Source organism: Moraxella equi, from assembly GCF_002027555.1.
Taxonomy (GTDB): domain Bacteria; phylum Pseudomonadota; class Gammaproteobacteria; order Pseudomonadales; family Moraxellaceae; genus Moraxella; species Moraxella equi.
The window spans coordinates 1-43,485 of the sequence record NZ_MXAP01000113.1 but is presented as its reverse complement, the minus strand read 5'-3'; the positions used below and the strand labels follow the sequence as shown (position 1 = coordinate 43,485).

Sequence of the window (43,485 nt, the reverse complement as noted above, 5' to 3'; positions counted from 1 at the left end):
GGTGCTGATATTGTACTCTTCGGCAAGCTGTCGGTAGGTTTTACCACAATTTAGTTGCCTTAGTACTTGTTGTCTAAAATCATCTGAGTATGCCATAGGGGTATTGTAGCATATTTTGGGTTCGGTTGGTATAGTTAATCCCACAAAAAATATCCTAAAAGACCACGCCCATCCCGATGTCATGGCTCTACACCAAACGGTCAAATCAGTCGGGCGAGAGCGACACCGCATGAAAGCCTTTGTCCGCTTTGAGCATACCACAGACGGGGTGTATTTTGCCAAAATCAACCCCGATTTTAATGTTTTGCCACTCATCACCAATCATTTTAAGGCACGCTATCAAGACCAAGATTTTGCCATTTATGACATCAAGCGAGGCTATGGCATTTTGTCAAGGCAGGGCGATGCAGACGTGCAGATGATTGTTGGGATTGATGATGATGTATTGGCAGACAGTCGCTCGGTGTGGAGTGATGATGAGGCTCGTTATCAGCGATTTTGGCAGGGATATTTTGCCAATGCAACCATCAAAGAGCGTATCAATCCCAAGCTACATAAGCAGTATCTGCCCGTTCGTTATTGGCGATATCTGTCTGAGAAACAAGTGCGTGGCGATGAAGAGTTTTTGAAGAAAAAACGTTAATAAGACAAAAGGGCAAAGCTGTAATTTACCAAGAAAGTTTGCTTTATCGGCTTTTAGAATGTGTTAAGCCTAGCCATTTTATGCAAAAATTGATTAAAATGTTAAATTTCACCATATCTTACTTCAATTTTAACTTAAAATTGTCACTGATGGATTATTAAATGTTTGCTTTGAAACCGTACGGGAGAATTGCAATTCGCCCTTGATAAATCAATCATTTATAAAAAGTTGAGAATGGGGTGTATTTTGTAAAAGTGTTATCAACATTTAACACGCCCTAAATTGCCAAGCTTTTGCCAAATATTGATAAAACACCACCAATGGCAGATGTGTTCCAATCAGTTGGATTGGTCTGAGCGTGGCACCGTGCGAATGGGGTAGCAGTAAAAAGTAAAAGGGCGTAATAGAGCGATATACTGCGTAGCACTAAGATGACCTCCATGCACCATCACATTAGATGATAAGCCATGTTCAGTGTAGTAAAAGTTAGCATAACGAAACCCATGTCGCCAATAAAATGCGGTGCGTTGCTTCTCATGACCGTCTGGCAAGGGTAGGTTTAACACCAATAAGTGGTGAGGAAATTGCTGTTTTAGCCAGTCCATCATGACTGATCCATAACCCAGTGAACGCAAGGATTTGTCTATGGCACAGTAATAAATGTACACAGTATCACGCCCTACAAGCAGATACAGCCAGCCTGTCAGATGACCGCTGACGACTAATCCCCAAAATTGCACGTTGGGACGTAGGGTATTTAGACGTAAGCACCAAAAAGGCAAATGTTTGGTATGTCCAAACGCTTGGTGATAAATCGTCTTGGCTTGCTGAGTGTAGGGCGACATCCAGTTTAGTTGCTCAAAAGTGATGGTGTTGGGTGGTTGCATATTGTCAGGGTAAGATTGAGCACGAGCTAAAAACTTTGGTTGTTAGTCCACATCATTCATCACGGCATAAGTATCCATGCCGATATCGCCGTGCAACTTTGGCAAATCAAGCAGTACCAATGCCCCAAGCACCTCATGCCCTGCTTGCTTGCACAGAAGTTTGCTTGCTTTTAACGTCCCGCCAGTGGCAAGCACGTCATCAACCAGTAGCACTTTGGATTTAGGGGCGTCTGCTTTGATTTCTAGGGTGTCGGTGCCGTATTCTAGGTCATAGCTTTGGCGATGGCAGGGGGTGGTAGTTTGCCAGCTTTACGAATGAGCAGGAGCGGTTTGCCAGTACGTCCTGATAGCAGACTGCCGATGACAAAGCCCCGTGCTTCGGTGGTGGCAAAGCATTCTACTTCATCAATCATGCCATCAGGTAGGGCGTTTAAAAGCTCGTTAATGAGTTCATCAACATGCCACAGCAGGGGCGTGATGTCATAAAAATCAATGTCCGCTTTGGGAAAATTGGGAACGGTGCGAATGATTTGCCAAAAAGGATGTGAGTGTTTCATAAGTTGTCTTTAAAAATTTATCTTAAAAAATTGCCATAAAAAAGCACGAATAAAATCCGTGCTTACCTTTTATAATTATAACAAATAATCGTGTAATTAACAATATTGCCCGCAACGCTTACATGGTATAAGTGGGTTTGGTGGATTCTACTTCACCGGCAAGCAGTCGCTCGATTTCGTTTTTGAGTTTTAGGCTGTTAGGGTCGGTACCAAACTGCATGCCAAAACCAGCAGGCTTACTGGGCGTGCCTTTTTCATTAAGCCACACGATTTTGCCGTTAAGCGGATAGCGTTCGGTAGAGCCGGGCAGGGTAAATGCCACGAACACGTCTTCGCCAAGGCTGTGCTTTCTGGCACTCGGCACAAAAATACCACCATGAGCGACAAAAGAGAGATAACTGCTGTATAGGGTTTGGGTGTCAGCGATATTGCAGGTTAGAATACCGCCACGAACAGGCATTGCCATAGCTTTTCCTAAAAATCAAAAAATAAAACCAATTTTATCATCAACACCATGATTTGGCAAAACTGACCGCCAAAAGGTAGATTTTTGGCGGTCAAATGCGATGATGTTAGGGGGTTTGGTTGGTGTTACCTGCCTCGGCTTCATCGGCAGGCAGACCTAGACCGATACGGCGTGTGTTGCGTGTGTCGGCAGGTTTTGGTGTGGCGATGTCGGCACTTTCAGGGCTTGCTTGGGGCAGGGAGAGGGCTTGGGCGGAGGTGATGATTTGTGTGCGTGTCGCACCGTTATACTGACCGCCTTGATAGGTGGGGGTGTCTTTGGCACGTCCAAATTTACCAAAGCTTATCGATGACAAGGCTTTTTTGGCAAAAGACTGGCTGTTGCCGATATTGACCTGCCCATTTGCCCCAAGGTATTGGGGGTAGTTGATTTGGAGTAGGGTTTTGTATTGGTTGGCGGTGTCGGTCAGTCCCAACTGCTCATTGCTGTGTGCTAAGATGGCGATGGCTTCTGGCACACCGTCCGATTGGGGGAAGTACTGAAACACCCATTTGGCACGGTTGGCGGCGGCGACATAAGCATCACGCTTGACATACCAACGAGCGGCGACCAGTTCATGCTCGGCAAAGTCGTTATAAATCGCCCTCATACGCTGGGCGGCATCAGGAGCGTAGGCACTGTTTGGGAAGTGCTTGATGAGATTGGAGAAATCTTGGAATGCCAACCGCAGGTAGGATACATCACGTTGGGACTGGTCAAGGTTAAATAAGCGGGAGGCTTTGGGAGCCCCGCCCATGTTGGTTACGCCTTGGACGTATAGAGCATAATCGACATGGCGACTGGTTGGATAGGAGCGGATAAACTCGGCAGTACTTTTGGTTACCGCTTCAAAGTCGTTGGCACGATATTGGGCATAAATCAAATCCAGCAACGCCTGCTCGGCATATTGCCCTGTCGGATAAAACGTGCGTAAGCTATTTAACGCACTCATGGCTTCGTTATAACGGTTTTTTTCAAGGGCGTTTTGGGCATCTTGATAGTAGCCCATCTCGGATTGTTCGGCACTTTGTACGACTTCACTGTCTTTTTTTACCATACCTTTAATGGTAGAACAGCCAGACAACATGATGGCGGATGTCATGATGGCGGATAAGGTCAGTTTGGTGGTTTTGTTCATTTTTTGTCCAAATTACAATAAAAATTTGAAATAGTTTACCACAAAATTTTAAGAATGAACAACACCAAAATAAAATCGGCTATTTTTAACAAAAAATGCTAAAATGGCTTATTTTTTTCCAAGTATTTAAACATAATCATGAGAGAGCATGCTTTTAATCAGACCACCAATGACGATTTATCTGATTTGTCTAATTTATCCAGTTTAAATGATAATGATGATGAATTTGCCGAGACAGGTTCGCCAAGTCCACTGATAAAAAGCCACACGGTTGGCGAATCTGACATCGGCACACGCCTAGATAAAATCGCCACAGACGTGTTTGATGGTTTTTCCCGAGTGCAGATACAGGGCTTTATTGATGATGAAAGTCTGCTTGTCAATGATACGCCCCAAAAAAGCAAATACCGTGTCAAGCTAGGCGATATTTTGACCCTATCCGCCACGCTTGACAATCACAGCGAAGATTTGCCCGAAAATATCCCCCTTGACGTGGTCTATGCCGATGATGACGTGATTGTGATAAATAAGCCTGTCGGTCTGGTTGTCCACCCTGGGGCGGGCAATCGCACAGGCACGCTGGTCAATGCCCTATTGTGTCATTATCCTGATAATGCCCACTTGCCACGGGCAGGACTGGTTCACCGCATTGATAAGGATACATCAGGGCTACTTATTGTCGCACGCACCAAAACCGCCCAGCTTGATTTGACCGAGCAACTAAAAGACAAATCGGTTTATCGGGAGTATCAATGTATCGCCACAGGTGTGCCAAGCGACATTTTACGCCATGCCACGATAGACGCACCGATAGGGCGACACCGCATTCATCGCACTAAGATGGCGGTAACGGACGGCGGTAAACCTGCCACCACGCACATCCTATCCGCCACGCCACTGGGTACGCATTATAGCTTGCTCCATGTTCGCTTGGAGACGGGGCGTACCCACCAAATCCGTGTACACCTGTCCCATGTCGGTCATGCCCTGCTTGGCGATAAGGTCTATGGCGGCCTGCCCAAATCGGGTCTTGCTCCTGCCACTCGCCAAGCGGTGATAGACTTCCCCCGTCAAGCCTTGCACGCCCACAAGCTCGGTTTTATCCACCCGACCACAGGCAAGGCGTTGGTGTTTAGTCGTGATATGCCGTCTGATATGGTTAAGATGATTGGGATTTTGCAAGAATAGTTTTATAAAACAAAACGCCATTTTCAACGTTATATAATTGGTTGATTTATCAAGGGCAAATGGCAATTTGCCTCTACCAATTTATCCAAAATCAAATTTAAAAATTAACAGGATTATCATGTTTGATATATTATACCAAAACGACCATGTACTCATCATTCAAACCCATGCAGGCGAGTTTGACAAATGGGGCGATGATTTATACGGTTCATTTAACACAGGATTGCACGTTGGCGATGACAGCGAGCAAGTTTTGGCAAACCGCATGACTTTACTGGATAAGTTAAATAAACTGACAAATGATAAAATAAGCCAAATCCACTGGCTAAACCAAATCCACAGCGACATTGTGGCACACACTAGCTGTGCCATATCCCCCCAAGACGCAGACGCATTCATCACCGACAAGGCAGGCGTGGGACTGTCTATCATGACCGCTGACTGCGTGCCGATTGCTCTTTTTAATGATGATTGTGTGGATAATGAGAATAGTCAAATCGCCTGTATTCATGCAGGTTGGCAGGGGCTAACCAAAGGCATTATTAAAAATACTTATGAAAATTTTACCAATAAAACCAACATCAAAGCCGTCATCGGGGCGTGTATCAGCCATGATAATTATGAAATTAACAAAACCCTAGCCCATGACATCATCAGCCAAGTGAGTGATAAAACCTTAGTGGCATTGACAGTTGATGAGTTATATCAACAGATTATCACGGATAAAGATGATGATAAATGTTTGGTTGATATTGTAAAATTAACCAAATTACAACTGTCCCATTTAAATATTACGGTCATAAACGATACCGTTCCGTGTAGTTATGCTAATCCCAAATACTATTCATACCGCCAGCAAACCCACGCCAAAAAGTCCGCCACAGGACGTATGGCGACTGTGATTGTTAAGTTATGATAGTCCGTGATAAACACAACAGCCTAAAACTGCTGTTCATGTGGCATGGCACGATACTGCCCAAAGTGCTACCGATGATAATCCTGCTTATGGCGGTGTCTATGATAGCGTGGGGCTTGTCGCATTATCAGCTCTACACCGTCAAAAACGTCCCTGCGGTCGGCTTTACGGTGTTTGGCGTGGTGCTGTCCATCTTTTTGGGATTTAGGAACAATGCTTGCTATGACAGATGGTGGGAAGGGCGAAAATTGTGGGGTGCTTTGATTGCCAATACCCGTCATCTGAGTCGGGACAGTCATTTTTTACATGATGATGACAGGCGAGCGATATTCGTGGATATGCTGATTTTTGTCAATTTATTTAGAGACCGCCTACGTCATCAAAAACTGCCTGTGGAGAGATTTGCCGATTATCTGGATATTGATGATGAAGATAAAGATGAGTTAAATATGCTCATTCGTCAGCACATCAACGTCCCACAGGTGGTGTTAGAGCGAATGCAACACCGTCTTATCCATGCTGTCAAATCAGGACAAATCAGCGACATTATCTACACCAGTATCCAACGCCACATCATCGAAATGGGTAATATCCAAGCAGGGTGCGACCGTATCAGTAGTACGCCCTTGCCACTCGTTTATTCGGTGCTACTTCATCGGGCGGTGTTTTGTTTTTGCTGGATGTTGCCGTTTGGTATTGAGTCGGCACTGGGGATTTGGACGCCGTTTTTGGTGGGACTGCTTGCCTATATGTTTTTGGGGCTAGACGAGCTAAGCAGTCAGCTAGAAGAGCCGTTTGGCATGGCACAAAATGATTTGCCCTTAGATACGATTACACGGCTGATAGAGCGTGAGACCTTAGCACTCATGGGCGTGGCGACGGATGATTTGCCACAGGCGATGGGCGATGATGGGCGATTTAATTTTTTGTGATACAGTCAGATGGGCATTTACTTAGGATAAAATTTACTTTATTTTAAAAGATAAGTATAATGGCTGTTTGGATAACTCACCAAAATTCATCCATACTTTTACACTTACCAAAAGGCACATTATGACCACATTTCCCATTGCTCGCACGATTGACACCGCCAGCCAAATGAATCTCTTAGGCAACATGGCAAACCGCCATGGACTCATCGCAGGGGCGACAGGCACGGGTAAGACCGTCACGCTTAGAACCATGGCAGAGGGTTTTAGCCGTGCAGGTGTGCCAGTTTTTTTTGGTGGATGTCAAAGGCGACTTATCAGGGCTTAGTCGTGCAGGCGTGGCAAGCGGTAAGATTGGAGCGTATGCAAGAATTTGGCATGACCGATGACCATCTAACAGGGTTTCCTGTGCGGTTTTGGGACGTGTACGGCAAAGACGGTATTCCCGTGCGTGTTACCATTAGTGAGATGGGGTCAATGCTACTGGCTCGCTTGTTAAACCTAAACGACACCCAAGAGGGGCTACTAAATCTCGTCTTTAAGGTGGCAGATGACAACGGATGGCATTTGATAGATTTAAAAGATCTAAAAGCCATGCTCACGCACGTCGCTGATAACGCCAAAACCTATCGCACGCAGTATGGTAACGTTTCGCCAGCGAGTGTCGGGGCGATACAGCGTCAGCTTTTACAGTTAGAGAGTGAAGGGGGTAATGACTTTTTTGGCGAGCCTGAGCTGAACCTAGAAGACTGGGTGCAGACCGAGGGCGGTCGGGGCGTGATTAATATCCTAAATGCCCAAAAGCTCATGCTCTCGCCCCGTCTGTACAGTGCGTTTTTGTTGTGGTTTTTGGCAGAGATTTTTGAGAGGTTTCCCGAAGTGGGCGACCTTGATAAGCCCAAATTTGTCTTATTCTTTGATGAGGCTCATCTGATGTTTGACAACGCGTCATCGGCTCTGACAGAGCAGGTGGAGCAGGTGGTCAGACTGATTCGCTCTAAGGGGGTGGGGGTGTATTTTGTGACCCAAAACCCGCTTGACTTGCCCGATGCGATATTAGGACAGCTTGGTAATCGTGTTCAGCATGCCCTAAGAGCCTTTACCCCACGAGACCAAAAAGCAGTCAAAGCGGCCGCCGATACGTTTCGCACCAACCCAAATTTGCATGTCGCCAGTGCCATTACCGAGCTTGGTGTGGGCGAGGCTCTTGTCTCATTTTTGGATGAAAAAGGCATGCCAAACGTGGTCGAGCGTGCCTATATCCTACTGCCTGCGTCTGCCTTGTCGCCTTTGACAGCCGAAGAGTGCCGAGCCAGCTTTGAGTCCGATGTGCTGTATCGCTATTATAAAGACAGTGTGGATAACCATTCGGCATTTGAGGCTTTGGCACAACTAGAAGCCCAACAGCTTGCCCAAAAAGCAGAGGCAGAACAAGACAAGGCAAAAAGCCAATCAGCCCAATCATCAGACAAAAAAGAGCTGGGGGCGTTAGATGGTTTTATTGGTGGTCTGTCAGGCGGGCGTAAAAGTCGCAATCAAGGCATGGCGTATGATGTGGCGGATGCACTGGGCAGTCAGTTGAATAAGCAAGCGACCCGAGCAATCAGCCGTGGACTGATGGGTGTGATAAAAAACTTACTTAAATAATCCAAAATCAAAAAGGTTAAACATGAACAAACAAGACATCCTAAACAGCCTAACCCCCGAAATCGTCGCCAAATTCCGCACCGCCATTGAGATTGGCAAATGGGATAATGGCGTTCGCCTAACGGACGAACAACGCCAAACCTGTATGCAAGCGGTCATGGTGTGGGAGCATGAGTACCTGTCCGTAGAAGAACGCACAGGCTATATTGAAAAGCCTAAGGATGATAAGGGGGCAACGGTGGGTGAAGAGTGTGATGTCGAGCATGAACATCATTATCCCAATGCCGAGCGACCTGTGAAGTTTAAGTGATTAAAAAGGCGAGTTATGTCGCCTTTTTTATTTAAAGGGTTGGTGGGTGTGGTACTGCTATTATTAATTAAGAATCGGGAAATATGAAAATTTCTACGTTATTTGGCAAATCGTTTGAAATTTTTTGGGAGTGAAAAATCCGATCTTCATGTAAAAATTCAGTATATTGACAATAGTTAGTTTTTATAATATCTGCAAAAAAGGTTTCTTGATTGATGTCAAATATGCCTAGTTCTACATTAAAATTGTTAATGCTAGGGTTTATTATTGTGTAAGGCTTGTCATTGCCATATTCATTATCATAAAAAGATATGCTAAGCATTAAATGAGAGAAAAGCCTTCTTTTAATGCTATATTCCTTTTGTTCTTTGTAAGGGAACTCTTTAATGATTGGCAGGCTACTTTTTTCTAATAATTGAATAATTTTTGCATTTTCTGTTATGGTGTGTGGTATAGCATATATGTGTAGTAAGTCTGGATCTTTGGGAAGCATGTACTCAAAAATAATACTGTGAGTTTTCTCTTGTCCGCTTTTTAGGAAGTGGTAAGTTTCTTCTTTGCTTTCAGAGGTTGATAAAAGTGGGCTTATTTTATGAAAGTCCCTATAATATAAGCGATGTAGAAGTGCTAGATAATAATCACGAATTAATATCTTCTCGTTAGGTGATAGGTTGCTAATTAATTCTATATGACCATTATCTATCTTTTTTAGTTGCTCACAAAAATCAACATTGTTTTTCTTAAATGGTTCAACTGACTTTTTTTGGGGGTTTTTGTTTTCAATGATATGCATCTTGAGTTTCTCAAAAATACCTTCAAATATTTCGCTATCTGTTCTTTCTATGCATTTCAATTCAAACATAGACTTATCTGTATGCCCATATTGTTGTATGGTTAGATGTTGATTAATAAAGGCATTGGATTTGCAACCTATCTTGTATATTTCATCAGACAGTTCGCGGTAGTATTGTTGAAGTGGTCTGTTTGTTGGTATTTCTTTGTTAAAAATATCAGCAATTGTTTTTAAGTCCGAGCCTCTATATAGTTTGATATAATTATCATCCTGCAAAAAATTGCTATAAGTTTCTTGTGCATCCAAATAGGAATCTTTGCCTAAAATAAAGTATGTCATATTATTTAACCTTGATAAAAATCACGCCAACACCCGCCACGCCACAAACCCCAATGCCAATACATGAAACACCACGCCCACCCACCAAATCGGCACGGTCAGCCCAATGGCGATAAAGGCAAAAAATCCGCCCAACGCCATCCAGTCATGGCGTTTTTGGTTTAAAAAATCGGCTCGTAGGGCTTGGATTTCTCTTAGTTGTTTTTCCTGTCGTCCGCCAAGCGTGGCAAGTGATTGGATACTTTGGGTGGTAAGTTTGGGCAGGTCAGTGGCGGACAGTAGATGCTCGGGCAATTTGTCATAAAAATCATTCAATAGACGTGTGGGGTCAAGCTGTGATTTTACCCAATCGGTCAAAATCGGCTTGGCAAGCGACCAAATATCAAGGTCAGGATATAGTTCACGCCCAAGCCCTTCCACGTGGACGAGCGTTTTTAGCAGTAGCATAAGCTGTGGCGGTATGCTCATCTGATGACGGCGAGCGATGTTTAAAATCTCAAACAATATCCCCGCAAAATCAAGCTCACTCATGGGCTTAGACACCATGGGGCTGACCGTGCGAGCCATGTCTGCGATAAGAGCGTGCTTGTCGGCGGACGGTGGTATCCACCCTGCGTGGCTGATGATGTCCACCAGCGTGGTGTAGTTGCCATTCATGACCGATAGGAGCATACGAGCGACAACGAGCTGGTCATCGGGGGCAAGTTGCCCCATAATCGCACAATCTAGCCCCAAATAGCGTGGATTTGCCACCGCTTGACCGTCTGGCAGGGTTTCCACAAAGATGTTACCAGGGTGCATGTCGGCATGAAAAAAGTTATCCCGAAACACTTGGGTAAAAAATATCGTCAAGCCATTTTTGGCAAGGACGGCACGGTCATAGCCCAAGGCGTCAAATTTATCCGTCTGGCTAATCGGCACACCAAAAATCCGCTCCGAGACCATGACCGACTTGTTTGCCATATAGACTTCGGGGATATAGATGAGTGGCGAGTTTGTGAAGTTAGCTCTCATGCGAGTGGCGTTGGCGGACTCCAAGGTCAAATCAAGCTCATTTAGCATGATTTGGCGGTAGTCTTCCACGATACTCGCGATATGCACCGCCCGAGCCGACTCCATACGAGCTGATAGGTAGCCTGCCAGCTCCCGAAGCAGTTCAAAATCCTTGATGATGACAGGGCGAATGTCGGGGCGGACGACTTTAACGACCACTTCTCGACCGTCAGGCAAGCAAGCGGTATGCACTTGGGCGATACTGGCGGCAGCGAGTGGCTTTTTATCAAATCGGCTAAATATCTCACCAATTGGCTTGCCCAGCCCTGTTTTGGGGTGTTCTATTTCGCGTTTTAAAATCTCAACGTCAAAGGGGGCGACTTTATCTTGTAGTAGCGATAATTGGGCGATGATGTCAGGGGGCAGTAGGTCAGAGCGGGTGGAGAGCAGTTGCCCGAGCTTTAAAAACAGCGTTCCCATCTCTTCTAAGGCGAGCTTGACCCCCAATGGGTTGTGCGATTTGCCGATACTGGCAGGGTGCATTTTGATGAGCCGTACCAAGGGGGCAAGCTCTGGTACGTCCGCAAAATGCGTGTCAAGGCGGTATTTGGCACAAATGCGATATAGGTCAAACAGGCGGTTTTTATAAGAGATGAGCATGGTTAGGTAAAATGGGTTTGATAAAAGGGGGTTTAAAAAGACAAAAGGCAAATGGGTAAAATCTACCTTTCGGGGCAGGCATTTAAAACCTTTAATTTTAAATGGATTGTAGGGGTAAATGACATTCGCCCACAATTTTAAAATGCTTTTGTAGGGGCGTGCTTTCCACGCCCGAGTATATTTGAAGTTAAATGATATAAAAAATCAACGAGCCTTAAAGCCACGATGTACTGCCACGATACCGCCTGTGAGATTGTGATAATCACAATTGACAAACCCTGCTTGTTCCATCATGGCTTTTAGCGTGGCTTGGTCTGGGTGCATGCGGATACTCTCTGCCAGATACTGATAGCTTTCGCTGTCATTGGCAACAATCTTCCCCATGAGCGGTAGGGCGGTAAAAGAGTACAAATCATACGCTTTTGACAACGGCTCAAATACAGGCTTGCTAAACTCTAACACCAAAAGTCGTCCGCCTGGTTTTAGCACACGCCACATGGCTTCTAGGGCTTTTTGTTTGTCGGTAACGTTACGCAGTCCAAAGCTGATGGTAACTAAGTCAAACGAATTATCAGCAAAGGGTTCTAAGGTTTCGGCATTGGCAAGCACAAAATCCACGTTGTTGTACCCTGCATTGATAAGTCGTGTGCGACCCACTTCCAGCATGGCTTCGTTGATGTCGGATAAGACCACACGACCCGAGCGGGCGACTTCTTTACTAAATACTTTTGCCAAATCGCCTGTACCGCCTGCGATGTCAAGGACACTTTGTCCTGCACGCACGCCACTCATCTTAATGGCAAAACGCTTCCAAAGCCTGTGAATGCCAAAGCTCATCAAGTCGTTCATGATGTCGTATTTGGTGGCGACCGATGTAAATACTTGTCCGACTTTTGCCTGTTTGTCGTGGGCATTGACGGTTTGGTAACCAAAATGGGTGGTTTCGCCAATGTTTTCAGAATAGCGGTTGTCAGTTTGGGTGTTGGCGTGGGCGGTTTCGCCATTGGCAGGGGTTTGCATGGCGGATTGTCCTTGGGGCTTGCCTGTGGGTAGGATGTTAGGATTGGTGAAGTCGTTGTCGGTCATGGCTATTTTTCCAAATTTAAAAACACGCCCTTATTATACGCTAATTTGGGCAAGAATGGGCGTGTTTTGGGAAAATTAAAAATTCATTCATGAATTTCATGAATAACGACAAGCTCATTTGCCACAAACGGCACGGTAAAATCATCAATGCGTTTTAGGGGTGCCATGGCAACCAAGCCGTCCCCGATGAAGTCGTATAGGAGCTGATAGCCGTTATCGTATGCCATGCCTTTGGCAAGTTTAAAGGCGTTTTGTAGAATAAAAGAATTAAAATATTTATAAGACTGCTCGCACACGTCTTTGATGGTGTGGATTTGGGCGATGCGTTCGTCTTTGGCATTGACGTGCCGATACACGTCATGCATGAGCGTGTCATCAATGCCCCCATTGGCGTAACGCTCGCCAAAGTCAGCCAGTAAGGACGTTGCCAATGCCAAATCAAGACGGATGGCATGAACTGCCGACTGCACGCCAAGCACGCCTGCCCCTAAGGCGTTGGTGGGGATGAGCTTTTCAAGTTTGCCCGAGCCGTTTAGGGCGTTCGTCCCTGCGGTCAGAAGCTGGTCGGCAAGCACGTCAAAATCATCATCGCCATAAATCCGCTCAATGAGATAATTGGCAAGTGGGGCGGTTTTGCCATCAGTAAATAGGGCGTGATTGGTTCGTTTGATACGAGCCTTTTGCCATGCTTGCACGTCACCAAGTGCCTGTTTTAGGGCAGGGTTGGTGTGATGGGGTAGGGCTTGATAGGCTTTTAGCATATCGACTAGGGTCTGGATTTGGGACATGGTGTTAATTTTGTTGGTGGGTTAAAGTGGGGTTAAATGGGTTAAGGCTGAGTTAAAAGTTGGGTTAAAAGGTTGTGTTTGTGGGACTTGATGGTATTGTTTTTCACAAGGCGTGCAGAGCCAGTCCCTGCACTCCTATTTTATTTAAAATCATGGCGATTTAAACGGTTGTGTTACCATAAAACATACCAACTGGTCGGTTTTGGTATTAAACGCTCTCGCCACGCCACAAATCATCCAAGCTCTCACGCTCACGCACGACTCGATGAAAGTCGTTATCGCACATAATCTCGGCAGGTCTGGGGCGGGTGTTGTAGTTGCTTGCCATGACAAAGCCATACGCCCCTGCTCCTGTGATGGCAAGGGTGTCGCCCACGTTTAGGGCAAGCGTGCGATTTTTTGCCAAAAAGTCGGACGACTCACACACCGAGCCGACTATGTCCCACACTTGGGGAGCGGTGGCGGTGGTCAAATCGGCAGGGATAACCGCCATAACCGAGCCATAAAGAGCAGGTCGCATGAGTTCGCACATGGACGCATCTACAATGGCAAAGTTTTTGTGTTCGGTGGGTTTTAGTACGTCCACATTTGTCAGCAGTACCCCTGCATTGGCAGAGATGTTTCGCCCTGGTTCTAGGTGTAGCCCTAGACCGTATTTTTCTTGTAAATCAAGCAGTTTAGGCAGTAGGGCGTTGGCGTATTCGCTCACGCTGGCAGGGGTCTCATCGGTATAACGCACGCCCAAGCCCCCACCCAAATCCACATGGCGTAGGCTAATGCCCTGTGCGTACAGCTCGTCAATCATCTCAATGACTTTATCCAAAGCGTCCACAAAAGGCTGAGTGTCGGTGAGCTGTGAGCCGATGTGGCAGTCTATGCCGATGATGTCAAGGTTTGGCAGGGAGGTAGCAAAACGATAAGCGTCTAGGGCGTTATCATGACTGATACCAAATTTGTTATCTTTCATGCCTGTGGAGATATAAGGGTGCGTTTTGGCATCTACATCGGGGTTGATACGCAGGGCAATGGGGGCGGTTTTGCCAAGCTCACTTGCCACTTGGCTGATGAGTTCAATCTCGCTCATCGCTTCGACATTAAAGCACCCAACCCCTGCATTTAAGGCGATGGCGATGTCGCTTTTGGTTTTGCCCACGCCCGAATAGACGACTTTGTCCGCCTGTCCGCCCGCTTTTAATACACGGGCAAGCTCGCCTGATGAGACGATGTCAAAACCTGCCCCTGCATGGGCAAGCGTGGCAAGGACGGCAAGGTTTGAGTTGGATTTGACCGCATAGCAAATCTGCACGTCTGACAAGGGGGCGAAACTCTCCACATAGGCACGGTAATTGGCAAGTAGGGCGTTTTTGCTGTACACATAAAGCGGTGTGCCGTAAGTTTGGGCTAGGGTTTTGGTGCTGACGTTGTCAATAAATAGCGTGTCGTCTTGGTAGTCGATAAAAGGCAAATCCGCCACGTGCGTGCGTGGGTCTATGGTTAGGATTGGGTGTTCGGTGCTGTCTGCCATGGTTTTTCCGTTAAAAAAGTATTTGGGGGTTTATTTTAACAAAAAATTTTGGTTTGTCATTTTTTATTTTAAAAATAATTGGGGCTTGGGCAGAATATATAACGATTTTTTAAATATAAACCATTTTTCATTGTTATATAAAAAAGGCTTTATGATAAAATACCCCAAAAATTAACCATTTGACATCATGACCGCAACCACTTACACCTTTAAAGACAAACTCATCGCATGGCTACAACTCACCCGTTTTGATAAGCCTGTGGGGACGGAACTGCTCCTTTATCCGACTTTGTGGGCGTTGTTTTTGGCAAGTGCCAGTTATGGACGACTGCCAAGCGTGGCTCATATTGTCATTTTTACGCTTGGGGCGGTGCTTATGCGAGCATCAGGCTGTGCCATTAACGACTTTGCCGACCGCAAGGTGGACGGGCAAGTCAAACGCACCAAAAACCGCCCACTGGCAGACGGGCGACTGTCCGCCAAAACTGCCGTTTTGACCTTTGTGGGCTTGTCGGGATTGTCGGCGTGTTTCCTCTTTTTTTTGCCAGTACAAGTGTTTTATTGGTCGCTGGTGGCGGTATTTCTTGCCTTTATTTATCCGTTTATGAAGCGTTACACGCATTTGCCACAGGTTGTTTTGGCAATGGCGTTCGGTTGGGCGGTGCCTATGGCGTATGTGGCGAGCATTGGCACGGTGGATAAATGGGGCTGGCTTGTCTTTGTTGCCTATATGTGCTGGACGGTGGCGTATGATACGATGTACGCCATGTGCGACAAGGATGATGATGTCAAGATTGGGGTAAAATCCACCGCCATTTTGTTTGAAAAATGGTTTGGCGACAAAGATGTTTATTTTATTATGGTGTTAAATGGTGTGTTTTTGGTCATTATGACAGCGTTGGTGCATCGCTTTTTTGGGGTGTGGTCTGCGTGTGGTTTGGCGGTCGGTTTGGCAGGGCTGTTTGCCATGCAATATGACAAAATCAAAACTCGTGAACGCCTAAACTGCTTTACTGCCTTTCGCCAAAATGCGTGGGTGGGGCGGTATGTGTTTTTGTATGTGGCGGTGTTGGCGGTGGTGCAATATGGGTAAACTTTAAACGATAATCCCAAAAGGTGTGTACAGCACACTATTTGGGATTTGGATTTTAGTGGTGCGTATGACGCACCTTACAACCAGTAGACATTTGTTGTCTAATTACCCCACCTTCGCATCACACCAATCAATCACACCCCCACCCAAACACACATCACCGTCATAAAAGACCACCGATTGTCCTGCCGTTACCGCTCGTTGGGGGGTGTCAAAGACCACTCGTACGGTGTCATTTTCAAGATAAACAGTACATTCTTGGTCAGGCTGGCGGTAGCGGGTTTTGGCGGTGAGTTTTGTACCGTTGGCAGGTGCATTGACGACCCAATCAAGTTTATAAGCAGTCAAGGTGGTGGACATGAGATAAGGGTGTTCGTGCCCTTGTCCGACAATCAAGCGGTTATTTGCCAAATCTTTATGTAGCACAAACCAAGGTTCTTCTGGGCGATTTGCCACCCCACCAATGCCAATGCCACCCCGTTGCCCAATGGTGTAATACATCAAGCCGTCATGTTTGCCTAGTTTGACACCGTGATCAGTATAGATATCGCCTTGTTTGGCAGGTAGGTAGGTTTGTAAAAAGTCTTTAAACTTTCGCTCGCCAATAAAGCAAATGCCCGTACTGTCCTTTTTCTTGGCGGTGGCAAGCTCATACCGCTCGGCAATCGCTCGTACTTCTGACTTTTCTAGCTCGCCCACAGGAAACAGCGTTTTGGCGATTTTGTCGCCACCGACTGCGTGTAAAAAATAACTTTGGTCTTTGTTGGTGTCAAGTCCACGCAGTAAGCGCGCCTTGCCGTCCACTTCAAAACTTCGGCGAGTATAATGTCCTGTGGCGATATAGTCCGCCCCCAGCGTCAAAGCATAATCCAAAAAGGCTTTGAATTTGACTTCTTTGTTGCACAAAATGTCAGGATTGGGCGTGCGACCTGCCCTGTATTCTTCCAAAAAATGCTCAAAGACATTGTCCCAATACTCTGCCGAAAAGTTGGCGGTATGGAGTGGTATGCCGATTTTGTTCGCCACCGCTTGTGCGTCCGCAAGGTCAGTCATGGCGGTGCAGTATTCGGTGCCGTCATCTTCTTCCCAATTTTTCATGAACAAGCCTTCCACACAAAAGCCCGCTTCTTTTAACAAAACAGCCGACACCGAGCTGTCCACACCGCCAGACATACCAACGATGACTTTGATTTGATTGGGATTTTTGCCGTGAAAAGGAGCGACATCGGATAGGCGGTAGGGGGTCATGATTGTCTCTTGTTATAAAATTGTGGTAAACTTGCCATTATATAAGGCTTGCTAATTATTTTACAAGCCTTGTCTGCCCTAAACCAAGATAAACTAAGACAAACCAAAAAAGGCTCAATCATGATAAAAATCGGTCAAGGCATAGATGTTCATGCTTTCACGACAGGCGATTTTGTAACGCTTGGCGGTGTGCGTATTCCCCACACGCACGGCATTAAGGCTCACTCAGATGGCGATGTGCTGCTTCACGCTTTGGCGGATGCACTGCTCGGAGCGTTGGCACTCGGCGATATTGGACAGCATTTCCCCGATACCGACCCTGCATTCAAGGGGGCGGATAGCAAGATTTTGTTAAAGCACGTCTATGAACTTATCAAATCACATGGCTACACACTGGGCAATGCTGACATGACGGTGATTTGCGAGCGTCCAAAAATCGCCCCATATAACACCGCCATGCGTGAGACGATAGCAGATGTGCTTGGTGTGGGTGTGGACTGCGTGAGTATCAAAGCGACCACCAATGAAAAAATGGGCTGGATAGGGCGTGGCGAGGGCATTTGGGCGAGTGCGGTGGTGTTATTGGTTAAAAAAATCTTAGCTTGATATAATTGTAAATTTAATTGTCAATAAATATAGGAAAATCAAATGATTACCACAAACACCGCCTTATTACTCATTGACTTACAACAAGGTTTTTATGATGAAGCCTATTGGGGTGGCAATCGCAACAACCCAAACTGTGAGCAGGTTTGTTTTGAGTTATTGAGCCATTGGCGAGAGCAGGATTTGCCGATTTTTCATATTCGCCATTCATCAACGACGCCCCAATCACGCCTACACCCCACAAACCAGGGCTTTGATTGGATTGAGCTGACTCAGCCCCAAGCCCATGAAGCCGTCATTACAAAGCACGTCAATAGCAGTTTTATTGGCACGGATTTACATGAGCAACTAACCAAGGCTGGCATTACTACCCTTGTTCTTGCAGGGCTTACGACCAATCACTGTGTATCCACAACCGCACGCATGGCAAGCAATCTAGGCTTTACCACTTTTGTGGTATCGGACGGCACGGCGACTTTTGATAGGGTGGGTTTTGATGGCACATGCTATGACAGCGAAACGGTGCATAGGGTCAGCCTTGCCAATTTGCACGGTGAATTTGCTACCGTTTTGACGAGTGATGAGATTTTAAAATTAATGCCATAATAAAATAACACCGTTTAAACTCAAATTTAAACGGTGTTATTTTGATTAATCATAAAATCATCTCTATAAGTTATTACCTATTTCCTAAATACTTTTTTCTACCGCTTACAGAATAAAGAGTGCATTTTATTATACATCTAATTGTGGTATCATAAATTACTTAATAGCATTGTCTATATCCTTCAATTTTCCATTTTAAATTAAGAATCAATAATGACCCCCACCGATTTTCTAGCAGAACGCCAACCCACCAAAACCACCGCCATTATTACTGGTTATTTACACTCTTTTTTAAAAGGCATGCCCCTTGAAACAGGTTTTGCCTTTGAAAATGAACTCAAAGCCTGCCAATTGGACTACACGCTGGCAAGTTTACAGCGAATTGATGATTTCTTGGATAACATTCGCACCACCCACCGCCTTGACCGCGACACTTTTTTAAATGGTGGTACACCCACCAACCACACTTTCTTGTTTTTATTGACTTATTATTGTGGCGAAATGCGTGGACGATTGGCGGGGGTTGCTCCCATTTGGCAAGATTACGAGGAATACATCGCCGAAAATCCAGAGATGCAAGGCATTTTCCCTGACATAGACGAATACCGTTTTGTTGCTACCTATCATCGTGCCGATAATATTAATCAGCATTTTCCGCTCGTTGCCATTTTAGAACGCCTATTTCCTGAATTTGATGAACCTGAAAAATCCGTCTATTTTTCTACCATTACAGGCGATTATCAGGCGTTTGCCCCCGATGAAGTTGTACCGCCTGCAAATCAATCTTTACCGATTGATTTGCAGGCTGCCTGTCAAAATCTGTCGGCACATTGGCAAAGTTATTTACAAATTTTGCCACCTAAATGGATGCTGGGCGATGAGTTGATGAGCCAAATCAAGGCCCCATGCCAACCCTTTACCAAAAAGGGCGTGTGGTCTGGGGGGCGCTCGTGCAAGCCAATACGATGCTTTTTGAGGAAAATAATCCTGCCAGTTGCCCTGCCGAGATTATTTATGACAAATCAGGGCGTACGCCACCGCATTTATTGCAAAGCATTGCCCAAACCTTGTTGTCATTTAAAAAACAAACGCCTAACGACCTACCACCCAAACTCAAACAATACGCCCAGCACCTACAAAACGAACGCACCCGTTTTTCAGGCGAATTGCCTGCGCCGCCAACAACCGCCATGTCGCTTTATGCCAAGACGATATTTGTGTGGCGACTGCATTTGCCTGATGCGATGCTGACTTTGCCGATTTTTCCGATTATCATCAATGATGATAACGATGAGGTGATGATTTTGCCTGCTGTTTTTTGGAAAGATAGCGATTTTTATCAAAAATGGCTTGGCAACTCATCAGACACCAGTCAAGAAATTGTGCCGATGTGGGCGAATTTGCCCAGCGAAAAAGCCAGTCGTTTTTGGCAAAATTACGATGAACTGCTCACGCTACAAAGTGATGTGCTTGCCAAATTATTCAAGCCAAATGCACCGCCACACAATCCCAATGATTTTAGACAGCCCAAACCGCCCGAAACGGGCAAACCCAATTTTCTGATTCGTCTGCGAAACGATGCACAAAACCAGTATCTGCGTTGGTCAGAACTGTTTGATTTAAGTGAGATTAAAGACCCCGAAGCCCACGCCAATCTTGCCAAAGACAAATTACCACCCAGTTTGTACCAAGCCCTGCGACAACTGGATTTAAGCCCATTTTGGCAAGAATTAAAAGCGAACACACAATTTGCCAATTTACCCAATACCAAACCCTTGCCCCAAGTTTTGACCACCCTAGAACAGCCCCAGTTGTCGCCCACGCAAACAGCGAGTTTGGTGCAGTTTTTGTTGAAACAGGGCGATGTTTCGTTGTCTAAATTATTGGAAAACGAAGGAAGAACGACACAACACCCCAATAACACCACCGCTTTATTGTGTTTGGCAATTTTGTATTTGACAGGCAAACATGTTCCGCAAAGCATTGAAGAAGGGCTTTCATGGCTGGATTACGCGTCAAAACTGGGCGACAGTCGTGCGTTGCGTTGGCAGACGAAGCTGGCTTTGGATTGCCCTAGCCTTGTGCCAATCTTGTTTAAAGACTTTTTACAAAAAGAAATGGTGGATTTTAATCTGGTTTTGATGAATGAAGGCTGTTCGCCTTTGGCGATTAATGAGGCGGTAAAAGCGTATGCAGAAAATCCCAAAGCACAAAAATGGCTGGCTTGCCGACCGCTCCAAACTGCCTATGAACAAGGCGATAAGGTTGCCGAACAACTTTTAATAAGTTACTTGAACAATGGCACTTTGCCAAGCCAAGATGAAGATAAGTTTCTTGATGTGAAATTTTGGGTGATTGATTATTTGCTTCATCACAAAAATCAGGATTACACTTATCTGATAAGCTACCCAGATGCTGATTATGCGACTGACGAACCCCCAGCGTGGCACAAATGGGCAAAAGTGGCAGGCGTGCTTATATTAATGAGTCTGGTTAAAATGTGCTTTTTTAACAATAAAGACATAGACGAACCGCCCGCAACCACCCTACCCATTAGCACGCAGCCTAATACCGCTCCAAACCCTACGACACAGGTAATCGAGCGGGCACAGGGCACTTCGCCAAGCGATGCCATTGCCAAGTTACAAAGCACTTTACCCAAAAAACTGTTTACAGGTTACAACGAAATCACCACCATTCGTCAAGAAAATGGCGTGGTTATTGTAAGTCTAAGCGATAAGAGTAAGGGAGTGATGTCTATTCAGTCCGCCCAAGCCTTGTATTGCAAAGACCAATCCTTTGAGTTACTGCGTAAGAGTGGAGCAGTCGTCAATTTTGACATTTCTGCTCAAGACGGATTGCGTTATAAGATAGATAATGTGGTGTGTGAGTAAAATTTTACAAAAAATTGGCAGCTTATTAGAAAAAGGCTTGAAATTTACAACACATTCCCCAATTTATGCTAAAATAAGCCAATTTTCCCATTTTTGGAGCTGCTATGAGTGAAATTAACCCCCAAGTCAAAGAATTGATTGAAAATCAAATCAAAGACCATGCCGTGCTACTATACATGAAAGGCACACCACAATTTCCCCAATGCGGATTTTCTGCGCGTGCGGTGGAAGTTTTGACGCAGATTGGTCGCCCATTTGCGTTCGTTAATATCTTAGAAAATCCTGAAATTCGTAGCACCTTGCCACTGATTGCCAACTGGCCAACCTTTCCACAACTGTGGGTCAGTGGCGAGCTCATCGGCGGTAGCGACATCATTCTACAAATGTACCAATCGGGTGAATTAAAGCCACTGATTGAAGAGCATAGCCCAGAAGTATGATGGAGATAATCGGTTATTTGAAATAACCGATTTTTATTAATAACCACAAATAAGATAAGTAGCAAGGTGATGCAATGTTAGACGAAGGTTTCATTCATAAAAACAGCCAAGAAATTGTAGAGTTATGCCAAGAGCCTGACACGGCATTGAGTGCATTGGCATATTGGATAAAATATGAAAATATTGACAAAGATGCCATCTGTGCCATCCACAAGCGAATCTGTGCGGACATGGATATACAGTCGGCTTATTATTTGGTGAGAATCATGCAGGCTATGCCAGAGTCGGAGCGACCTGTAGATATAGAGCCGTTAATGGAGCTGGTGGGCGACCTCGGTGGTGAGCTTAATGACTCATTACCCACACTGGTTGATCGAGAGATGTTGGGGCAAATCCAACAAGAGAGCGGTATATTTTTATGAGCATGCCAAGCATTTCTGAGCAAATTATCAGCCTTTGTCAAAAGCCAAATACCGCTCTAGGGGCTATTCATCTTTTGATTGCTAACAACGGAGCAAGTGAGTCCGCCTTTCGTGCCGTTTATGATAGAGTCATGTCAGACAATGACGTGGACGGGGCGTATTATTTGGCAAATTTTGCCCAAAAAGTAGATGATTTACCGTTTGACGGCACACCGCTTATTGATATGGTAATGAATGGCGATGATAAAAACATGAAATTGGCATTGATTGAGAAGCTGCCAAAAGAAATACAACAACAATATTTAGACGTAGTAAGTTCGCTATGAGATATTATCATGTGATGGAGTTGGAGTTGATTGGATGCAAAAAAGGGCGTGATTGCCCTTTTTTATTGCCCTAAATTTAATCTTGCCAATCATACTCAAACGTCTGGTTTGCCATGCGGTCTAAATGGTCGCTAATGACAAAGCGTAGGCGAGTTTCGTCATAGGGGCGTTCAGGACTGTCGGTAGTTTCGTTACGAGTGTACTCAATATACAGCTCATCATCGTGGGGTGTCAATACAACGTCTGCCCCTGCCATTTTGACCAAATAGCCCGTGCCAGTCTCGGTAACTTCTACTTTATGGCGAAAGTGGTTAGTTAGGCGTTTGGCAAGTCTTGCCCCTTCGATGGTGCGAACACGAACGTGTGGCATATCATCTCCTGTGATAATGTGGAAAAATAACAACTATTAAATAAGACCTATTTTCATTAAATCAAGCCTTGTTATCAAATTTAACAAAATAAAATAACAAGCACAATTAAGCGGTGCAAAATGTCATAAAGTTTTGTACAATACGTCATCTTTGGGCATCTTTGGGTCGGACAAACCGTCATGATTTTAAAAGCATTTTTGATTATTTTTGGGTGTGTGTTTTTGGGTGAGATTTTTATCGCCCTGACAGGATTGTCCTTGCCCCCGAGCGTGATTGGGCTGCTTATTCTATTTGGGGCGTTGCAGGCAGGCGTGGTTAAGTTAGAGACGGTGCAGAGCCTTGCCAAGACCTTGCTGGACTACTTGGTGTTAATGGTTGTGCCTGCCTGTATCTCCATCACGCAGTATCTGGACATCATTCGGGTGGATTTGGGGGTGCTTATCGGGGCGACTGCTATCAGTACATTGATGGTACTGATTGTGACGGGCAAATCCTATGAGTGGCTACGGCACGCCCAAAAAGCCAGACATCAAGGACGAACAAATCAAGGGGGGTAGCTCATGAATACCGAGCTGTCAGAGCTATTAAACAGCCCCTTTTTTCTGCTATTTATGCTTATCGCTGTCTTTCATGGCTGTATGCACATCAAAGCCCGTTTTAAAAATCAGCTCATCAACCCCACACTCATCACGACCATCGTGGTTATCACCCTACTAAAAGTGCTAAATATAGAGTGGGCGAGCTTTGAGCAGGCGAGTCACCAACTGACCTTTTGGTTACAGCCTGCGGTTGTGGCACTTGCCATTCCGCTTTATGTTCAGTGGCAAAAAATCCGCTCGCAGTGGTTTCCTATTATCATCTCACAACTGCTAGGCTCGCTTACGGGTATTATCTCAGGGGTGTGGCTTGTGCGTCTGATGGGGGGCAGTGAGCAAAGTGCCATCGCCATCGCCCCCAAATCTGTCACCATGCCGATTGCCATCGAAGTCACCGATAAATTGGATGGGGTGATGGGCATTACCGCCAGTACCGTACTCATCGCAGGTGTGGTGGGACAGATGATGGGCATAGGCGTGCTGTTATTTGTCAAATCCACTCATCCTATGGCGTGGGGGTTATCCATGGGGACAGCGTCGCACGCCCTTGGTACGGTGCGTGTCATGCAGATGGGGTCAAGGTTTGTGGCGTATGCGACAGTGGGGCTGATTTTAAATGGTATTTTAACGGCATTTTTAGCCCCTGTGATTGTGCCGTGGTTGCTTTAATAAAAAATCCCCAATCAAGGGGATTTTTATGACATGATGACTGATGTTAATTGACAGGTAGTTTTTGCAGTGCCGAGATACGCTCATCCAATGTCGGGTGTGTGCGGAACAGATTGGCAATGCTAAATCCTTGGGATTGACCGCTAGAAATGGCAAAGGCTTTCATGCTCTCTGGCATTTGATCGGGGCGAGCTTCGGCAGGACGTAGGGCGTTTAGGGCGCTAATCATCTTGTCACGGCTGGCAAGTTTTGCCCCCATCTCGTCGGCACGGTATTCACGCAAGCGAGAGAACCACATGACGATGGCACTTGCCAAAAAGCCAAGCAAGATGTCCATAACCATACTGGTTACAAAGTAGCCGATACCAGGGGAGTCGCTTTCGTTTTTAAAGACCACTTGGTCAACAAATGAGCCGATGATACGAGCAAAGAACATGACAAAGGCGTTCACTACACCTTGAATTAAGGCAAGCGTTACCATGTCGCCATTGGCAACATGTCCGATTTCGTGAGCCAATACCGCTTCGACTTCATCGGCGGTCATGGTGTGTAGCAGTCCTGATGAAACAGCGACTAGGGCAGAGTTTTTGTTCCAACCTGTGGCAAAGGCGTTGGGTTGGGCATTGTCAAAAATACCCACTTCGGGCATGCCAATACCGACAGCTTTGGCTTGTTTGGCGACGGTCTCCACAAGCCACTGCTCGGTGGCGTTACTGGGACGTTCAATGATGACCGTACCTGTGGATTTTTTTGCCATCCATTTTGACAAAAATAAAGAAATCATTGAGCCAATCATGCCATAGCACAGACATAAGACGGCAAGCGAACCATATTGAAGTCCGCCCGGTCCATGCACACCGCCCAATCCAAAGACTCTACTTAGGATAAAAAAGGCGATACCTGCCACGACCATGACGGCGACGTTGGTGAGTAAAAATAAACCAATGCGTAACACGGTAAATTTTCCTTAAAATAAAAGTTGCAAAATAAAAATGCCCCCATTGGCATTACTGCTATTATGGGGCATGACGTTAAAAATTTAAATGGTAGTTGTGTAACTGATTGATTATTTTTACAAAAATTAGATATTTTTAAAATCAACCAGTTACAAGCACATTATTTATGAATATAAATACGCCCTGAGCCACTACCAACACTGGGGTTTTGGGGAGTGGCGTAGTTATTATTTGGGGTGGTGTAAGTAATGCTGACATTTTGAACACCTGACGAGCTGGGTACTTGCAAGGTGGTCGGGGCGGGCGTGGTAAAGTTTTGGTTCATTGCCAAGTGCGTGCCACCCCCGATAATACCCGTATCATGGCGATAGAGACTGGCATAACGGCTGTTTACCGAGCGGACGTAATTCTGGGTTTCTCGAAATGGGGGAATGCCACCATGTTTGCGGACATTGCCCAATCCTGCATTGTAGGCGGCGACGACGTGGTCACGGTTGCGAAATTGGCGTTGTAGCCATGCAAGATATTTTACCCCACCTTCGATGTTTTGGACGGGGTCCCAAGCGTTACTTACGCCCATGTCTCGGGCAGTACCGGGCATGAGCTGCATGAGTCCCATTGCCCCCACAGGTGAGCGAGCATTTGGGTTAAAGGCAGATTCGGTGTGAATGATGGCTTTGACAAGGGCGGGGTCTACACCATGACGAGCAGCGGCGGCACGGATTAAGTGGTCGTAGGCATTACGGTTAGCACTGCGACTGGGTGTGGCGGCGGTCGTTGGGTTGTAGGTGCTAGGGATGTTGCCGTTAGAGTGTAATTTGGTGTCAGGGTAATAGGTAACACTGATTTGGGTGAATTTTTTGGTGCCACTGGCGTTTTGTTGGACATTGGTCAAAAATTTTTGTCCGTTATCGCCATCTTCGTAGACATAGATGGTATTGGCTGTGGCATGTGTGACAACAGCAGAGAATAGGGCGACGGGCAGTAGGCGACTTAAAAGAATGTTGGTCATGGTCTTTTGGTTGTTAAAATGGTAAATACCTTAATTATAACACAAAAATTTATTTTTAAAAAATAAAACCAAGATTTTTTATCTTGGTTTTATCTCTGTTTTCATGCCAACTTGTCTGTTTGATGATTAACCAAAGACTTTTAGGCGTTCTGCCACAGGGGCAAACGTTTTCTCGCCAGCAGGGGCGACAATACCGCCAAAGACCATTTGGGCGACCAGTTGCCAGTTGCTAGGCACGTCCCATTCGCTTGCCACGAAGTCATTAATGAGTGGGTTGTAGTGCTGTAAGTTGGCACCGACATTGGTGGAAGCTAGGGTTGTCCAGATGGCATACTGTACCATGGCATTGGCGTGACCGGCCCAGATAGGGAAGTTGTCGGCATAAGCAGGGAACTGCTCTTGCAAGCCTTTGACCACGTCGGTATCTTCAAAAAACAGCACCGTGCCTGCCCCTGCTTTAAAGGCGTTTAATTTGTCTTGGGTGGGGGCAAAATTCTCGGCAGGTACGATAGCATGCAAAATTTCGGTGGTGGCGTCCCACAGTTTTTCGTGTTCAGCCCCGTGTAGCACCACAAGGCGAGTGGACTGTGAGTTAAAGGATGATGGTGTATGTAGTAGGGCGTGTTCGACGATTTGGTCGATTTGTACGCTGGTTAGGGGGCTATTCTTGTCTAGGGCATAGATAGAACGGCGAAGTTCGGCGGTGGCTTGTAGGGTTTGAACAGACATGGGTATTCCTTATGTTAAGAATGAATAGAATGGGATTTATTATAAATTAAAATAATAAGAAAACAATAGCCATTTTGTTAAAGGTTTGTTTCTTATTAAGAAAAGGTTTATAATGGCAAAATGGTTTTGTTAAGCACACACAATAAACTTTAAAATTACTACAAACGCAATGATGTTTGGATGTAGGGGCGTGCTCAGCACGCTTTGCATGGTAATGTCATCAAAGGGTGTACTCAACACACACCCCACAAAACCTATGGCAAAATATCAAGCAATCAATAACAAAGAACCCCCAACATGGACACACTTACCAGTATCAAGGTCTTTCATCAAGTGGTTTTGACAGGCAGTTTTACCAAATCTGCCGACAGCCTAGACATGTCGGTGGCGATGACCAGTAAGCACGTCGCCCATTTAGAACGCACACTTGGCACCAAGCTGTTACATAGAAACAGTCGCAACATTCATCTGACTGATGCAGGCGAGCAGTATTACCGTGAGTCGCTGTACGCTTTGGAGCTGTTAGACAGTGCCAAAGAGACCGCCCAGGGGGCAACCGATGGCGTGCGTGGCATGTTAAAAATCACCATGCCCAGATGGTTCGCCAATCCCAAGATGGCAGGCTATTTGAGTGAATTTCAGGCACGTTATCCTGACGTGATTTTGAATGTCTCGCTGTCTAATCAGTTCGTGGATTTGGTGGCGGATGGTTTTGATTTGGCACTGCGAATCACTCACGACCCCAAGCTGTCTTTGATAGCTCGCCCTTTGACACGCATGGATTTTTATCTGGTGGCAAGCCCTGATTATCTGTCACGCCATGGCACGCCGACCACGCCCGATGAACTAAACGACCCTGCTTGTCATCGGGTGATATTGCCAACGTATGTCAAAATGGACAGTGTGTCCATTTATCATCACGCCACGCAATCGGAATTTGTACTAAACCCTAAGCCGTCCATGTACAGTAATGACACACCCATGATTAGTGAGCTGGTACGGGCAGGGGCAGGGATTGGCTATGCCCCAAGCTGGCTTGTTGAGCATGATTTGGCAGATGGGCGACTGGTGCGACTGCTTGCTGATTATGAGCTGTTGTCGGTCACGCTCTATGCGGTGTATGTGGATAGGGCGTTTTTGAGTGCCAGAGTACGGGCGTTTATTGATTTTATGGTGGAAAAATTGGATGGTTAGAATTTAGCCATTTTTCATGCAAAAATAGATTAAAATTTTTAAAATCTATTCCAATCTCAACTTAAAATATTAACTTATTGATTTTTCAATGATTATTTTCGGGTTGTAGGGGCGAATTGCAATTTGCCCTTGATAAATCAATCACTCATACAAGGTTGAGAATGGGGTAAAAATTTTGTTTTCTTTTTATAAAAATGTTATCAATGCTTGATACGCTCTAATCATATCCTGTCAGCCATCTGTAACATTTGGGCGGTTTTCCATGGTTTTTTCACTTGCCAAATGCCTGATTTTAACGTTATGATATGACACTTTTCACATTTTAACAATGATTATCATGCTAAATCATAAAAAAATCCCCAACCGCTCACCAAAATCAGAACAGGGGCTGATGCTTGTTGGGTTTTTGCTGTTGGTTATCATCATCGCAGGACTCGTGTTTTTGGCGATGTATGCCTATAAATTAAACAGCGAGATTGTCAGTAAATTTGAAAATCGCCGTTGGGACATTCCTGCCACGGTCTATTCTCGCCCCCTAGATTTGGAGCGGGGCGTGGTGGTCTCTGATGCCAATTTTAAGGCGTGGCTTGACATGCTAGGATATAGCCAAGGCGATGTCAATCAGACGGGGCGTTATGAGAAATCGGGCAATACCTACACGGTGCATACACGGGGGTTTGATTATGGCGATGGCGAGATAGACCCAGCACAGGTGCTAAAAATCACCTTTAACGCTGGCAAAGTCGCCAAAATCCAAAGCACCAATCCTAATACAGATGGGGTGGTGCGTTTAGAGCCGATTAACATTGGCGGTATCTATCCTGAGAATAACGAAGACCGCATTTTGCTGACCAAAGATACCATGCCGAGGCAGTTGGTGGATGCACTCATTGCGACCGAAGACCGTGGTTTTTATGAACATTATGGCATCTCACTGCGTGGCACGAGCCGAGCGTTGCTCTCCAACATCACAGGGGGCGAACGTCAAGGCGGTTCAACCATTACCCAACAGCTCATCAAAAACTTCTACCTAAACTCCGAACGCACCCTAAAACGCAAGGCAAATGAAGCCTTGATGGCTCTGCTGTTAGAGCGTCATTATAGTAAAGATGCGATTTTGCTGGCGTATTTAAATGAGATTAATCTGGGACAAAATGGCAATCGTTCGGTCAATGGCTTTGGCATTGCATCGCATTTTTATTTTGACAAGCCCATATCAGAGCTAAGTCTTGACCAGTATGCCTTGCTGGTTGGGGTTGCCAAAGGGTCAAGCTATTATAACCCCAGAAAGCACCCCGAGCGGGCGACCGAACGCCGTAATACCGTGCTACATAACATGCTAATCATGGGTAAAATCAGCCAAGATGAATATAACGAAGCAACCGAGCGACCACTGGGCGTGGTCAAAACCCCTGCCATCGCCAAGCCCAAATTCCCTGATTTTTTTGATGCGGTCAGCCGTGAGCTAAGACAGTATTATAAAGACAGCGATTTGCGTGGGGCAGGGCTAAAAATCATCTCCACGCTAGACCCGATTGCCCAAATGTTGGCAGATAAAGCCATTAGTGAACATTTAAATAAAAAAGGCAATAAAAACAAGAAGCTACAAGGGGCATTGGTCAGTGCTGACCCTGCCACGGGCGAGCTCGTTGCCATCGTGGGCAGTGCCAGTGACTTTACGGGGTTTAACCGTGCCATTGATTCAAAACGACAGGTCGGCTCATTGTTAAAGCCTGTTATCTACATGACCGCCATCCAGTCAGGCAAATACCACTGGGCAACCCCTGTCAAAGATGAACCCATCGCCTATCCTGCTGGTGGAAAATCATGGACACCCAAAAACTATGCTGGCAGAAGCTATGGCGATGTCCCTATGCTCACCGCCCTTGCCAATTCTTACAACCAGTCAGCGGTCAATGTTGGCATGGATTTTGGGGTAGATGTGTTCGCCAAACAGCTACGTCAGTTGGGAGTGGCGAGTGAAGTCCCTCACTACCCATCGGTCATGCTCGGGGCGGTTGATTTGTCGCCCATGGACATGCTTGGGGTGTATCAAGTCTTTGCCAGTGGTGGCTATCACACCCCCATTCATAGCATTCGTCAGGTCATCAGCGAGACGGGCAAAGTGATTCAGCGAACAGATGACAATATCAAATCGACGGCACGCATACCGCCTGAGGTCATGACGGTAACAAACTTCGGTCTACAACAAGTGGTCAAAGATGGCACTGCCAAAGGCATGGGTAACATTGGCAATACTTATAAACTCGCTGGCAAAACAGGCACGACCAATGACGCCCGTGATGCGTGGTTTGCAGGGTTTAGTGGTAACTACGTCTCGGTGGTGTGGGTTGGACGTGATGACAATAAACCCATTGGACTGACAGGGGGGTCGGGAGCGTTGCCAATTTGGGCGGATTATATGAGACGGCTTAACCTAGCCCCTGTGCGTCTTGGTGAGAGTGATAAAGTGGCGTGGCTGTGGCTCGATGGCGAGACAGGACTGCTCTCCGATGAAGCCTGCGAGCATGCCATGTATGTGCCAGTATTGGCAGAACACGCCCCCAAACAAAGCACGTCTTGCCTGAGTGAAGAGTATTATCATGATGAACCAAGCGGGACAGCTGATGAAGTCATTGACGATGGCGAGGTGGTCTATGGCGAGGTGGCTGATGATGTCGTGGAAGAAGAGGTGGTCTATGGCGAAGTAGAAGAGAGCTTTTGATGTATAGCCATTAAAAGCCATTTGCAAAATCAAATCAATACTGCTATCATTGATTTATGACAAAATAGTGACAAAACCGTAACAAAGCCATGACAAAACTGTAAAATAGGATTGTCGTGGTTTTTGTTCATGCCACATACTAATCATGAAGTGTCCATCATGAAACGCAAAAACTGCCTACACCATCTCATGCTTGTCGTCTTTGCCGTGGGGCTTGGCTTGTCCTTTTGGTACAGCTCGGCTTGGCTACATCTGTGCTATGGACTTGCGTTGTTTTTGTTTGGTATGCAGTGCATAGAGGAGGGCTTACACAGCACGGCAGGCGGAACGCTTGAAAAACTCATGACCAAAAGCACCGCCACACCTGCCAAGGGCTTTTTGTTTGGGGTGGGTTCGACCTTTATTTTGCAATCCAGTACGCTTGTATCGCTTTTGACCATCGCCTTTTTGGGGACGGGCATGATTACGCTTGCTGGCGGTATTGCCATTATTTTTGGTACAAACCTTGGGGCAACCACAGGCATTTGGCTACTTGCTTTGGCAGGGCAGAGCGTGAGCTTATCTCCCGTTGCCATTCCTATGCTTGTCTTTGGGATTTTGCTTGGGTTTTTTGGCGGTCAGCCCAAGGCGGTAGGGCGGATATTGGTGGGGGTGGCACTTATTTTTATGGGCATTGATGCCATCAAATCAGGCTTTGGGGCGTTTGGCGGACAGCTTGATTTTGCGTCTTTGAATTTTAGCCCGACCTTAGAAGTGCTGACCTTTGCAGGGATTGGATTTTTATTGACTTGCGTGTTGCAGTCGTCCCATGCCACGCTGATTTTGACCTTGACTGCCCTTGCCAGTACGCAAATTACCATTCCCCAAGCCTTTGCCATTGCGGTTGGTTCAAACTTAGGCTCATCCGCCACGACCGCCATCATGGGTATGATAAGTAGCGAGCGAGCAGGGCAACGCCTTGCGTTGGCACACCTGATTTTTAATGGGGTAACAGCCATTTTGACCTTTGTGCTGTGGATGCCGATGACCACGATGGTGGATGCCATTGCCAAGCTTGCCAATTTTCCACCTTTGATACAGCTTGCTCTATTTCATACGCTCTTTAACGTGTTTGGCATTGCGGTATTTTGGCGGTGGCAGGGCAATCTTGCCAATGTCTTAACCAAAATCCTGCCCGACAAAGCCAACACCAAACTTCTGCCCGATGGTTCACAGGCAGTCATGCCACGCCATCTTGACCCCAATGCCTTGATGTCGGCAGACATTGCCCTGCGAGCGGTGTCCCAAGAGATTCGCCATTTGGCAAGCCTTAGCATGGAAGTGATGTCGCACGCTGTCTTTGTGCCAAGCGATGATATTTACAAAAAAGACGAGTCGCCAACCGCTCCCACACCGCCTTTTGAGCCAAATGTACAGACTTTGTATGAATGGCAGATTAAGCCTTTGTATGGTGAGATTTTGGACTTTGTCAGCAAAATGGACGTGGATGAGACCGACACTCGCCAAGATGAGCTGACCGCCATTCATCTAGTGGCGTTTACCTTGCTGGGCATGGTAAAAGATGCCAAGCATTTACAAAAGAACATGGCAAAGTTTTTGGCGGTTGATGTAAATAATGACAAAAAAGATGGCGACATCAATGATATTGGCAAAGAATACCGCTATCTTAGAGAGCATTTGTTTGTCTCGCTACAAGCTCTTGCCAAAGCTGGTGAGATGAAGTTAGGTTCACAAAAGTGGGTCATGCACATAGATATGCTTATCCGTCATGCTGATGGGCTTGATGACATGCGGGGGCAGGTATTTGCTTGCCTTAGAGATGGCGTGCTTGATGGTGAACAGGCGTCATCGCTCATGAATGATATTAGCTATGTCAAACGCATTGAAGATGGCGTGCTAGAACTTCTGATGGGGGCAGGCGAGATGTTTTGTTGTCAGGCACGCTAATGCTGTTAAAAAGCAAAACAATCATAACATTTTGATACATTTTCCCAAAACTTATGAAATGTGTTAAAATTGTCATATAACTGTCATATTTGACTTTTATAATGCAACGATTTTTGGATACAACGCATGTTAGGGCGTACCTGTCCTTTATAACACAATTAAAATTTAGAAATATTGTAGAAATAAACTACCTGTTTTTGCATGAAAATGGCTGTCGAACTACTTAACTGTGTATAACTGTGTAAATTTTTAAGATTTTAACTTAATTTTTAAAATCAAGTGGTCGGGTTTTTTTATAATAAAAGCTTGTTTGATAGAACGACCATCAAACTTCACTTTTTCCTTGAAAAACGGGCGATTCTTCTCATTTTTCATGGCAAATACAAAAGGCAGGCACGCCCTATCCATGACGATTTGGATTAAATAGTAGTGGCGTTGCCCATTTAAGGAGTTAAATGGGTAGAGCTTTTTTTATTGTCATATTCTTTTAATTTAACCAACCCTCGGCGGATTTTATGGTAACTTCAACAAAGCAGAATACTCCTTTTGCTGCTAATGTTTTTTTTGCGTTGCTTCTTGCGGGCATGAGCATTTATTTTGTGATGTGGGGACTTGATTATACCAATCATCAGCAAGTCGTACTGTTCTTGGTGGCATCATTTTTTGGGATTTTTATGGCGTTTAACATCGGTGGTAACGATGTTGCTAACTCCTTTGGTACGTCAGTCGGAGCAGGGACGCTTACCGTTACCCAAGCCTTGGCGGTTGCGGCAATTTTTGAGGTGTCGGGAGCGGTGCTTGCTGGAGCTGCCGTTACCGATACAATCCGTAGTGGTATTGTGGATATCTCGGATTTGGGGGTGTCGCCTAACCAGTTTATTTATCTTATGCTCTCAGCACTCATCGCGGCGGCATTTTGGCTACTGTTCGCCACCAAAAGAGGTTTGCCAGTTTCTACCACACACGCCATCATTGGTGGTATCGTGGGGTCAAGCATTGTACTTGGTGTGAATTTGGGTGGGTCAGAACTTGCCTTATCTACTGTCAAATGGTCAAAGATTGGTGAGATTGCCATCTCTTGGGTTTTGTCGCCTGTGCTTGGTGGGGCGTTGTCTTACTTGATTTATGGACTGGTCAAAAAGAACATTTTGGCGTATAACGACCAGATGGAAATTAAGGTCAAAGAACTAAAAGCGGAGAAAAAAGCCCTGAAAGTTCGCCAAAAAGAACATTTTGAAAACCTACCAGAAGAAAATAAACTGGACTATACCACAGCCTTGCTCCGTGACCAAGAAGTTTATAAAGAAGTGGATAGTGCTGATGAGCTAGAAACGGATTACTATAAAGAGCTGTATGTCATAGAACATAAGCGTGAAAACCTAGACACCTTAAAAGCTTTAAAAACATGGGTGCCACTTATCGCTGCTTTGGGTGCGGTCGTGATGACAGCGATGGTGGTGTTTAAGGGTTTAAAAAACACAGGGCTAAACTTATCTACCTTGCATTCCGCTCTTGTGATGGGCATGATTGGGGCGATGGTTTGGCTCACCGCCTTTATCTATACCAAGACCATTCGTGGCAAGCACAAAGAGGATTTGGGTAAGGCGACCTTTATCATGTTTAGCTGGATGCAGGTGTTTACCGCTTGTGCGTTTGCGTTTAGCCATGGCTCGAACGACATCGCCAACGCTGTCGGGCCTTTTGTGGCGATTATGGATGTTATCCGTGAAAACGCCATTGCTGCCAAAGCGACCGTGCCTGCCCCTGTGCTTGTTACCTTTGGTGTGTCGCTTATCGTGGGGCTTTGGTTTATTGGTAAAGAAGTTATTCAGACCATCGGTACGAACTTAACCGAAATGCACCCAGCGTCAGGTTTTTCTGCCGAGCTTGCAGCGGCGGCGGTTGTCATGGGAGCGTCAAGCCTTGGTATTCCTGTGTCTAGTACGCATATTCTTGTCGGGGCGGTGCTGGGTATTGGACTTGTGAACAAAAACACCAACTGGAAACTCATGAAACCCATCGGACTTGCGTGGGTCATCACACTTCCTGCAGCAGGGACGATTAGTGCCATGGCGTTTTTGGCATTGTCGGCGATATTTGGTTCATGATTAGAATTCTTGAGAAATTCAAAATTTTGGCTTGCAAACCTTGATCTTATTGGATTTGGAATTTTGACAAGCTCAATAAAATTTTAATTTCGCAAGAGGTCTATTAAAAACATAAAGAAGGGCGTGTTTATCGCTCTTTTTTGTGGGTAAAATTCAAAATCCATGACTATTGTCTTGGATGATTGTAAATACGGTCTAAAACTTTAAAAGTTGGTTCTAGTTAAAAAATTATGCTACAAAGAAAACTGTTCGTGATGAGCTATATCCACCCACGACGGTTTTCCGACTCGCAGACAAGCTTAGGATGAACGGAAAAATTAGTTCAGCATACTTTTTAGGCCACTACCAAAACGTTAAGTTTTTATCTTATTTCATAAAACTATTACACTCAACCAACTTGATATTTACTACGGGTTTATAGGGGTGTGTGCTGAGCACACCCTTTGATGATATTACTATACAAGGCGTGCTCAGCACGCCCCTACGTCCACACATCATTGTATTTGTAGTAATTTTAAAGTTTCTTGGGTGTATCAATGTTCAACATGCCCTACAAAACCAACAATTCCAACATGACTAACAGCCATGGTTGGAGATAATCTTTGATAAAGTGGGGGTTGTTAGGTTTGAATTTACCAACAAAAAAGGCGTACCCAACGATACGCCTTTTTATTTATAGGGTTTATTTCATAAATGGCAACATCAAGAACCCTTGTAGTGCCACAAGGTTCATCAAGTCCACAAAGAATGCCCCCACCATCGGGATAATCAAAAACGCCTTGTGAGATGCACCATAACGGTCAGTAACCGCTTGCATGTTTGCCACGGCGGTGGGGGTTGCACCCATACCAAAACCACAATGACCTGCCGCCAGTACTGCCGAATCGTAGTTTTTGCCCATGACTCTAAACGTCACAAAATAGGCAAACAAAATCATCACAATGGTCTGTACAACTAGGATGATAACCAAAGGACCTGCTAAGTCGGCAAGTTCCCACAGCTTTAATGACATGAGTGCCATTGCCAAAAATAGGCTCAAAGATGCATTACCAAACACATCAATGGCACGGTCAAACATATCAAAATTAAAAAGACTGGTCAAAACGTTACGCAAAATCACGCCTGTAGCCAACGCCCACACAAAGGTCGGAACTTTAAGCTGAGCCAACCACTCGATATCTTTGGCAACACCGCTCATATAGTCAGCAGCCACCAAACACACCGCAAACAAAGCCAAAGTTTCCACTGCAGACACGGCAGTAATCAAGCGAACGCTGTCGGCTTTTTCAAACACGGTGTTGTTGGCGTCATTGCTACCGTCTGTTTTATCAAGATTGGCGTTGTTTGGTGCGGTATTGACGGCTTGCATGCCCATGTTTTTGATAAGGCGTTTTGCCACAGGACCACCGATAAGACCGCCTGCCACCAAGCCATAAGTTGCTGCCGCAATACCCATGGTGGTTGCCCCTGTTACGCCATAGTCGTTTTCAAGGGTTGCCCCCCACGCACCTGCCGTGCCATGACCGCCAATCAAGCTGATAGAACCTGCCACCAGACCCATGATAGGGTCAAGTCCAAGCATAGATGCCAGTGCCACGCCCACCCCGTTTTGTACAAGCAGGAAAAAACCGACCACGACCGTTAAAATAACCAGTGGTAGCCCACCTGCTTTTAGACGGCGAAAATCTGCCGACAAGCCGATGGATGAGAAAAACATGAGCATACAGGCGGTTTGTAATTCTTTATGAATGTTAAAGACGTAACCGTATTGGAAGTTTAAAAAATAAATGATGGCAGCTGCAAGTAAGCCACCTGCCACAGGCTCAGGGATGTTAAAATCTTCTAAAAATTTAATCTTTTTAACCAAAAATTGTCCCACAAGTAGGACAATGGTCGCCAAAATCAGCGTATAGTAGCCGTTTAGTGTGATTTCGGTGAGTTCCATGTAAACTCCTTATTTAAAATAATATGCCCTATAAAGAGCTTAATTGATTGTTAATTTTTTTAAAGATATAATTTTCAATGACTTACAAAAATCAGTTGAAAATGGTGTATTATAAACAAAAAGTTACAATAAAGCAAATCATGTGTTTTGGTTCGTGTTTGTTTTTTCACATTTGTAGAGAAAATTTGTTATAATACGCTTATTTTTAAATCCATTGCAAGGTAATCATCATGGAAATCGCCCCATATCAAGAACAAATCAAAGACCTACACGCTCGTGGCAAAGAGCTTTGGGGGTATCTTTGACGTCGAAAGCAAAAAAGAACGCCTAGAAGAAGTCAATCTAGAACTAGAAAACCCCGACATCTGGAACGACCCTGAGCTTGCCACCAAAATCAGCAAAGAAAAATCCGTCCTAGATGGTATCGTGGGCGTGGTGGACGGCTTGACCGCTAAGCTAGATGACGCTGCCGCCATGTTGGAGCTTGCCGTAGAAGCGGACGATGAGAGTCTACTGGCAGACGTGCAAGCCGAGCTTGATGATGCCCTAAAAAGCGTGGAAGACTTAGAATTTAAACGGATGTTTAGCGGCGAGATGGACGCCAATAACTGCTATCTGGACATACAGGCAGGCTCTGGCGGGACAGAAGCCCAAGACTGGTCGGAGATGCTCCTGCGTATGTATCTGCGTTGGTGTGAGTCGCATGGCTTTAAGGCGGAAGTTTTAGAAGTCTCCGAAGGTGGTGTGGCAGGCATCAAATCGGCAACCATTGCGGTCAAGGGCGATTATGCTTTTGGTTGGCTTCGCACCGAGATTGGCGTTCATCGTTTGGTGCGTAAATCGCCATTTGACAGCAACAACGGTCGCCATACGTCATTTTCGGCGGTGTTTGTCTCCCCTGAGATTGATGATAATGTACAGATTGACATCAATCCTGCCGACCTGCGCATCGATACCTATCGCTCAAGCGGGGCAGGCGGTCAGCACGTCAATACCACCGACTCTGCCGTGCGTATCACGCACCAGCCCACAGGCGTGGTTGTGGCGTGCCAAAACGAGCGTTCACAGCATGCCAACAAAGACACCGCCATGAAAATGCTCCGCGCCAAACTCTACGAGCTTGAAATGCAAAAACGCATGGAAAAACAGCAAGCCCTAGAAGACAGCAAATCTGACATCGGTTGGGGCAGTCAAATCCGCTCCTATGTGCTTGATGATTCGCGCATTAAGGATTTACGTACGGGCGTTGAGACGTCCAACACGCAAGCGGTGTTAAATGGTGATTTGGATAAATTTATCGTGGCAAGTTTAAAGGCGGGATTGTGATTTTTAAAATCAATTATGATAAATGGTAATGATTGATTTTGCCTATCAAAAAATCCTGCTAAATATTGTAACAAACTATTTATTTTATTGTTTGCAGGTGTTAAAATCTTAACACCTGTTTAAAGGGTATTTTTAATTTCCATGATTTCAATAAGGAATGATTATGTCAATTGACCGTGTTCGCCAAGCTGCTTTGCGTGAAAAAGTGATGACTGCTGATGAGGCAGTGCAGTTTATCCAAAATGGCATGATGCTTGCTGTTACAGGCTTTACAGGGGCAGGTTATCCAAAAGCGATGCCAACCGCCATCGCCAACAAAGCCAAAGACGCTCACGCCAAAGGCGAGAAATTTAGCGTAGGCATGGTAACAGGTGCGTCCACCGCCCCTGAGTGTGATGGCGTGCTTGCCGAAGCCAAAGCCTTGCATTTTCGCTCGCCTTTTCAATCTGACCCAACCCTTCGTAACGGCATTAACGCAGGCGAGATTGCTTATCAAGACATGCACCTATCGCACGTTGAACAGCAAATGCGTCAAGGCTTTTATGGTAAATTTGACGTAGCTATCGTTGAAGCGACTGCCATTACCGAAAATGGCGAGCTGATTTTTGCGATGGGTATCGGTCATGGCGTAGAAGCGGTCAAAAATGCCGACAAAGTCATCGTTGAGATTAACGCCGCCTTAAGTGCAGGCTTGGAAGGTATGCATGACATCTATGGCGATGTGGGTCTGCCACCGCACCGTAAACCGATTCCTGTGGTAGGGGCGTTTGACCGTATCGGCACGGCAGGGTTAGCCATTGACCCTGACAAAATCGTAGCGATTGTATTTACCAACGCAGGCGACCGTAACTCTAAGTTTGCAGAACCCGATGACATCTCTAAGCGTATCGCCGCCCAAGTCATTGATTTTCTTGACCATGAAGTCAAAGCAGGTCGCTTACCTAAGAGCCTACTACCACTCCAATCAGGCGTGGGTAACGTAGCGAATGCGGTTATGGCAGGACTACTTGATGCCCCATTTGATGATTTGACAGGTTATACCGAAGTGCTACAAGACGGTATGCTTGATTTGATTCTTGCCAAAAAGATGAAAACAGCGTCCGCCACTGCCTTGTCATTTAGCCCAGATGCTCTGGCTCGCTTTAACGAAAACATTGAGTTTTTAAAAGACAAAATCATCCTTCGTCCTATGGAAATCAGCAACAACCCAGAAGTCATTCGCCGTTTGGGTGTGATTGGCATGAACTCCATGATTGAAGCGGATATTTATGGCAACGTAAACTCAACCCACGTCATGGGTACTCGCATGATGAACGGCATTGGCGGTTCTGGCGACTTTACTCGTAACGGCTTTTTTAGCATTTATGTCAGCCCGTCTACCGCAAAAGGCGGGGCAATCTCGGCTATCGTGCCAATGGTAAGCCACCACGACCACACCGAGCATGACGTGATGTTTATCGTAACTGAGCAAGGCATGGCGGATTTGCGTGGTAAGTCGCCAAAAGAGCGTGCCAAACTTATCATCGATAACTGCTCGCACCCTGATTACCGTGATATGCTCCGTGATTATTATGACCGTGCATTCGTGGCAAGCCAAAAATCAGGCGGTGTACACACCCCACACCTATTGCTAGAAGCCCTATCATGGCACCAACGTTTTGTTGAAACGGGCGATATGCGTATCAAGTAATCATCACTTTGGTAAAACACCCAAGTTGTCGCTTGGGTGTTTTTTTGGGCGGATTTATAACGGCAAATTGCATTTGCCCTTGATATGGTTTTTTTGTAAGGTGCGTACCACGCACCTTTTAGGTGAAATGATAAATTGGTGCGTATTACGCCAGTTGGTGTATTTTGATGATATTTTTTATTGAACAACATCATATTTTAAAGGTTAAATTTAACCGAGCATACCCCCAATCATTTCACGATACTCATCATAAATGGGTAGATTATCATCAATAGCCAAGGTTCTGCGTAAGGTGGTTGTCTGCTCGCCTGTTTTGGGGTTAAAGCCGTCTTTTTGAATGTCTTGCCAATATATCCCCACGCCACGCTTTTGCCAATTTGGTACGTCATTAAAGTTAATGCCGTTTTGAAATAGCAGTTCATGCTTTTCGCCTACTGATTTGTATAATAAAAAATCGGCACTTGCTTTTGGTGATTGTCCTTGTTTTCTAAGTAGCCAATAACAATGCGTGTTTAAGTCGTTTCTATGAGCGTCTTCTTGTCGCCAGCTAAAATAATCCTGCACGAGCTTTTGAGTTGGCAATTCACAAATGCGAGCGTCAAAACTCGCTGGGGCGTTCATGATAAGACTAAATACCCCACTTGCTTCGCCTGCCAATAGCGAGATGATTTTGCGGGTTTTGCGGTTAAAACTGTCGTCATTGATGTGCAACAGCAGAGAAATCTCATCGCTTTGGGTGTAGCCATAGACCACACGAAAGCCAGTATTCATCAGGTGTTCGGTGGTTTTGGTCATGGCGTGATGAAAAGTGTCATCAAAAGGGCGGTTGAGTTGCCAAACATCGTCTGCCTTTTTGGTAAAGCCCCGTCCGTCTAGTCGCACGACCATGTGAACATCTGGCAAGACAAAGCTGTCATGTAAGGTTTCGTATTGACGTAATCTTGTGTCTAATTCGTCAAATCGCATGCATACTCCTGTACTTCAAAGTCGCCACCAGTGTTTTTTACCACAAAAATCTTATCAAAGCCTTCATCAAAATCAGGTCGGCTAAGCACTTTGGCAACTGATTTTAGTCCTACTTCAGGGATTTTGGCTTTGCCGTGTCGTCTGTTATTATTGGCAAGTGCCACATCAAACGGCACATCAAAATAATAGGCGATGACCTTAAAATGATGAGCCTTTGCCAAACGGATATAATCCGCTCGGACATCTCTGGTCGGATTGGTTTTGTCTATCACGGTGGGGGTTTTGCTGTCTAGGCACGCCCCAAACAGCCGTTTTTCACGGTGAGCAGTTTTTAGCATATCGCCATTTAGCCGAATGTGCGTATCAACAAACCGCTCTTTATAAAACGTGGATTTGCCCGCCCCTTGCGAGCCGATAAAAATGATAAGTTCCATTAGGCTTCTTTGTCACCCGCCTTGTTAGGATTGTCTTTTTCGGTGATGATGGGGCTGTTTGGGTCGCCAAAGCTCAATATATCACCAAAGTTGGGCTGTACTTTTAAGATAAGCTGTTCTTTTTTGACCACGCCGTGATTGACCTGAGCTTTTTTTAGGTAATTTTTGATGTTCTCGGGGAGCCAACGTCCGATTTCTAAGTAGATGACGTTGCCTTTATACTCGATAAAGGGCTTGCCTTTGAGTTTGGGCGACAGCGACAACAAAAAGGGCAGGGGGTCTTTTCTAAGTAGGGTGCGATAGGCAGGCACGGCAAACTTGATGGCAGGGGTCTTCCACCATGATTTGCTGTGCAGGGTGATGATGTCGGTGTTGGAGATTTGTTCAAAGGCGAAACGCTGAACATGACGGTCAAGACGGGCTTCGGTGAGCTTAAAATTACAAGCTACCGACAGGTGCATGTCTAGCACATCTGCTGTGCAGTAGAGCCTTAAAAAGCCATCAAAAAGTTCAAGGTGTAAATCTAGCACCATGCCGACATTTTGTACCACAAATTGATTTAAGGCATCATTAATCTGCTCCTGACTGCCTGTTACATAAATCTCATCAACCAAATCGCTTGCGGTATTAGTGTAGCTGTGTTTGATGTTGGTTAGGATATTTTGAATGCTGGTGGTGATGTTGTCAAATAAATTTTCGTTTTCAAAGGCGAATCCTGTTTGCTCAAATCCTGCTTGTTCGTCAGCAAAATCCGCCTGCGTGCGACTGTCGTAAGTGTTATTCATAAATGCTAAAAAATAAAAGGGAAATAAAAAGCTGTACTATTGTAGCAAAAATTCGGTAAAAATGGGTAGATTTATGTGCAAATCGGGTAAATAACAATCCATCTGGTGCTGTAGGTTAATTTTTGATTAAATGTAATTTTTTTATATGTCATTTTAAAAGGTCTGTTCATTGAAAATACCTTTTATCATCACGCCTTTTTCATAAGCCCCATTACCACGCCTAACGCCAGCAGTTGCACGCCAAAGATGGTCAGTACGGCATAGAGCCACCCACCATGAGCATAGGCGATGGCACAGACCCACGCCCCGACACTGCCCCCACCATAGTAGCCCATGTAGTATAGTCCTGATGCCAGCGAACGCCCTTCTTTGACATGGCTTGCGATGTAGCTGATGGTCGCCGACTGCGTGATGAATACCCCTGATGACATGATGGTCAAGCCGATGATGATGAGCGGTAGGGGAGTGGATAACGTGATAAATAGCCCTGTGATGGAGCAGATGACGGCAAAGATGATGGTGCCTGTCATGCCAAAGCGGGCGATGATTTTGGCGGACAAAGGAGTGATGACCATGCCGATGAGATACAGGGCAAAGATGTTCGCCAGATGAGATGGCAAGAGTCGATAAGGGGCATCGGCTAGGTGTAAGTTGATAAAGGTAAAACAGCCCACCAAGCTAAACAGTACACAGCCACCGAGCAGGCAGGCACTCATGACATGGCGGTTTTTGGTGTGGGATAGGAGCAGGCGTAGGGCATCTTGGAAGTTTTGGCTTTTTTTAAAATGTTGTGATTTGGGCAGGCTTTTTAGTGCCCACACCGCCCCCACCAAGGTCAGCACTGCCATGACCCCATAGCCCCACCGCCAGCCTATCCATTCGTGCAAATGCCCCGCAAAGAACCGTCCGCTAAATCCGCCCAATACCGTGCCTGCCACATACAGGCTCATCATGCCAGCGATGTTGTCGCTGTACTCTTCGCCAATGTAGGCAATGAGTACCACCGTGATACCAGGGACGGCAAGCCCCTGCAAAAACCGCCAAAAAGTCAGTCCGTCCACCGACCCTGCCATGCCGACCATGAAAGTAGGAATGGCGAGCATGAGTAGCGAGCCGATGATAAACCGCCGTCGCCCAAAGGCGTCCGAGAGCATGCCCATAAAGGGGGACATCAGGGCAATTGCCATGACTGTTGCCCCGACTGCTAGCCCCACTTGCACTTCGCTTGCCTGCAAGTCCTGCATGAGTACCGGCAAAATCGCCTGCACTGAATAGACCTGTAAAAAGGCAAAAAAGCCAATCATGGCAATGGTAAATTTCTGGGTGAAAGTAGGATTGTGGGCGGTCATGACATTATCAAAGATAGCAGGTAACATAGGGCGTGTCTACCATTGATAACATTTTTATAAAATAAGGTGAAAGCTTAACGTTTTAAATCAATTTTTGCATGAAAAATGGCTATCCGACCACTTAATACCCCACTCTCAACTAAC

The 43,485-nt window shown here is 45.7% G+C and carries 38 protein-coding genes and 2 pseudogenes; 21 read left to right on the top strand and 19 right to left on the bottom strand.

The window, feature by feature from the left end:
* Positions 1-115 precede the first annotated feature (115 nt).
* Positions 116-643, top strand: coding sequence for a TIGR03915 family putative DNA repair protein (locus B5J93_RS10700; RefSeq protein ID WP_228144929.1), 528 nt, complete (start codon positions 116-118; stop codon positions 641-643).
* A 338-nt stretch (positions 644-981) separates the two neighbouring features.
* Here the strand turns inward: B5J93_RS10700 and B5J93_RS10695 are convergent, their stop codons facing one another.
* The 4 genes and pseudogenes from B5J93_RS10695 to B5J93_RS10680 all read right to left on the bottom strand — a co-directional run bounded on the left by B5J93_RS10695 (position 982) and on the right by B5J93_RS10680 (position 3,730).
* Positions 982-1,530 carry a GNAT family N-acetyltransferase gene (locus B5J93_RS10695; protein WP_079326359.1) on the bottom strand — a complete coding sequence of 183 codons (549 nt, stop codon included), beginning with the start codon at positions 1,528-1,530 and terminating at the stop codon, positions 982-984.
* 42 nt (positions 1,531-1,572) lie between these two features.
* Positions 1,573-2,087: pseudogene (locus B5J93_RS10690) on the bottom strand (adenine phosphoribosyltransferase).
* Between the two features lie 118 nt (positions 2,088-2,205).
* Positions 2,206-2,553, bottom strand: coding sequence for a PilZ domain-containing protein (locus B5J93_RS10685; protein WP_079326358.1), 348 nt, complete (start codon positions 2,551-2,553; stop codon positions 2,206-2,208).
* A gap of 106 nt (positions 2,554-2,659) precedes the next feature.
* Positions 2,660-3,730 carry an outer membrane protein assembly factor BamD gene (locus B5J93_RS10680; RefSeq protein WP_079326357.1) on the bottom strand — a complete coding sequence of 357 codons (1,071 nt, stop codon included), beginning with the start codon at positions 3,728-3,730 and terminating at the stop codon, positions 2,660-2,662.
* A 138-nt stretch (positions 3,731-3,868) separates the two neighbouring features.
* On the opposite strand from B5J93_RS10680, the gene B5J93_RS10675 reads away from it, so the two are divergent.
* From B5J93_RS10675 to B5J93_RS10655, 5 genes and pseudogenes are all read left to right on the top strand, one after another.
* Positions 3,869-4,918 (top strand): RluA family pseudouridine synthase, encoded by a 1,050-nt coding sequence (locus B5J93_RS10675; RefSeq protein ID WP_079326356.1) that lies wholly within the window; start codon positions 3,869-3,871, stop codon positions 4,916-4,918.
* A 118-nt stretch (positions 4,919-5,036) separates the two neighbouring features.
* On the top strand, positions 5,037-5,834 hold the full coding sequence (locus tag B5J93_RS10670) for a purine nucleoside phosphorylase YfiH/LACC1 family protein (RefSeq protein WP_079326355.1): 798 nt from the start codon (positions 5,037-5,039) through the stop codon (positions 5,832-5,834).
* Positions 5,831-6,766: a bestrophin family protein gene (locus tag B5J93_RS10665; protein ID WP_079326354.1), complete on the top strand. Its 936-nt coding sequence runs from the start codon at positions 5,831-5,833 to the stop codon at positions 6,764-6,766. Before B5J93_RS10670 ends, B5J93_RS10665 begins: the two co-directional genes overlap by 4 nt.
* 118 nt (positions 6,767-6,884) lie before the next feature.
* Positions 6,885-8,410 (top strand): annotated as a pseudogene (locus B5J93_RS10660) (helicase HerA-like domain-containing protein).
* Between the two features lie 22 nt (positions 8,411-8,432).
* Positions 8,433-8,720 carry a YeaC family protein gene (locus tag B5J93_RS10655; protein ID WP_079326353.1) on the top strand — a complete coding sequence of 96 codons (288 nt, stop codon included), beginning with the start codon at positions 8,433-8,435 and terminating at the stop codon, positions 8,718-8,720.
* A gap of 67 nt (positions 8,721-8,787) precedes the next feature.
* On the opposite strand, the gene B5J93_RS10650 is transcribed toward B5J93_RS10655, so the two are convergent.
* The 5 genes from B5J93_RS10650 to lysA form a co-directional block, all read right to left on the bottom strand.
* Entirely contained in the window at positions 8,788-9,852 is a 1,065-nt protein-coding gene (locus B5J93_RS10650; protein ID WP_079326352.1) for a hypothetical protein, read from the bottom strand.
* Between the two features lie 21 nt (positions 9,853-9,873).
* Positions 9,874-11,505: an ABC1 kinase family protein gene (locus B5J93_RS10645; protein ID WP_079326364.1), complete on the bottom strand. Its 1,632-nt coding sequence runs from the start codon at positions 11,503-11,505 to the stop codon at positions 9,874-9,876.
* Positions 11,506-11,709: 204 nt separating this feature from the next.
* Complete coding sequence (gene ubiE / locus B5J93_RS10640) at positions 11,710-12,591, bottom strand: bifunctional demethylmenaquinone methyltransferase/2-methoxy-6-polyprenyl-1,4-benzoquinol methylase UbiE (RefSeq protein ID WP_079326351.1); 882 nt, start codon at positions 12,589-12,591, stop codon at positions 11,710-11,712.
* An 83-nt stretch (positions 12,592-12,674) separates the two neighbouring features.
* On the bottom strand, positions 12,675-13,379 hold the full coding sequence (locus B5J93_RS10635) for an FFLEELY motif protein (RefSeq protein ID WP_079326350.1): 705 nt from the start codon (positions 13,377-13,379) through the stop codon (positions 12,675-12,677).
* 208 nt (positions 13,380-13,587) lie between these two features.
* Positions 13,588-14,904 carry a diaminopimelate decarboxylase gene (gene lysA, locus B5J93_RS10630; RefSeq protein WP_079326349.1) on the bottom strand — a complete coding sequence of 439 codons (1,317 nt, stop codon included), beginning with the start codon at positions 14,902-14,904 and terminating at the stop codon, positions 13,588-13,590.
* Positions 14,905-15,091: 187 nt separating this feature from the next.
* Here lysA and ubiA point away from each other — a divergent pair, with 187 nt between their 5' ends.
* Positions 15,092-15,997: a 4-hydroxybenzoate octaprenyltransferase gene (gene ubiA, locus B5J93_RS10625; protein ID WP_079326348.1), complete on the top strand. Its 906-nt coding sequence runs from the start codon at positions 15,092-15,094 to the stop codon at positions 15,995-15,997.
* A gap of 105 nt (positions 15,998-16,102) precedes the next feature.
* On the opposite strand, the gene mnmA is transcribed toward ubiA, so the two are convergent.
* A complete protein-coding gene (mnmA, locus tag B5J93_RS10620) occupies positions 16,103-17,245 on the bottom strand; it encodes a tRNA 2-thiouridine(34) synthase MnmA (RefSeq protein ID WP_079326347.1) in 1,143 nt (380 codons plus the stop codon).
* 120 nt (positions 17,246-17,365) lie between these two features.
* On the opposite strand from mnmA, the gene ispF reads away from it, so the two are divergent.
* The 6 genes from ispF to B5J93_RS10585 all read left to right on the top strand — a co-directional run bounded on the left by ispF (position 17,366) and on the right by B5J93_RS10585 (position 22,539).
* A complete protein-coding gene (ispF, locus tag B5J93_RS10615; protein WP_079326363.1) occupies positions 17,366-17,851 on the top strand; it encodes a 2-C-methyl-D-erythritol 2,4-cyclodiphosphate synthase in 486 nt (161 codons plus the stop codon).
* Between the two features lie 42 nt (positions 17,852-17,893).
* Positions 17,894-18,457: a cysteine hydrolase family protein gene (locus tag B5J93_RS10610; protein WP_079326346.1), complete on the top strand. Its 564-nt coding sequence runs from the start codon at positions 17,894-17,896 to the stop codon at positions 18,455-18,457.
* A gap of 965 nt (positions 18,458-19,422) precedes the next feature.
* Positions 19,423-21,351, top strand: coding sequence for an SEL1-like repeat protein (locus B5J93_RS10600; protein ID WP_158080735.1), 1,929 nt, complete (start codon positions 19,423-19,425; stop codon positions 21,349-21,351).
* Positions 21,352-21,455: 104 nt separating this feature from the next.
* A complete protein-coding gene (gene grxD, locus B5J93_RS10595; protein WP_079326343.1) occupies positions 21,456-21,791 on the top strand; it encodes a Grx4 family monothiol glutaredoxin in 336 nt (111 codons plus the stop codon).
* Between the two features lie 74 nt (positions 21,792-21,865).
* Positions 21,866-22,213 carry a hypothetical protein gene (locus B5J93_RS10590; RefSeq protein ID WP_079326342.1) on the top strand — a complete coding sequence of 116 codons (348 nt, stop codon included), beginning with the start codon at positions 21,866-21,868 and terminating at the stop codon, positions 22,211-22,213.
* On the top strand, positions 22,210-22,539 hold the full coding sequence (locus B5J93_RS10585; RefSeq protein ID WP_115236853.1) for a hypothetical protein: 330 nt from the start codon (positions 22,210-22,212) through the stop codon (positions 22,537-22,539). The genes B5J93_RS10590 and B5J93_RS10585 overlap by 4 nt, the downstream gene beginning before the upstream one ends.
* A 76-nt stretch (positions 22,540-22,615) precedes the next feature.
* Here B5J93_RS10585 and B5J93_RS10580 read toward each other — a convergent pair whose 3' ends face one another.
* A complete protein-coding gene (locus B5J93_RS10580; protein ID WP_079326341.1) occupies positions 22,616-22,909 on the bottom strand; it encodes a DUF2218 domain-containing protein in 294 nt (97 codons plus the stop codon).
* Positions 22,910-23,089: 180 nt separating this feature from the next.
* On the opposite strand from B5J93_RS10580, the gene B5J93_RS10575 reads away from it, so the two are divergent.
* Both B5J93_RS10575 and B5J93_RS10570 read left to right on the top strand, forming a co-directional pair.
* Positions 23,090-23,467 carry a CidA/LrgA family protein gene (locus tag B5J93_RS10575; RefSeq protein ID WP_079326340.1) on the top strand — a complete coding sequence of 126 codons (378 nt, stop codon included), beginning with the start codon at positions 23,090-23,092 and terminating at the stop codon, positions 23,465-23,467.
* A 3-nt stretch (positions 23,468-23,470) separates the two neighbouring features.
* Positions 23,471-24,175, top strand: coding sequence for an LrgB family protein (locus B5J93_RS10570; protein WP_079326339.1), 705 nt, complete (start codon positions 23,471-23,473; stop codon positions 24,173-24,175).
* Positions 24,176-24,221: 46 nt separating this feature from the next.
* Here B5J93_RS10570 and htpX read toward each other — a convergent pair whose 3' ends face one another.
* The 3 genes from htpX to B5J93_RS10555 all read right to left on the bottom strand — a co-directional run bounded on the left by htpX (position 24,222) and on the right by B5J93_RS10555 (position 26,872).
* Positions 24,222-25,130 carry a protease HtpX gene (htpX, locus tag B5J93_RS10565; protein WP_079326338.1) on the bottom strand — a complete coding sequence of 303 codons (909 nt, stop codon included), beginning with the start codon at positions 25,128-25,130 and terminating at the stop codon, positions 24,222-24,224.
* A gap of 161 nt (positions 25,131-25,291) precedes the next feature.
* The gene (locus tag B5J93_RS10560) at positions 25,292-26,143 is read right to left on the bottom strand and encodes a lytic transglycosylase domain-containing protein (RefSeq protein ID WP_079326337.1); all 852 of its coding nucleotides are present in this window, start codon (positions 26,141-26,143) and stop codon (positions 25,292-25,294) included.
* A 126-nt stretch (positions 26,144-26,269) separates the two neighbouring features.
* A complete protein-coding gene (locus tag B5J93_RS10555; protein ID WP_079326336.1) occupies positions 26,270-26,872 on the bottom strand; it encodes a nitroreductase family protein in 603 nt (200 codons plus the stop codon).
* 297 nt (positions 26,873-27,169) lie between these two features.
* Between B5J93_RS10555 and B5J93_RS10550 the strand changes: the two genes are divergently transcribed.
* From B5J93_RS10550 to B5J93_RS10535, 4 genes are all read left to right on the top strand, one after another.
* Entirely contained in the window at positions 27,170-28,066 is an 897-nt protein-coding gene (locus B5J93_RS10550) for a LysR family transcriptional regulator (RefSeq protein ID WP_079326335.1), read from the top strand.
* Between the two features lie 337 nt (positions 28,067-28,403).
* Positions 28,404-30,791 carry a penicillin-binding protein 1B gene (gene mrcB / locus B5J93_RS10545; RefSeq protein ID WP_228144928.1) on the top strand — a complete coding sequence of 796 codons (2,388 nt, stop codon included), beginning with the start codon at positions 28,404-28,406 and terminating at the stop codon, positions 30,789-30,791.
* Positions 30,792-30,920: 129 nt separating this feature from the next.
* Positions 30,921-32,738, top strand: coding sequence for a Na/Pi cotransporter family protein (locus tag B5J93_RS10540; RefSeq protein WP_211278880.1), 1,818 nt, complete (start codon positions 30,921-30,923; stop codon positions 32,736-32,738).
* Positions 32,739-33,253: 515 nt separating this feature from the next.
* Positions 33,254-34,846, top strand: a complete 1,593-nt coding sequence (locus B5J93_RS10535) for an inorganic phosphate transporter (protein ID WP_079326333.1) — start codon at positions 33,254-33,256, stop codon at positions 34,844-34,846.
* Between the two features lie 682 nt (positions 34,847-35,528).
* On the opposite strand, the gene gltS is transcribed toward B5J93_RS10535, so the two are convergent.
* Positions 35,529-36,791, bottom strand: a complete 1,263-nt coding sequence (gltS, locus tag B5J93_RS10530; protein ID WP_079326332.1) for a sodium/glutamate symporter — start codon at positions 36,789-36,791, stop codon at positions 35,529-35,531.
* Between the two features lie 230 nt (positions 36,792-37,021).
* On the opposite strand from gltS, the gene prfB reads away from it, so the two are divergent.
* A protein-coding gene (gene prfB / locus B5J93_RS10525) for a peptide chain release factor 2 (protein ID WP_115236850.1) occupies positions 37,022-38,117 on the top strand; the annotation gives its coding sequence in 2 pieces (ribosomal slippage) (positions 37,022-37,093 and positions 37,095-38,117; 1,095 coding nt in all).
* 163 nt (positions 38,118-38,280) lie between these two features.
* A complete protein-coding gene (locus B5J93_RS10520; RefSeq protein ID WP_079326330.1) occupies positions 38,281-39,807 on the top strand; it encodes an acetyl-CoA hydrolase/transferase family protein in 1,527 nt (508 codons plus the stop codon).
* A gap of 210 nt (positions 39,808-40,017) precedes the next feature.
* Here B5J93_RS10520 and B5J93_RS10515 read toward each other — a convergent pair whose 3' ends face one another.
* The 4 genes from B5J93_RS10515 to B5J93_RS10500 form a co-directional block, all read right to left on the bottom strand.
* Positions 40,018-40,773 carry a tRNA(His) guanylyltransferase Thg1 family protein gene (locus tag B5J93_RS10515; protein ID WP_079326329.1) on the bottom strand — a complete coding sequence of 252 codons (756 nt, stop codon included), beginning with the start codon at positions 40,771-40,773 and terminating at the stop codon, positions 40,018-40,020.
* Positions 40,755-41,207, bottom strand: coding sequence for an ATP-binding protein (locus B5J93_RS10510; protein WP_079326328.1), 453 nt, complete (start codon positions 41,205-41,207; stop codon positions 40,755-40,757). The genes B5J93_RS10515 and B5J93_RS10510 overlap by 19 nt, the downstream gene beginning before the upstream one ends.
* Positions 41,207-41,992 (bottom strand): hypothetical protein, encoded by a 786-nt coding sequence (locus B5J93_RS10505; RefSeq protein ID WP_079326327.1) that lies wholly within the window; start codon positions 41,990-41,992, stop codon positions 41,207-41,209. The genes B5J93_RS10510 and B5J93_RS10505 overlap by 1 nt, the downstream gene beginning before the upstream one ends.
* Positions 41,993-42,180: 188 nt before the next feature.
* Positions 42,181-43,341 carry an MFS transporter gene (locus B5J93_RS10500; RefSeq protein ID WP_079326361.1) on the bottom strand — a complete coding sequence of 387 codons (1,161 nt, stop codon included), beginning with the start codon at positions 43,339-43,341 and terminating at the stop codon, positions 42,181-42,183.
* Positions 43,342-43,485: the final 144 nt, after the last annotated feature.

Excerpts from the sequence above, each read along its gene's own strand:
- B5J93_RS10695 (WP_079326359.1), bottom strand. The coding sequence starts at position 1,530 with ATGCAACCACCCAACACCATCACTTTTGAGCAACTAAACTGGATGTCG.
- B5J93_RS10685 (WP_079326358.1), bottom strand. The coding sequence starts at position 2,553 with ATGGCAATGCCTGTTCGTGGCGGTATTCTAACCTGCAATATCGCTGAC.
- B5J93_RS10680 (WP_079326357.1), bottom strand. The coding sequence starts at position 3,730 with ATGAACAAAACCACCAAACTGACCTTATCCGCCATCATGACATCCGCC.
- B5J93_RS10675 (WP_079326356.1), top strand. The coding sequence starts at position 3,869 with ATGAGAGAGCATGCTTTTAATCAGACCACCAATGACGATTTATCTGAT.
- B5J93_RS10670 (WP_079326355.1), top strand. The coding sequence starts at position 5,037 with ATGTTTGATATATTATACCAAAACGACCATGTACTCATCATTCAAACC.
- B5J93_RS10665 (WP_079326354.1), top strand. The coding sequence starts at position 5,831 with ATGATAGTCCGTGATAAACACAACAGCCTAAAACTGCTGTTCATGTGG.
- B5J93_RS10655 (WP_079326353.1), top strand. The coding sequence starts at position 8,433 with ATGAACAAACAAGACATCCTAAACAGCCTAACCCCCGAAATCGTCGCC.
- B5J93_RS10650 (WP_079326352.1), bottom strand. The coding sequence starts at position 9,852 with ATGACATACTTTATTTTAGGCAAAGATTCCTATTTGGATGCACAAGAA.
- B5J93_RS10645 (WP_079326364.1), bottom strand. The coding sequence starts at position 11,505 with ATGCTCATCTCTTATAAAAACCGCCTGTTTGACCTATATCGCATTTGT.
- ubiE (WP_079326351.1), bottom strand. The coding sequence starts at position 12,591 with ATGACCGACAACGACTTCACCAATCCTAACATCCTACCCACAGGCAAG.
- B5J93_RS10635 (WP_079326350.1), bottom strand. The coding sequence starts at position 13,379 with ATGTCCCAAATCCAGACCCTAGTCGATATGCTAAAAGCCTATCAAGCC.
- lysA (WP_079326349.1), bottom strand. The coding sequence starts at position 14,904 with ATGGCAGACAGCACCGAACACCCAATCCTAACCATAGACCCACGCACG.
- ubiA (WP_079326348.1), top strand. The coding sequence starts at position 15,092 with ATGACCGCAACCACTTACACCTTTAAAGACAAACTCATCGCATGGCTA.
- mnmA (WP_079326347.1), bottom strand. The coding sequence starts at position 17,245 with ATGACCCCCTACCGCCTATCCGATGTCGCTCCTTTTCACGGCAAAAAT.
- ispF (WP_079326363.1), top strand. The coding sequence starts at position 17,366 with ATGATAAAAATCGGTCAAGGCATAGATGTTCATGCTTTCACGACAGGC.
- B5J93_RS10610 (WP_079326346.1), top strand. The coding sequence starts at position 17,894 with ATGATTACCACAAACACCGCCTTATTACTCATTGACTTACAACAAGGT.
- B5J93_RS10600 (WP_158080735.1), top strand. The coding sequence starts at position 19,423 with ATGCTTTTTGAGGAAAATAATCCTGCCAGTTGCCCTGCCGAGATTATT.
- grxD (WP_079326343.1), top strand. The coding sequence starts at position 21,456 with ATGAGTGAAATTAACCCCCAAGTCAAAGAATTGATTGAAAATCAAATC.
- B5J93_RS10590 (WP_079326342.1), top strand. The coding sequence starts at position 21,866 with ATGTTAGACGAAGGTTTCATTCATAAAAACAGCCAAGAAATTGTAGAG.
- B5J93_RS10585 (WP_115236853.1), top strand. The coding sequence starts at position 22,210 with ATGAGCATGCCAAGCATTTCTGAGCAAATTATCAGCCTTTGTCAAAAG.
- B5J93_RS10580 (WP_079326341.1), bottom strand. The coding sequence starts at position 22,909 with ATGCCACACGTTCGTGTTCGCACCATCGAAGGGGCAAGACTTGCCAAA.
- B5J93_RS10575 (WP_079326340.1), top strand. The coding sequence starts at position 23,090 with ATGATTTTAAAAGCATTTTTGATTATTTTTGGGTGTGTGTTTTTGGGT.
- B5J93_RS10570 (WP_079326339.1), top strand. The coding sequence starts at position 23,471 with ATGAATACCGAGCTGTCAGAGCTATTAAACAGCCCCTTTTTTCTGCTA.
- B5J93_RS10560 (WP_079326337.1), bottom strand. The coding sequence starts at position 26,143 with ATGACCAACATTCTTTTAAGTCGCCTACTGCCCGTCGCCCTATTCTCT.
- B5J93_RS10555 (WP_079326336.1), bottom strand. The coding sequence starts at position 26,872 with ATGTCTGTTCAAACCCTACAAGCCACCGCCGAACTTCGCCGTTCTATC.
- B5J93_RS10550 (WP_079326335.1), top strand. The coding sequence starts at position 27,170 with ATGGACACACTTACCAGTATCAAGGTCTTTCATCAAGTGGTTTTGACA.
- mrcB (WP_228144928.1), top strand. The coding sequence starts at position 28,404 with ATGCTAAATCATAAAAAAATCCCCAACCGCTCACCAAAATCAGAACAG.
- B5J93_RS10540 (WP_211278880.1), top strand. The coding sequence starts at position 30,921 with ATGCCACATACTAATCATGAAGTGTCCATCATGAAACGCAAAAACTGC.
- B5J93_RS10535 (WP_079326333.1), top strand. The coding sequence starts at position 33,254 with ATGGTAACTTCAACAAAGCAGAATACTCCTTTTGCTGCTAATGTTTTT.
- gltS (WP_079326332.1), bottom strand. The coding sequence starts at position 36,791 with ATGGAACTCACCGAAATCACACTAAACGGCTACTATACGCTGATTTTG.
- B5J93_RS10520 (WP_079326330.1), top strand. The coding sequence starts at position 38,281 with ATGTCAATTGACCGTGTTCGCCAAGCTGCTTTGCGTGAAAAAGTGATG.
- B5J93_RS10515 (WP_079326329.1), bottom strand. The coding sequence starts at position 40,773 with ATGCGATTTGACGAATTAGACACAAGATTACGTCAATACGAAACCTTA.
- B5J93_RS10510 (WP_079326328.1), bottom strand. The coding sequence starts at position 41,207 with ATGGAACTTATCATTTTTATCGGCTCGCAAGGGGCGGGCAAATCCACG.
- B5J93_RS10505 (WP_079326327.1), bottom strand. The coding sequence starts at position 41,992 with ATGAATAACACTTACGACAGTCGCACGCAGGCGGATTTTGCTGACGAA.
- B5J93_RS10500 (WP_079326361.1), bottom strand. The coding sequence starts at position 43,341 with ATGACCGCCCACAATCCTACTTTCACCCAGAAATTTACCATTGCCATG.